Origin of the sequence: Micromonospora sp. RHAY321, from assembly GCF_023896955.1 — a bacterium.
GTDB lineage: Bacteria > Actinomycetota > Actinomycetes > Mycobacteriales > Micromonosporaceae > Micromonospora.
In genome coordinates, this window is the sequence record NZ_JAMHIW010000019.1 from 57,457 (window position 1) to 113,826 (window position 56,370).

The window sequence follows — 56,370 nt, forward strand, 5'->3', positions numbered from 1 at the left end:
ACCCGGGTCGCATCAGGCGCGGGCGACCCGCCAGGCGCTCACCACGCACACGGCCGCCGGCAGCAGCCCGACCAGCCAGGCCCACTCCTGGTCCCGCAGGAGGTAGTACCCGACCAGTGCGGCCAGCAGCGCGACGCCGTAGGCGTTGAGGATGCTCGCCGTCGTCCGTGCCGACTCGGCCCCGCCCCGCCGGCGCACGGCCGAGCCCACCCACGCCAGGGCGCCGACGAAGAAGATGACGCTGAAACCGAGGACCGTCCGCACCACCGGCGGCAGGCGGTCCGCGCCGGCGAAGATGACGACCGTCAGGACGGCCAGGGCCAGGACGCCGGCGACGTACCGCGACCGCGCCGGGTCGTGCTGGTCGCCGTGGGCATCGGGTCGTGCGGTCATATCGCTCTCCTCCGGCGACGCGTGCGGCGTGGCGATTGCCGAAGGGGTCGGCATCACCCTGGTGCCCGACTGTCCGGATTCTAGGAGAAACGGCCCCACGCCAGGGGGCCTGACCAGCGGTGTGGATCACATCGTCGCAGCCTGGCCGGCCGGACTCCCCGCCGCGCGGTCCTCGGCGACTTCAATGATCATGGACGCTCGATGGCGGAGGGGCGCCCGTGGTGGCTACCCTGTGCCGGCCGTGAAACGGTCGTGCCTGGTGGCGGCCCTGCGGACAGCGGCCGGGGTCGATCATCCGGATTCGCCCGGCCGGCGTCAGGGCGGAGAGCGTTCCCGGGGTGCCGTGAGTGGCTGCCGGGGCGACTGGGGCAGACGAACACTGCGCTACGTCTATATTGCCGGATTGTTACATTTTCAACAGGCCCTCGCCTTGCGGATGGGCCTCTCGCCGCAATACGTTGCCGTCAACAACAAAACCGAGTGAAGGTCAAACCTTCCGGAGGCAACCGATGACGTTGGCGAGGTGGTACGAGCGATGAGCGACGTGCCCATCCTCCTTGAGATGCGCTCCATCACCAAGGAGTTTCCCGGAGTCAAGGCCCTCTCCGACGTCAACCTGGTGGTTCGCGCCGGCGAGATCCATGCCATCTGCGGCGAGAACGGCGCGGGCAAGTCCACGCTGATGAAGGTCCTCAGCGGGGTCTACCCGTACGGCACCTACGACGGCCAGATCATCTACCAGGGCGCGGAGACACGGTTCTCCGACATCCGCGCCAGCGAGAACGCCGGCATCGTGATCATCCACCAGGAGCTCGCGCTGATCCCCGGCATGTCGATCACCGAGAACATCTTCCTCGGCAACGAGCCGCGCAAGCGGGGTGCGATCGACTGGACCGCTGCCAACCGGATGGCGCTGGACCTGATGGCCCGGGTCGGTCTCGAGGAAGACCCGGACACCCTGATCAAGGACATCGGTGTCGGCAAGCAGCAGCTCGTGGAGATCGCCAAGGCGTTCGCCAAGGACGTGAAGCTGCTCATCCTGGACGAGCCGACCGCCGCGCTGAACGAGGCTGACTCGCGGCACCTGCTCGACCTGCTGCGCGGCTTCCGCTCGCGCGGCATCACCTCGATCATGATCTCGCACAAGCTGAACGAGATCGAGGCGATCGCGGACCAGATCACCATCCTCCGGGACGGCCGGACCGTCGAGACGCTGGACGTCAAGGCCGACGGCGTCGACGAGGACCGGATCGTGCGGGGCATGGTCGGCCGCGAGCTGAGCAGCCGGTTCCCGGACCACACGCCGAAGATCGGCGAGGTCTTCTTCGAGGTCCGCAACTGGAACGTCCGGCACCCGATCTCGGCCGAGCGGCAGGTCTGCAAGAACGAGAGTTTCGTGGTGCGTCGCGGCGAGATCGTCGGCTTCGCCGGCCTGATGGGCGCGGGCCGCACGGAGCTGGCGATGAGTGTCTTCGGCCGCTCCTACGGGGTGTTCGAGTCGGGCACGATCATCAAGGACGGCAAGGAGATCGTCCTGAAGTCGGTCGCGGACGCGATCGACCACGGGCTCGCGTACGTCAGCGAGGACCGCAAGGCGATCGGCCTCAACCTGCTCGACGACATCAAGTCGTCGACGGTGGCCGCCAAGCTGTCCAAGATCTCGCACCACGGCGTCCTGAACGAGGTCGAGGAGTACCAGGCGGCTGAGGCGTACCGCAAGGAGTTGCGGACCAAGGCCCCGACGGTCGACGAGAGCGTCTCGAAGCTCTCCGGCGGCAACCAGCAGAAGGTCGTCCTGGCGAAGTGGATGTTCACCGACCCGGACCTGCTGATCCTCGACGAGCCGACGCGCGGCATCGACGTGGGTGCCAAGTACGAGATCTACGGCATCATCCAGCGGCTCGCCGACCAGGGGAAGGGCGTCGTCGTCATCTCCTCGGAGTTGCCTGAGCTGATCGGGCTCTGCGACCGCATCTACACCGTGTTCGAAGGCTCCATCACGGGCGAGATCGCCCGCGAGGACGCCACCCCGGAAAACCTCATGAAGCAGATGACCTCGACGAAGAAGATGCTGACACGATGAGCCGATTGAAGGACCTTCAGAAGAACCTGTTCGGAGGCACCACCTCCAACGCTCGCCAGTTCGGGATGATCTTCACCCTGGTGGCGATCGTCGTCCTGTTCCAGATCCTGACCGATGGCCTCACCCTGCGGTCGGACAACCTGATCGCGCTGTTCCAGCAGAACTCGTACATTCTGATCCTGGCCATCGGCATGCTCATGGTGATCGTCGCCGGGCACATCGACCTCTCGGTCGGCTCTGTCGCCGCATTCGCGGGCATCCTGGTGGCCAAGTCGATGGCCGACTGGTCGCTGCCCTGGCCCGTCGCCATCCTGTTCGGCCTCGCCATCGGCGCGATCATCGGCGCCTGGCAGGGCTTCTGGGTGGCCTACATCGGGGTTCCGGCGTTCATCGTGACCCTGGCCGGCATGCTGCTGTTCCGCGGTGGCAACCAGTACATCGGTAACGCCAACACGATCCCGGTGCCGGAGGGCTTCCGGGAGATCGGCTCCGGCTTCCTGCCCGAGTTCGGTCCGAACACCGGCTACAACAACGCCACGCTGCTGCTCGGCCTGGCCGCGGCGGTGGCCGTGGTGTGGCGCGAGATCCAGGCCCGCAAGACCCGTCGGGCGATGGACGCCGACCCGGCGCCGATGTGGATCTCGATCCTGCGGATGGCCATCATGGTCGGGGTGATCGCCTTCGCGGCGCTGCGCTTCGCCAGCGGTCGCGTCGGCACCAGCTTCCCGATCTCCGGCATCATCCTGCTGGTCCTGGTGATCGCGTACTCCTTCTACACCCGCAACACGGCCGGTGGCCGGCACATCTACGCGGTGGGCGGCAACTCCCGGGCGGCCGAACTGTCCGGCGTGAAGCTCAAGCGGGTCAACTTCTTCGTCATGATGAACATGTCCGTCCTGGCCGCCCTGGCCGGCATGATCTTCGTGGCCCGTTCGGCGGCCTCCGGACCGCAGGACGGCAACGGCTGGGAACTGGACGCCATCGCCGCGGTCTTCATCGGTGGCGCGGCCGTCTCCGGCGGCATCGGCACCATCAGCGGCTCGATCGTTGGTGGTCTCGTCATGGCCGTGCTCAACAACGGCCTGCAACTGATGGGCGTCGGCACCGACCGCGTCCAGATCATCAAGGGCCTGGTCCTGCTGCTGGCCGTCGCCATCGACGTCTACAACAAGAGCCAGGGGCGGTTCTCCATCATCGGGAGCCTGATGCGACCGTTCCGTCGCGAGGACTCCGCCCCACCCGCCTCACCGCCGGACGCGGAGCGCGAGCCCGCCAAGGCAGCGGTGTCCGGCTGACGGCCACCGACCTCTCCACCCGTTCCAACTTTCAGAAAGGCAAGTCCTCACATGCGTAAATTCTTCGGCACGTCGGTGGTGGCCATCAGTGCCGCTGCCATGCTGGCCCTGGCCGGCTGCGGCTCCGGCCGTGACGGCGACAGCGGCTCCGGCGGCGAGGCGGCCAAGGGCTTCCCGGCGAACTCCCTGATCGGTGTGGCCCTGCCGGCCAAGACCTCGGAGAACTGGGTCCTCGCCGGTGACCTCTTCACCAACGGTCTCAAGGAGGCCGGTTTCCAGGCTGACGTGCAGTACGCCGGCGCGTCGACCACGGTGGCCGACCAGCAGGCCCAGATCACCGCCATGACCACCAAGGGCGCCAAGGTCATCGTCATCGGCGCGACCGACGCCGCGCAGCTGTCGACCCAGGTCGCCGCGGCCCACGCCGCCGGCGTGAAGGTCATCGCGTACGACCGGCTCATCACCAACACGCCGGACCTCGACTACTACGTCGCGTTCGACAACTTCAAGGTCGGCCAGCTCCAGGGCCAGGCCCTGCTGGACGGCATGAAGGCCAAGAAGCCGAACGGCCCGTACAACATCGAGCTGTTCTCCGGCTCGCCGGACGACAACAACGCCGGTGTCTTCTTCAACGGCGCGATGAGCGTGCTCAAGCCGGAGATCGACAAGGGCAACGTGGTCGTCGCCTCGAAGCAGACCGACGTCAAGCAGACCGCCATCCAGGGCTGGAAGGCCGAGGGTGCGCAGGCCCGCATGGACCAGCTGCTGACCTCGACCTACGGCAACAAGGAGCTGGACGGCGTCCTCTCCCCGAACGACACGCTGGCCCGCGCCATCCTGACCTCGGTCAAGGGTGCTGGCAAGCCGACCCCGGTCGTCACCGGCCAGGACTCCGAGGTCGAGTCGGTCAAGTCGATCGTCGCTGGCGAGCAGTACATGACGATCAACAAGGACACGCGGAACCTGGTCAAGGAGACCATCAACATGGTCAAGGCTCTCCAGGCCGGTAACACCCCGCAGGTGAACGACACCAAGTCCTACAACAACGGCAGCAAGGTCGTCGACACGTACCTGCTCCCGCCGGTCGCCGTCACCAAGGCGAACGCGGCTGAGGCGTACGCCAACGACCCGAAGCTCGCGCCGCTCACCAAGTAATCACCGCTCGGTAGGCAGCAACGCCGATGGGTCCCGGATCTCTTCGTCCGGGACCCATCGTCGTCCTGGCACCCCCGCACCACCCGCCACCGACCCGGAAGGAGGCCTGACCGTGGAGACACCCGTCCGGTTCAGGCCATCCGGCGTCGGCCGCAACCCCGAATCCCCGCAGCCCGCGGCCCCGGGCGCGAGCCAGGAGGAGATCCGGCGGCAGAACCTCGGCGCCGTCCTGCGCTACGTCCACCTGCACGGGCCGACATCCCGGGCCGAGCTGACCAGCCGGCTCGGCCTCAACCGCAGCACCATCGGCGCGCTCGCGGCCGACTTGGTCGCGAGTGGCCTGGTCACCGAGGAGGCGCCGACCACCGCGCGCCGCGCCGGTCGCCCGTCGCTGGTGGTCAGCCCGCGCTCCGACCGCGTCTACGCGCACGCGTTGAGCATCGACGCGGACCGGCTGCGCGCCGCACGGGTCGGCCTCGGCGGCAGCATCCTCGACCTTCGCGAGGTCGCCCGCCGTCCCGGCACGTCGGTGGTCGACGCCGTCGGGCCGCTGGCCGACCTCGTCCGCGACATGGAACGCTCCGTGGCCGCCGACGCCCTGCTGGTCGGCGGCGCGGTCGCGGTCACCGACACCACCCGTGACCGCGACGGCCGGATCCGGATAGCCGGCGTCGACGAGACCCTCGGCGCCGCGCTGGCGGCCGAGTTCACCGCCGGCCCGGGTTTCGTTGCCGGCGACCTGGCCGACATCGCCGGCCTGGCCGAGCACGTCCGTGGCGTCGCGGCGGGCGTCGACGACCTCATCTACCTGCACGGTGACCTCGGCATCAGCGCCGGCCTCATCATCGGCGGCCGGCTCGTGATCGGGCACCGGGGCCACAGCGGCAAGGTCGGCCACATGGTGGTCAACCCGAACGGGCTGCCGTGTGGGTGCGGCTCACGCGGGTGCTGGGAGACCGAGATCGGTGAGGCGGCGCTCCTGCGGCACGCCGGCCGGGACCCGGCCGACCGTGCGGCGGTGGCCGAGGTGCTGCGCGCGGCGGCGGACGGCGACCGCACGGCCCGTGAGGCGGTCGAGCGGGTCGCCGACTGGCTCGGCTTCGGCGTCGCCAACCTGGTCAACGTGGTCAACCCGGACGCCGTGGTGTTCGGCGGCTCGCTGCGCGACATCTTCACCGCCGGAGCGGACACGGTCCGCAGCCGGCTGGACGCGATGCCCCTGCCGGTCTCCCGTGAGCACCTGCGCCTGGAGCCGGCGGCACTCGGCCGCGACGCCGTCCTGATCGGTGCCGCCGAACTGGCCTTCGACAAGCTGCTGGCCGATCCGCTGAACGTCGGCGTCGTGGGTCAGCCCGGGGCCGACCCGGCCTAGCCCGTCGAGCCGTCGGCCGCAGGGCGACGAGTCCCTCAGAGCGGCGGCAGTTCCTCCACCACGCTGGTGCCGGTGCCCGGTCGGGACTCCCACGACCAGCTCTCGTGCAGCCGGAGCCGGCCATCGGGCAGCACCGACACCTCCGAGACGCAGTGCCCTGAGGAGGTCTGGCCGTCGGTGTTGAGCTGGACGTACCGGAAGTCCAACCGATCGCCGTCACGGGTGCCGACGAGGTGACCGCGCCGGATGGACCCGCCGGCGTACTCGGCCCAGACCTCGTCCGCCCTCTCGTGGTAGGCGAACACGGTCTCGGTGCCGACCTCGCCGGCGACGACATCGGCCACGGCGGCGAAGCGGCGCCCGTCCAACGAGATCGTCATGGCGCCGAACGTACTCCTCGACCCGGGCCGCGTCGCCGGTGCGCCCCCGGTGGCCAGCCACCGGGGGCGCCATCGGTCAGCCTGCCGGGCGCAGCACCCGGCCGGGGCCGGCGGCGTTGTCCGCGGCGGCCTGGCTGCGCTGGGTGCCGGTGACGCAGACGTCGTCACCGAGGAACGCCTCGCGCCACACGTAGCCGGCGACGCAGGTGTGCGGCCCGTACGGGCCGCTGACCCAGCGGCTCGCGGCGACCGCGTTGTCCGCCAGGACCTGAGAGCGGGTCGTGCCGGTCACGCAGACGTAGTCGGACTGGTCGGCGTCGCGCCAGACGTACCCACTGACGCAGGTGTTCGGGCCGGACACCAACCGGGCCGGGTTGCGCCGCGATGCGGCGGCGGCGTTGTCCGCGGCGGCCTGAGTGCGCTGTGCCCCGGTGACGCAGACGTCGTCCCCGGCGTACGCCTCGCGCCACACGTAGCCGGCGACGCAGGTGTGCGGCCCGTACGGGCCGTTCACCCAGCGGCTCGCCGCGGCGGCGTTGTCCGCCCACACCTGGCTGCGGGTGGCGCCGGTGACACAGACCAGGTCACCGGGGCGGGCCTCCCGCCAGACGTACCCCTGCAGGCAGCGGTTGACCACGTCGGTGGTCACGGTCACCGAGGCGGCGTTGCCGGAGAGCCAGTTCACGCCGATCTGGACGCCGTTGGCGTTGAGCGACTGCGCCGGCCCGCCACCGGGCCCGGTACGCAGCAGCGTCGGGGTGCCGTTGCGGACCTCGTGCAGCAGCACGGTGTCGGCGGGGATGCCGGCGCTCCAGCCGGTCTTCCGGCGGAACTCGACCGTGTAGTAGTGGAACAGGTCGGCCGGGTCGAACGGGATCCGCACCAGTTGCGGGCCGCTCGCCGCCGGCACCTCCAGCGGCGCCAGCGTCAGGGTTCGCGAGGCCACCCCGTCGGCGGCCATCGTGAACACGCGGTTCTTCGGCAGCCAGCCCAACTCGTCACGGTGGGGTCCGTTGAGCCCGACGGCGCTGGTGCCGTAGTTCGCGGTGCCGAAGGCGTAGATGTGCATGGCGCTCATCTCGTCCCACGGGTCGTCGTACTCGCCCGGCTGGGACCATGGCGCGTTCTGGTACGTGGTGTCGTTGGAGAACGAGTGCCCCAGGTTGTAGCCGTGCAGCATCTCGTGCGCGGCGAAGCCGACGTTCCACGCGCCCGGGTCGAGCAGCACCCGACCGCCGGCCGCCCCGGAATCCACCCAGTCGTTGAGCATGACCGCGATGCGGTTGCCGGCGGGCACCCCGTAGCCGGCCGCCGCGGCGGTGTCCACGCAGCGCTGGATCCGCGTCCACCGGTCGATCGACTGGAACTGCGCCAGCGTGTACGGCATGGTGTACCAGCCCCGGACGACCGAGCCCGCCAGCGACACCCGCCCGCCGGACTGGTCGGCCAGGTAGTCCGCCACCCCGCCGGTGCCGATTCCGGCCGCGGTGAGGAAGTTGGCGAAGTGCGCCGGCGTCTTCGGCTCGGCGGGCTTGTCGCTGAACTTGCACAGCAGCACCGACCAGGCGGTCGCGTTGCGGATCGGGCTGGCGGTCGCCGGGGCGGCCGGCAGCGCCACGGCGCCCAGCGCGGCGCAGGCGAGCGCCACGGCCGACGCGGCGACCCGACGGAGGATTCTGGACTTCACACGCACTCCCATCCCTGTGGCCCGGCCGACCCGGTCCTGAGGTCCACATCGGAGCACTCGCAGTGATCGTGCGGGCACTTTCAGTCGCGTTGGCGACGGGCCGGAATCCGACTTCGCCGGTCGACGCGGCGTCGGGGCGTCGCCGCTAGGCTCGACGGCGTGGTGGTGCACCAGCTCGATCGGGCGCAGGCACGGAGGGTCGCCGTCCGGGCGCAATTCCTCGCCGCCCCGAGGCCGACCGACCTGCTGGCGGTGGTGCGTCAGCTGACGCTCCTGCAGATCGACCCGACGGCCGCCGTCGCGCCGAGCGCGGACCTGGTCGCCTGGAGCCGGCTCGGCTCGTCGTACCAGCCGGCCGACTTGCAGCGGTCTCTGGAGCGCGACCGGACGCTCTTCGAGCATCAGGCGATGGTGCGGCCGATGGACGACCTGGGTCTCTACCTCGCCGCCATGGCGGCCTGGCCCACGCACGAGCGGCCACGCGAGTGGCTGCGCCGCAACGACTCGTTCCGCCGCGAGGTGCTCGACCTGCTCGGCCGTTCCGGGCCGCTGCTCTCCCGCGACATCCCCGACACGTGCGTGGTGCCGTGGCCGTCATCGGGGTGGACCAACAACCGCAACGTCACCCAGATGCTGGAGTTCCTGGTCCTGCGCGGCGAGGTCGCGATCGCCGCCGCCAGGGCCGGCAGCGACTCTGGGACGTGGCGGAACGGGTCTACCCGCCCGGCACGCCCGTCGTTCCGCTGGAACAGGCGCACCGGCTTCGCAACGAGCGGCGGCTGCGGGCGCTGGGCATCGCCCGGGAGAAGGCGGTGGTCGTCCCCGGCGAGCCCGCGGATGTGGGTGACGCCGGTGAGCCGGCGGTCGTCGAGGGCGTCCCGGGCGTCTGGCGCGTCGACCCGGCCGCGCTCGGGCAACCCTTCACCGGGCGTACCGCGGTGCTGTCGCCCTTCGACCGGCTGGTGCACGACCGGGTCCGTCTCGCGGAGCTGTTCGAGTACGAGTACGTGCTGGAGATGTACAAGCCGAAGGCCAGCCGACGGTGGGGTTACTTCGCGTTGCCGATCCTGCACGGCGACCGGCTGGTCGGGAAGGTCGACGCCACGGCGGACCGCCGGCGCGGCACGCTCACCGTGCACGCCGTCCACGAGGACGTGCCCTTCACCCGCGAGGTGAGCCGGGCCGTGCACGACGAGCTGCACGATCTGGCGACCTGGCTGAAACTGACCGCCGAGGGCCTGCGCTGAGGCGTGATCGCCGGGGCCGTCGTGCGCCCCGGCGACCAGCGTCGTGGTCTAGGCGATCCGACGGACCCGGCGGACGGCGAGGTAGAGCAGGAGCAGGGCCAGGGCGACGAAGATCCCCGTCTCGATGCCCTGGAACAGCCAGAACCGGTCCGCCGGCTGGTAGAGCTGCCAGTTGTACGCGCCGGGCTCGATGCCCAGCTCGGCTCCGCAGGCCCGACCGTCCGGCCCCTTTCCACCGGGCGGGCACTGGATCCGGGTGTCCTCCGCGATCATCGTCCCGTCGGGGTTCCGGACGCCCTGCGTGAGGATCCAGTCCCCCCGGCTGACCTCCAGGGGCCCGTCGCCCTCGATCGGGAAGGTCTGGGTGCGGGCGGGCTGGTAGTGCGGTCGGGCCAGGACCTCCACCGCCGCCCGTACGCCGATGAAGCCGGCCAACGTGATGCCCATGGCGGGCAGCATCCGCTTCCACACGGTGCCCGCGAAGACGCCCAGCGCCACGGCGAAGAGGGTGTACCCGATCGGGACGACGCCCTGCAGGTCGAAGACGACCATGCCGAGCCGGCCCTCGTGTGCGGCCTGGGTGAGCGGCTCGACCCACCACGACATGCCCAGCCCGTAGCCGACCGCGAGGACCACCACGGCGGAGCCGACCAGCCCGAACTTCACCAGCGCCCAGCGGGTGCGGCCGACGCCCTGGGTCCAGACGAACCGATGCGTGCCGTGCTCCACCTCGCGGGCCACCAGCGGGGCACCCCAGAACAGGCCGACCAGCACCGGCAGGGTGAGCAGCAGCACGGCCACCAGGTTCAGGCTGCCGTACCGGTTGGTGAAGCGGCGGAAGCCCGCGTCGCAGGTGTCCCGGGTCGCCGCCGCCACGTTGGTGTCGGCGAGCTGGCGTGCACAGTCCGCCAGCCCGAGGTCGGCGAAGCTGTGCCGCATCGACAGGCCGATCGGCACCATCAGGGCGGCGAGCGCCGCGAACCCCAGCAGGGTGAAGAACGCCTGCTTGCGGTGTTGCCGCCAGGTCAGCCAGATCATGCCGGCACCCCCCACTCGCTGTGACTGGTCTGCGTGACACCGTCGGCCAGGTAGGCGAGGACGACGTCTTCCAGGCCGATCTCGCGTACCGCCCAGGCGGGATCGGTGATCGGCCCGTCGGTCTGGACCAGCAGCGTGGACTGCCGGTCGGTGTGACTGGCCCGGACCACGGCGGCGACGCCCCCGATCGCGCCACCGTCGTGCCGCGGGCCGACCAGCTGCCGGTGCCCGGCCACCAGGTCGTCGACCGTGCCGGCGAGCTGCACCTGGGCGGCGTTGAGCACGATCAGGTAGTCGCAGACCCGTTCCAGGTCGGCCAGCAGGTGCGAGGAGAGCAGGACCGTGGTCCCGGAGTCCGCGACACTGCCCATCAGCGACTGGAGGAACTCGCGCCGGGCCAGCGGGTCGAGGCTGGCGACCGGTTCGTCGAGCAGCAGCAGCCGGGGCTGTTTGGCCAGTGCCAGGGCGAGCGCCACCTGGGCCCGTTGCCCGCCGGAGAGTTTGCCGACCGGCCGGTCGGGCGGAATGCCGAGCTGAGCCAGCCGGGTACGGGCCAGCGCCCCGTCCCACCGCCGGTTCAGCTTGCCGCCGGCGATCACCAGCTCGGCGGCGGTGAAGTCCCGGTACAGCGGGGTGTCCTGGGCGACGAACCCGATGTCGGCCAGGCCCTCCGTGTCGCCGTACGGAGATCTGCCGAACACCCGTATCGCGCCCGCGTCGGGCTTGAGTAACCCGACGGCCAGGTGCAGCAGTGTGCTCTTGCCCGCGCCGTTCGGCCCGACCAGCGCGGCGATCCGCCCGGCCGGCACGTGCAGGGAGCAGTCCCGCAGCGCCCAGGTGCTGCCGTACCGCTTGCCCAGCCGGTCGGCTTCCAAGACCATGTCCATCCTCTGTCCTCTCATTCCGCTCGGGCCACCGCTGTGCGGTGACGCGCGCGCCTGCTGGTTCGCTCGCTGTGCCTGAGGGTTCGCTCGCTCACGCGGGCTCTTTCTGCGGGGCGTCGTCGGCGAGGGTGGCTCGCAGCGTGGTCTCCACCAGGGCGATGACGTCCTCGGCCGTGAGGCCGGCGGCCTGCGCCCGGTGCAGCCACGCGACCAGGTCCTCGCGCAACTCGGCCTGGTTGGGCAGGGACGCGCCGGCCAGGGTGCGCTGGACGAACGTGCCCACCCCCGGTCGGCCGCCGACCAGACCCTCGATCTCCAGCTCCCGGTACGCCTTCAGCACGGTGTTCGGGTTGATCGCCAGTGACTGCGCGACGTCCCGGACCTTCGGCAACTGGTCGCCCGGCACCAGCAGGCCGACCCGCAGCGCCTGTTTCACCTGCTGCACGAGCTGCATGTAGGTGTTCACCTTCGACCGGCTGTCCAGTAAGAACTCGATCACTCGAGACGATCCTTCCTGTTGTCCTACGACAGTAGGACTAATAGACAGCTTCACGGGGAGTGTGACCGCTGTCAAGGGCGCCACGGTGAGTCGACGCGAACGGGGGACTCCTGCGCCGGTCGGGCGGGTGCCGGCCACGGCGTGTAGGCCCGATCGGAGCGGGTACCGCGATCGGGCTGGTCGGGGGCCTGGCCGGCGACGAGCCGAGATGCCGTACTGCGGAAGGGTCCTGCCGTGGGGTCGAGCCGGATCGGGTGGACGGGCGGAAGCCGGGTGCGAGCGGATCCGGCCCGCCGGCCGCTGACCCGGCTCGCCGCGGCCGGCCTGGCCGCGCACGTGTTCTTCGAGTTGGGCGCCGGCGTCGGCATGCCGGCGGCCTCCGTCCTGGGCCCGGTGCCCGCCGCGGGGCTGTGGGCCGTGGGCGCCGGGACCCTGTGGCGGACGGCCGCCACCCGCCCGGCGTCCAGCGACGCCGTGTTCGCCCTCTGCAACGGCGCCGGACTGGCGGCGGTGCTCGCCCACCTGCGTGGCTGGCCGCGCCGGCGGACCCGGCTGGGCCTGCCGTGGCTGCGTGAGTGCGAAGGGCTGGGGCCGGACCTGATGCCGTTCTACAACCCGATCCTGTACGTGTCGGGTGTGGCCGCCCTGGCCGGGTCGCTGCTGGAGAACCGCTCGGCGCCGCGCTACCTGCCGCTGCTGACGCTCGGCCTGGTGCCGCTGTTCATCGTGACCCAGCACTCCGAGCACTGGCGGCTGCGCGACATCGCGCGGCGACGGCCGGGCTGGTGGAACCGCCGGTTGCAGCAGGCCGAATGACCCGACTCAGGCCGTTGTGCCCCGCCCGGTCACGTTCGGCGGCCCTCGTCGCGGGTGGGGATCTCCTGACGCTGTTCGAGGACGTCCGCCGCGTTGGCGTCGGCCGGCAGCGACGTCGCGTCCTCCAGCGTGCCCCCCGGCAGGGCACCCTGCTCGGCCAGGTCGGCCTCGGTGGCCTCCGGGTCCACGTCACCCGACATCCGGTCCGGCGGACCCGTGTCGACCGCGTCCTGTCGTTGCTCCAGGGCGTCCGCCTCCGGCGGGGGGAACGTGTCGCCCTGGTCATCCCGGTACGTGCTCATCGCGGCCTCCTACCCGGCGGGAGCCGACCATCCCGCCGGGCGCTCGCCTACCCGCCACCGTCCGACTCACGCCTGGTGGCGGGCATCCGCGCCTCAACCGTGGTGCGCGCACCGGCCCGAGGTCGCGCCGCGCACCGTGGTCGGGGAACCGAGGTCGACGGGCGCCGGGCCGGGCCCCGAACAGACCAGCGAGCCCACCTGGCCGCCGGAGAGGATCGGCGCCGTCGCGGTGCCGGCGCCGCTCAGCACCAGTCGACCGCTCACCCGCGCCCCCACCACCGTGACGTGGTCGGTGGTGCCGGCCAGCGTCACCGCGCCCCGCACGTCGGTGTTCAGCACCTCGACGGCGGTGGCGCCGGCCGACACGAGGCTCCCGGCGATCGAGGACCGCTCGGCGACCAGGGTGGCGCCGGGTCGGACGGTCACCCCGCCCGACACGGTCGCCGCGCGCAGGCAGGTGACACCGCTGGTCACCACCAGGGGACCGGCGTGCCGGCCGGAGACCACGCTGGTGCAGGCCGGCGGCGACGGGATCAGCGTGGCCACGAACGAGCGGGCCGTGCCGACGTTGCCGACGGCGTCGATGCCCCGGTACTCGATCGTGTGGCGGCCGTAGCCGGGGGACCGCTCGGCGAACGGAGACACCGACAGGCCGCCGGAGCCGAGGTTGCCGTAGACCAGGCCGTCCACGTCGGTGCCGGTGGCGGTGAACAGGAACGGCGACCGGGCGTCGGTCGGCCAGCCGTAGTAGTTGTGCCAGCCGTCGCCGTCGAGCCGGAACTCCGAGGTCACCTGCCCGGTGCCGTCGTCGGTGCCGGTCAACCCCATGGTGAACGGGCCGTTGTACACGTACTCGGTGGGTCGGCCGGGCCGGGTCGTGGTGAGCAGTGGCTCGGAGAGGGCGTACCCGACCTCGGGCCGGGTCGCGTCGACCGTCCAGGTGCGGGTCACCGCCTCCCGGGTCACCGGGTCGCTGACGCGGGCGGTCAGCCGGTGGGTGCCGCGCGACAGGCGCAGGCTGCCCAGATCCAGGTCCCGATCGTTGCCGGCGTCGGCCACCGGCCGGCCGTCGAGCGACCAGCGCACGCCCGGCACGCGGTCGGAGGGCTGGCTGGTCCGCACGTACACGACGTCGCGCGCACCGACCGGTCGGTCCGTGGCGGTGGATCCGGTGATCGTCAGCGGCTCGGCCACCGGCGGGGTGTGCACTCCGGTGTCCACGGTCCAGGAGCGGGTCTGGGTCAGCGCGGGGGAGTTGCGGACCGCCGGGTCGCGGACGAACGAGGTCGGGTCGGTCACCGTGACGGTGACCGTGTGCCGCCCGGGCCCCAGCCGCAGCTTCCGCAGGTCCAGGTGGCGGGCATTGCCGGTACGCGGCACCGCCCTGCCGTCGACCGCCCAGCTGACGGCCAGCGCGTGGCTCACCGGGTGCAGGGTGTCCACCCAGAGCACCCGGTCCGCGCCGACCGGCTGGTCGGTGGCCGTGCCGCCCTCCAGGATGCCGACCCGGGCGGCGATCCGCTCGGTCATCTGCTCCCGGGCGACCTGGTCGAAGTAGAAGCCCAGCGACTTCATCATCGAGTGCCGGCTGGGCCGCCACACCCCGCGCTGGAGGTACAGCCCACCCTCGTAGCGACCGATCGTGCCGCCGGACTCGCTCGGCTCGCCCAGCCAGCGCCACCACTTGGCCCGGGTGTCGCGCATCTGCTGCTCGGTCAGCACCGTGTGGTGCACCGAGTCGGGCTCCGGCCCGGTGTACGTGTCGCCGGGCACGCCACGGCCGTAGTAGTCGTACTCGTCCTGCAACTCGCCGAGCGAGTGCCCGAGTTCGTGTGGACTGATCAGCGCGGAGAGGGCGTTGCCGCCGGAGGCGGTCGCGTTGCGGCCGCCCGCGCCGCCGTAGGTGTCGCTGTTGGCCAGCGCGATCAGCTGCCGGTTACCCGGGTTGGTCCCGGCGGCCAGGTCGGCGTACGCGTTCGCCGCCGCGCCGTCGACGGTCAGCAGCCGCTGCACGCTCGCCGGGTTGCAGCCACCCCAGAAGCCCATGTCCAGCGCCGTCTCCCGCTGCGGCGCGGACAGGCCGGGGTCGCAGTCCACCCCGGATTCGGCGGAGGCGATCTCGACGGCGTAGACGTTGAAGTAGCTGCGGTAGGACTTGAACGGCTCGATCGTCCACAGCGTGTTGAGGTGCCGCTCCACGTGCGACCGGAACGTCGGCAGGTCGGCCTCGGTGTAGCCGTCGCCCAGCAGCACCAGGTTGAACCGCTTCGCCGGGTCACCGGTGACCTGGATCGGCACCACGGTGGCGCTGTCGGCCGGCGCGGCGGCGGCCGGTGTCGCGGTGACCATCCCGGTCGCGAGCATCACCGCGACGCACAACCCCGCTCTGATCCGCACCTGGGCTCCCCTCCGTGTGCCGGCCGGCCCGACCGGCGCCGGACGCGGGGCCGCCGTCGTCCGCGCCTGCCGTGACCGCGGTCATCTGGACCGTACCCGGGCGCCGGCCGGCGCATAACCCTCTGCCGTCCTGAATGGAGCGCGCGACGCCCGGACGCCCGGGCGTCCGGCGCCGGTCGACCGCTCGGCGCAGCCAGCACGGCGTTCGGCTCCCGACCGCGCCCGGTCGGCCCGGACCACCCACCCATAGCCAAGCATCGATGAGTACGTCCAGCTGTGGGCGTCGTTTTCGGCGGACGGCACCACCACCGAGGTCCCTGGACGACCGGTGAGGAGAGGGATCAACCATGCGATGGAACGCACGACGGGCCGCCGCCGGCGGCTTCGGGCTCGTCCTCGGCGCCGTGCTGGCGCTGGCCCAGGTCGCACCCGCACAGGCCGAGTCGAACGGCGGGGTACGGGTGATGCCGCTCGGTGACTCGATCACCGACGGGTTCAACGTGCCCGGCGGGTACCGGATCAACCTGTGGCAGCGGCTGGCCGGCGGCGGCTACACCGTCGACTTCGTCGGCTCGCAGTACAACGGGCCCGCCAGCCTCGGCGATCACGACCACGAGGGCCACTCGGGCTGGCGCATCGACCAGCTCGACGCCAACATCGTGGCCTGGTTGCAGGCAACCACCCCTCGTACCGTGCTGCTGCACATCGGCACCAACGACGTGAACCAGAACTACGACCTGGCCAACGCGCCGGCCCGGCTCTCCGCCCTCATCGACAAGATCAGGTCGACGGCACCCGAGGCGGAGCTCTTCGTCGCCACCATCACCCCGGAGACCGACCCGACCCGGGAGGCGCGGGTGCAGGCGTACAACGCGGCGATCCCCGGGATCGTGGCGCAGAAGGGCAGCCGGGTGCACCTGGTCGACATGCACGCCGCCCTCACCACCGCCGACCTCGCCGACGGCGTCCACCCGAACGCCGGCGGCTACGACAAGATGGCGGCCCGCTGGTACGACGCGCTGCGATCCGTGCCCGGCAGCCTCATCCCGCCGTCCGGACCGCCGGTCGGCAGCCCCGTCGGTCTGGTCAATCCGAACTCCGGGCGCTGCCTCGACGTCTCCGGCGCCAGCACCACCGCCGGCGCGGCCACCATCATCTGGGACTGCCACAGCGGCGCCAACCAGCGCTGGACGCGTACCGCCGCCGGGGAGCTGCGGGTCTACGGCGACCGGTGCCTGGACGTGGCAGGCGGGGCGAGCGCCGACGGCACCACCGTGCAGATCTGGACCTGCAACGGCACCGGCGCGCAGCGTTTCACCTTCCGCGCGGACGGGGCGATCGTGCTCACCGCCGCCGGCAAGTGCGTCGATGTGGCGTCCTCCGCCACGGCCAACGGCACGAGGGTCCAGCTCTGGACCTGCAACGGCACCGGCGCCCAGCGCTGGGCCGTGCGGTAGCGGTCGCGGGCCGGTTCCCGGTGGCGCGCGGGTCAGCCGACCAGCGCCACGGGGGACCGGTCCCGGCGCGGCCCCGCGGCCAGCCCCAGCGCCAGCAGCGCGCACACCGCGCCGACCAGGAACAGCAGCGAGGCCGTCGGCTGGCCCAGCCACTCCCACGGTGGGTGCCACGCCGGGTGCGGCTCGGCGAGGTGGTGCGTGAACAGGTACGGCGCGGTCAGCAGCACCGGCAGCCACCACAGCACCATCGTCACGCCGAACAGGATGCTCGCCGCCGTGCCGCTCACCCGGCGCCCCTCGGTGCGTCGGCTGGCCCAGCCGAAGACCAGCCAACCGGCCGCCGCTCCCAGCAGCGCGCCGAGCACCCCGGCCGGGACCACGGCCGGCGGTGGCGCCCGGTGCAACTCGACCGCCAGGTAGGTGGCGTCGACGGCGGTCTGGGAGGAGATCGAGGCGTTCAGGATCGTGTCGCCACGTCGGGCGACCAGGGTGGTGTCGGTGATCTCCATGGGGGTCGCGCAGAGCTTGTCCGCGCAGCTCACGCCGCCGGACACCTCCGGGTCGTACACCCGCCAGCCGCCATCGGTCAGGCGTAGCCGGGCCACCGCGACGATCTGCTCGGCGGGCACCGGCGGTGCGCCGGTGGCGCCGGCGCCGGTGGCGCTCTCCTGATACTCGCCGCCGTCGCCGAGCAGCACCGACCTGACGTTACGCAGGGTCAGCGGGTGCCCGTAGACGACGAAGAGCGCGGGCGGGGTGTCGATGTCGCCGAGGTCGTGGCCGGGGAAGACCTCGCTCAGGATGGCGGCGGCCTCGGCCCGGTCGGGTTGGGGCCGAGAGGTCTCCCAGGCGGCACGGCTGGCCAACGCGCCGGCGAAGAGACCGCAGATGACCGTGGCGAGCGCGGCCCACGCGACGACCGTGCGGCTGGCCGGGCGGCCGAGCCGGCAGCGCAGCCCGGCCCGGACCAGGTCGACGGCCTCCCGGGCGGTGGGCCGGGTGCGGCCGGCCGGTGCCGCGTCGAGCAGCAGCGCGATCACCTCCGCCGCACGGGCCCGTCGCCAGTCACGGGGGTAGCAGCGCAGCAACCGCCGGTACCGGCGGGCCAACACCTCGGTCGTCGGCATGGCCATCCTTCGAAGGTCAGGCGGGGCGGGAACGCAGGTGACGCAGCCGCGCCTCGGCGGCGGTGGTGAGCTGGCGGAGCCGGGCCGTCTCCGCCTCGAGTGCGGTGATGCCGCCGCCGGTGAGCCGGTAGTAGCGGCGTAGCCGCCCGTCGACGGTCTCGTCGTGGTCGTGCGCGATCAGCCCTTCGGCGGCGAGCCGGTCCAGGGCGGTGTAGAGGGTGCCGGCCAGCAGGGTGACCCGCCCGGCCGACAGGTCGGCGACCTCACGGACGATCCCGTAGCCGTGCCGTGGACCGTTGGCGAGCGCGGTGAGGATGAGGAACGTCGGCTCGCGCATGCCTGGCATGCCGGCACTATAGATAGATCATCGATGTATGAGCAAGGATCGGGTCCGGTCCCGCCGACGGGCACCACCGGCGGGCGGGATCAGCCAGGATTGGCGGGGCGGCCGGGCCACGGCCGCGACGAGGAGGACGGGCGATGGGGGTACGGCAGCGGCACGCTCGCGCCGGTGCGGCACTGGTCACCGCCCTCGTCGGCGCGGTGGCGCCGGCACCGGGCACGGCCGTGGCCGGCGCGCCGGGGGCCGGGACGCCGGTGTGCGAGGTGCGCGACGACCGGCTCACCGAGATCTCCGGGATGGCCGCCACGGACACCGGGTACGTGGTGGTCAACGACGGCGCCGACAGTGAGGCCAACCGCCGCATCTTCTTCCTCGACCGGCGATGCGCGGTGGTGCGCACGGTCGGCTACCCCTCCCGGCCACGGGACACCGAGGACCTGGCGGTCGGCCCGGACGGCACCGTCTGGGTCGCCGACATCGGCGACAACGACCGCTCCCGGGAGACCGTCGCGCTGTGGCGGCTCGCGCCGGACGCGGACCGGCCGGTGCTGCACCGGATGACCTACCCGGACGGCCCGCACGACGCGGAGGCACTGCTGATCGACGCCGGCGGCCGGCCGTTGATCATCACGAAGGGCGGCGGCAGCGTCTCGCTGTACGCGCCGGCCACCGCGCTGCGGCCGGCCGCGACCACGCCGCTGGCCCCGGTCGGCCAGGTGGACCTGCCGAACAGCACGACCAGCAACCCGTACTCCTTCCTCGGTCGGGGCGTGGTCACCGGCGCGGCGAACGCACCGGACGGGCGCCGGGTGGTGCTGCGCAGCTACGCCGACGCGTTCGAGTACGACGTGCCCGACGGCGACGTGGTGGCCGCGTTGACCACCGGCACGCCACGGGTCACGCCGTTGCCGGACGAGCCACAGGGCGAGTCGATCACCTACAGCCGGGACGGCCGTTCCCTGCTCACGGTCTCCGAGTCCGCCGACCAGCCGGCGGGCACCCGCCCGACCGTTCTGCGGTACCCCGCCTCGACGGCGCCGGCCGCCTCCCCGCGCCGCCCGGAGCCGACCACCGCCGGCCCGGTGGCGGCCACCCCGGCCCGCCCGGAGGGCGAGGTGGTCGCCACCGCCAACCGGATCTGGCCGATCGCGGCAGGCGCCGGGACGCTGTTGGCGCTGCTCGGGCTGGCCGGGTTGCTCCGGTCGCGGCGCGCCGCCCGTCGGTGACCGACGGGCGGGCGCGGCCAGCCGCCGTGGCTCACCCGCCGCAGACGGCCGACCGGGCCGGCGCACCCCCACCCGGGCGACCGGGCCGATGCGACAGGATGGGTGCATGTCCGTGCTGTCCGTGTTGCGCCACCCGATCGTCGTCGCCCCGATGGCCGGCGGTCCGTCCACGCCAGCGCTCGTGGCGGCCGCCTCCGCCGCCGGCGGGTTGGGCTTCCTCGCCGCTGGGATGATCGACGCCGGCCGGCTAGGCGCCGACGTGGCCGAGGTTCGCGGGCGCACCGACCGGCCGTTCGGGGTCAACGTCTTCCTGCCCGGCCCCGGCACAGTGGACGAGGCCGCCATCCGGGCGTACGCGGACCGGCTCGCCCCGGAGGCCGGTCAGCACGGGGTCACCCTGGGCGAGCCGGCGGGCGGCGACGACGGGTACCCGGAGAAGCTCGCCCTGCTGCTCGCCGAACCGGTCCCGGTGGTGTCCTTCGCGTTCGGGCTGCCCGACCGTGCCGCGGTGGCCGCCCTGCACGAGCGGGGCACCGAGGTGTGGGCCACGGTCACCCGGCCGGACGCCGCCACAACCGCCGCCGAACTCGGCGTGGACGTCGTGGTGGTGCAGGGCACCGAGGCCGGCGGGCACCGCGGCGGCCTCCCGGACGACGACGACTACGCGCTGCTGCCGCTGCTCCGGCTGGTCGCCGCCGGCTGCGACCGCCCGCTGGTGGCGGCCGGGGGCGTCGTCGACGGCCCGGGGGTGGCCGCCGTGCTGGCCGCCGGCGCCGCCGCCGCGCAACTCGGTACGGCGTTCCTGCGCTGCCCCGAGGCCGGCACCTCGCCGATGCACCGGGTGGCGGTGGCCAGTTCGGCACCGACTGCCCTGACCCGGGCGTACACCGGCAAGCGGGCGCGCGGTGTGGTGAACGAATTCCTGCGCCGGCACGACGCGGCGGCACCCTCCGGCTACCCGCAGGTGCTGCACCTGACGCGTCCGCTGCTCACCGCCGCCCGACGCGACAGCGACGCCTCGGTGGCCAACCTCTGGGCCGGGCAGGCGCACGCCCTCGCCCGGGACGTGCCGGCGGCCGAACTGGTCGCCGAGCTGAGCGCCGGTGCCCGGGCCGCGTTGGCGGCGGCGGCGGACCGGTCCGCACGCTGGGGCTGACGGGTCACCGACGACGGCCCGGGCCGGGCGGGACGGGCCGGACACGAAACCCGTAGAGTCGCGCCGTGATCGAGATCGGCGCGCAGGTCGACCTGTCCCACCCGCCCGACCGGGTCTGGCTCGCACTGACGGATCCGGAGCTGCTCGGCCGGTGGTTCGCCGAGGCCGAGACGGTGGCGGGGGTGCCGGACCGGCTGGTGCTGCAGACGGCCGGGTTGCCCGGCTTCGACGCCAACGTCGAGGTCGAGGTGACCGAGCGACGGATGCCCGAGCTGTTGGCGTTGCGGTGCGACGAGGCCGGCCGGCTCACCGAGCTGACCTGCACCGTCACCGCCACCAAGCAGGGCTGCCGGCTGGCGGTCCGGGAGGTCACGACGCACGGCGTCTGGTCCGCCGAGCAGCACGAACCGCGCGAGCAGCAGCTCCGGCAGGCCCTGACCGTGCGCCTGCCGGCCATTCTCGACTGGCTCGCCTTCCAGAAGGTCGACCTGAGTCGCGGCGAGGTCGGCATGACCACCGAACTGCCGACGATCGGCGCGCCCGGCACCGGCCCGGCCCGGGCACGCCGCCGCCGCACGGTGGTCGCGGTGCTGGCCGGGGCCGTACTGGTCGCGGGGCTGGCAGCGTGGGTCACGTTGCCGGGCGAGCCGGACAGCGCCGCCGCACCGGCCCCGGCGACACCGTCGCCGACGTCGTCGTCGACCGGGGCGGCGGTCGCGCCCACCGGCACACCGAGGTCCGTGGCCTCGGCACGCCCTTCGCGGACCGTCGCATCGGCGACCCCCCGACCGAGCCGGACGCCGGCGGCGAAGCCGTCGCCCACCCTCGCCCCGGTCCCGGCGCCGCCACCGATGACGGCGGGCTACCGCACCGACTCCAGTCGACTGTTCGGTTACACGGGTGAGGTGGTGGTCGGCAACCCGGGTGGCGCGCCGGTGGCGGACTGGGCCGTGGTGGTCACCCTCCCCGAGGACAGCAGCGTCGACGATGTCGACGGCGCCGACGTACGGCGGGAGGGACGGACGCTCACCTTCACCGGGCCGGCCGTGCCGGCCGGCGGGTCGCACACGTTCCGCTTCGAAGTCCGCGACAGCCGCCCCAAGGCCCGGGAGCCGGAGAGCTGCACAGTGGGCGGCAACCCGTGCGCGGGCCTGTGACCGTGGGCCGAAAGCGGCCCGACCCGAGGTCGGTCGGCCGGTCGGTCGTCCCTAGGCTGGCGGCATGGCACTGCTGCACCGGGCGACCCTGCGCCCCTCGAAACTCGACCTGCTGGCGACCTGGCTGCCCGGTCAACCGTGGTACCGGGGGCCGGTCGGCGCCGACGTGCTGAGCCGGGGCGCCTACCGCTTCGACGACCCCGCCGGCGCCGTGGGCATCGAGACGATGCTGGTCGGCACCGCCGACGGGCCGGTCCACCAGGTTCCGCTCACCTACCGCGCCGAGCCCCTGGACGGTGCCGACGACTGGCTCGTCGGCACCACCGAGCACTCGGTGCTCGGCCCGCGCTGGGTGTACGACGGCTGCGCGGACCCGGTGTACGCGGCGGCGCTGGCCGACGCGATTCTCGCCGGCACCGGTCAGGCGGAGCAGTACTTCGAGGTCGACGGCCGACGCGAGTTGCGCGAGCCGACCATGACCATCGTGGCCGGCGGTGCCGGGGTGCCCCCGGTCGGTGACGGGGGACCGGTGGTCGACGAGGACGCCACCCTCATCGTCACCGACTCCGTCGAGTTGCTGGTCGTCCGCCGGCCCGGCACCCTGGCCACGGATGCCGCCGGGGCGGTCCTCAGTGGCAACTGGGACGGGCAGCCGACGACCGTGCCCCTGGCGTACGCCCGGGCGCGCTGACGGGCCGGGGCGACCGGGCCTTCCCGCAGCGGCTCGACGGCGGACCGGCCGGCCGTTACGGTCGGGGCGTGGTCACCGTCGCCGACGTCCGGGCCCTCGCCCGGACGCTGCCGCGCAGCAGCGAGCACCTGATCCGGGACCGGGTGAAGTTCCGCGTCGGGTCGATCGTCTACGTCGCCTTCTCCCGGGACGAGTCGACGATGGGCTTCGGCTTCCCGAAGCAGGAGCGGGCCGCGCTGGTCGCCGCCGAGCCGGAGCTGTTCTTCCTGCCCGGCGAGTCCGACCTCCGCTTCCACTGGGTGTGCTGCCACACCGCCCGGCTGGAGCACGCGTACATGACCGAGCTGGTCACCGAGGCATGGCGGATGGTGGTGCCGAAGTTCCTGGCCCGGCAGCGGTTGGACACCTGAGGGCGGACGGGGGCCCGGACATCCGGGCCCCCGTCGCCGTCACCAGGGGGCCGGTGGCGGGGGCGGCGACACCGGCGGCCGGTCGTCGCAGGTGATGGTGTTCGGCAGCAGCCACGGGGCCAACCAGCCGCCGTCGTTGCCGCCCAGGTCGGTCAGCGCGAACTCCGAGCCGGCCGGGGTGAAGTGGAACGACCCGCAGTTGTTGACGCCGACGGCACCCACGTTGCGAGCGTCCACGTTGGCGAACGAGGCCGAGCCGGCCGACCGGGCGCTGACCACCGAGGTGCCGGTGCCGTCGACCCGGATGTCCCGGAAGTGCACGTTGGTGATCGAGTGGAGATCCTTCACGGGCCAGTCGCTGACCAGCATGATCGCGTTGTACGTGCTGTCGAGGTAGGCGTCACCGACCACCTCGATCCTCGCGTCGATGCTCCGGTCCAGGGCGAAGAACCAGATGGCGCCGAGACCGATGTTCCAGTTCAGCTCGTACGTGCCGGCCCGGGCGGTGGTGTTGTTGGTGATCCAGAGGTGCCCGGTGAACGGCTCCGCGCCGAAACGGGAACCGACCTGGATGCCGCTGCCCTCACGGACCGGATCGGCGATCAGGTTGTGCGAGACGGTGTTGTCCGTGCCGCCGTAGATGGCGATGCCGTTGGCCAGGGTCGGCGACTGCACGGTGTTGTGGTCGAACGTGTTCCGCGTGTTGGCCGTCTTCTCCGACCACATCGCCAGCCCGTCGTCGCCGGTGTTGCGGACGAAGTTGTGCGCGACGAGCGAGTCGGTCACGCCGGTGTGGAAGTTGAGCGCGTCGGCGATCTGGTCGACGATGATGTTGTTGGTGACGCGCACGTTCGTCATCGGACCGTCGAACCACAGGCCGACCTTGGTGTGGTGCAGGTACAGCCCGTCGATGGTCGAGTCGCTCATCGCACCGCCGATGGCGTTGACCTGGTCGGTGTCGATGCGCTCCCGGACGTCGCCCTCGATGGCGAAGCCGGAGAGGTGGACGTTGCGGCTGCCACCGTCGGCGGCGTCCCGGCCGTAGAAGCCGACGCCGGTGTGCACCGAGCCGTCCGGCGCGGGCGTCGGCAGGGCGACCTGCCGGCCCTTGATGGTGGTGTACCAGTTGCCGGCGCCCTCGATGGTCACGTCGTCGACGATGATGTGCCGGTTGACCTGGTAGGTGCCCGGTGGGATGTACACCTTCAGGTGGGCGCGGCGGGCGAACGCGATGGCGCGGTCCAGGGCGTCGGCGGAGTCGCGCCGGCCGGTCGGGTCGGCCCCGAAGGCCAGCACGTTCGCCGCGAGCAGCCGGATGTGCGGCGGCGCGACCAGCTCGGAGTCGAGCAGGTCGATGACGGTCCACGCGGCGGCGCTGCCGGCCGGTGCGGTGAGCCGGATCCGGTCACCGGCCCGGTAGGTGCGCCCCAGCAGGAGCCGCTGCTCGTCGTAGAAGTGGGTGGGCCGGAACGGCGTGGTGATGGTCGGGTACGGCGTGGTGGCCGACGGCACGCACGAGCACTCGGTGATCCACCAGTCGGGGTGCAACAGCCCGGCCTGGGGGTCGTTGGAGAACGGGTACTGGTTGTAGAGCCAGGAGTACTGCGAGGTCAGCGTCATGCTGCGCACGTGCCTGCCGTTGACCGCGACGCCCAGCGGCGCGGTGATCCCGCCACCACGGGGCGCGTCCGGGATGCTGTACCGCACGGTGATCGCGTTGGCCGCGCTGGGCAGGGCGAACTCCACGTACTCGCCGGGGGTGAGCCGGACGGCCCGGCGGCCGGAGGCCTCCGCGGGCAGCGTGTAGGCGGACCGGTCGGGGCCGATGATCTCGCCGTTGGTGCGGGCGTTCTCCGCTTCCTGCTCGACGAAGTCGACGTCGGCGCCGCGTCCGGCGACCAGTGCGGGGTCGAGGGCGGCCCGGGTGACCACCGGCGCTGCTCCGGATGGCGTGGGTGGAGCGGCAACGGCTACGGCGGGCCCGGCGACCAGCGTGGTGACGGCGGTCGCGAGTGCGAGCGCGGTGGCGGCCGGCCGGCCCGGGCGCCCCCGCGCCGGCATGATGAACCGAAACATCGGTGACCCTCCTGTGTGGGTGGTGGTGGAGGTCCGCCCGGCGCTCCCCCTGACGCCCGACATTGATCGTCATGATGCAGCACCGAACACTGCGCTGCAAGACACCAATCGAACAACGAAAAGAAGCGACAGTTTGATCGCAAGAACTGAACGGTCACCGGATCGACGTGTCGTGCGCCGCCTGAGCCCGGGCGGGTCGCGCCCGGCGTACGCTGGCCGGCGTGGATCAAGAAGACCGGATCGCCCTTTTCCTGGACTACGAGAACCTGGCGTTGGGGGCGCGCGACCACCGTGGCGGCGCGGCCTTCGACTTCCGGCCCATCGCGGACGCACTCGCCGAGCGCGGGCGGGTCGTGGTGCGGCGGGCGTACGCCGACTGGTCCTACTTCGACGAGGACCGCCGGATGCTCACGCGGTCGCACGTCGAGCTGATCGAGATCCCGCAGCGGATGGGCGCCTCCCGCAAGAACGCGGCCGACATCAAGATGGCTGTCGACGCGATCGAGCTGGCCTTCGAACGCGACTACATCTCCACCTTCGTGATCTGCAGCGGCGACAGTGACTTCACGCCGCTCGTCCACAAGCTCCGCGAGCTGAACAAGCGGGTCATCGGCGTCGGTGTCGAGGGGTCGACGTCGGCGCTGCTCCCTCCGGCGTGCGACGAGTTCCTCTACTACGACCGGCTGGAGGGTGTGGACATCCCGCCGACCAGCAGCCGTCGCGGCCGTCCGGTGCGGCAGCCCGGCCAGGACCAGCGGGCGCCCGAGCCGGAACGCGAGCAGCCCGAGCCGGAGGTGGAGCGCCGGCCGGCGGGGGAGGAGCCCGACCGGGACGTGGACGCCCTCGCCGTGCTGGTGGCCCAGACGGTGGCCGGGCTGCAGGGCAGCGCCAGCGGCGAGGTGACCGCCTCGCGACTCAAGCGCACCCTGCTGCGCAAGGACCCGACGTTCAGCGAGTCCGACTACGGCTTCCGCACCTTTGGCGAACTGCTGCGCCACCTCGCCGGCCACAACGTGATCGAGCTGGCCGAGGGGCCCGCGAAGGGCGACCCCGAGGTCTCGCTGCCCGAGCACGGCGACCGGGAGGTGGCCTTCGGCCTGCTCCGTGGCGTGGTGGCGGACCTCGGCAGCAGCGGCAACCCGGTGGCGCTGTCCGGGCTGAAGAACCAGCTCCGCCGGGCACGTCCCGACTTCAGCGAGAAGAAGCTCGGCTACCGCAGCTTCCTCCAGTTCTGCAAGGCCGCGGCCACCGGTGGCGCGGTCGACCTACGGTGGAGCCCCGAAGCCGACGACTACCTGCTCACCGCCCAGGGATGAACGTGGAGCCCGCACAACGGCACCCGAATCGAGTCTGATTCGTTGCTCAGGACGTGAGGGAATCGCCGAGACGGTTCCTCCCTGTCGGCGGCCGGCTTGAAATGTGACTGAATTGCGGTTATTGATGCGGTAACGGCCCACCTGCGACGTACCCCTTGGCCGTAATTTGCTATACGGTCGGCGAATGATGGTGGAGGAACACTGGTGGAACGGAGACACGACCCCGCGCGGGCGCCGGGACGTGTATATCCGTACTGACGGGCAGGGTTGGGAGGTCCGCGCCCAGATCGGTGGGGCGTCGGGTCGTGAGCGGGTGCAGCAGTGCCCCAGCCGGGCCTCGGCGGCCATCCTCGCCGATGCGTGGCGCGGCACCCACCCATCCTGGCGCGAACTGAAGCGCTGATCCGGCACCGGGCCGGGCCGGCAACGCTCCTGGGCTCCCGCCCGGTGCGATCGTCGGCCGGCCCGGTGCTCGACTCGACCGCTGAGCATCAACTGGTCAAGGGTTGCTCGCGTGCCATTGCTGCACACCGCCCGTGTCCGCCGCCCAGGCGGGGTACAACCGGGGGTAGGCAGGATGGAGGTCCCATGTCGCAGGATCCCGACGAGCAGAACCCGGAGATCACCGACGAGGTTCGGGAGGCCGAACGTCGGCTGGCCCGGTTCGCCGGCCGATCCGACGACGACGCGCTGACCGACGACGCGCTGACCGACGACGACGCCCGGGTGTCGGACGACGCTCTGACCGAGCGCGAGGCCGACTAGGACGAGTCCCAGTCGGCCCCGGCGGGCGGTCAGGCGGACGGAACGGGGAGCACGGCGGCCTCTGCCGCCGAGCGGTGCGCCAGCTCGATCAACTCGACGGTGGCGACCGAGTCCCGCGGATCCACCGGCATCGCCGTGCCGTCCCGCAGCGCCGTCGCCACCTGCTGGTAGAAGCTCTGGTAGGAGCCGGGCACGGTGGGCACGGCCCGCAGGTCACCGTCGACGCCGAGCAGGCCGTACCGCTCCGGCGGGACCTCGCCCCAGCCCGGCTGGTCCGGACGGCCGCCCTCGTGCAGCGCCGCCTCCTGCACGTCCAGCCCGTACGTCGTGTAGCCGGCCCGGTCGCCCAGCACCCGCAGCCGGGGCCCGAGTTGAGCGGTCAGCGCGCCCATCCACAGGTGCGAGTGCACACCGTTGGCGTGGGTCAACGCCACGAACGCGTCGTCGTCGACCTCGGCGCCGGCGCGCCGCCGGTCCACCTCCGCGTAGACGCGGTCGACCGGGCCGAAGAGCTGCACCGCCTGATCGACGAGGTGGGCGCCGAGGTCGAAGAGGGCCCCGCCGGCCTCCTCGGGACCGGCGAGCTCCCGCCAGCCCGGCTTGATCGTCGGACGGAAACGCTCGAACCGGGACTCGAAGCGGAGCACCCGTCCCAACTCGCCCTGCTCCACGAGCCGGCGGGCGGTCAGGAAGTCGCCGTCCCAGCGGCGGTTCTGGAACACGGTCAGCGGCACGCCCCGGCGGTCGGCCTCCTCGACCAGCGCCCGGCTCTCGGCGGCGGTGGGGGCCAGCGGCTTGTCCACCACCACCGGCAGGCCGGCGGTCACCGCGGCCCGGGCCATCGGCACGTGCTGCCGGTTCGGCGTCGCCACCACCACCAGGTCCAGCGCGTCCGGCGTACGCCACAGCTCGTCGACGTCGTCGACGAGGCGGGCGTCCGGGTGCTGCTGCCGGGCCTGCTCGCGCCGCTGCGGATCACGCGTCACGATGGCGTCCAGCCGCAGCCCGGGTGTCGCGGCGATCAGCGGCGCGTGGAACACCCGGCCCGCCAGCCCGTACCCCAGCAGACCGACCCGCAGCGCCTCCGCCATGCCGTACTCCCGTCTCCCGGCCCGCGCCCCGGTGACGGCGGTACCGCTGACCGAATCTACGCCCCGGCCGGTCGGGCCCGACCCGGACCCGGCGCTGCTCAGGGGACGGGATCGGCCCGCAGGTAGGTGAGCACCGCGAGCACCCGACGGTTGGTGTCGTCGCTGGGCGGCAGGTCGAGCTTCAGCAGGATGTTGCCGACGTGCTTGCCGACCGCCGCCTCGGTGACGTGCAGCCGGGCGGCGATCGACGCGTTGGACCGGCCCTCGGCCAGCAGCGCCAGCACCTCCCGTTCCCGGGCGGAGAGCGCGGCGAGCGGGTCGCGCGGGCGGTGCAGAAGTTGCCGGACCACGTCCGGGTCGATGGCGGTGCCACCGGCGGTGACCCGGCGCAGGGTGTCGACGAACTCGGTCACCTCCGCCACACGGTCCTTGAGCAGGTAGCCGACCCGCTGGCCGTCGCCGCTGTCCAGCAGCGCCGCGGCGTACCCGGTCTGCACGTACTGGCTGAGCACCACGACCGGCAGTTCGGGCCGCTCGGCGCGCAGCGCGACGGCCGCGCGCAGCCCGTCGTCCCGCCGGCCGGGTGGCATCCGGATGTCGGTCAGCACCAGGTCCGGCCGGTGGGTGCGGGCGGCGTCCAGCAGCTCCGGCGCCGAGCCGACGGCGGCGCACACCGCGAAGTCGAAGCGGGTCAGCAGCGCGACCAGACCCTCGCGCAGCAGCACCTCGTCCTCGGCGAGCACCACCCGCGTCACCGACGGCACGGCAGCTCCACCCGCAGCAGCGTGGGCCCGCCGGGCGGGCTGGACAGCAGCAGCCGCCCGTCCGCCGCGGCGACCCGGTCGGCGAGGCCGGTCAGGCCGGTACCCCGGGACGGGTCGGCGCCGCCGTGGCCGTCGTCGAAGACCTCGACGACGAGATCCCCGCCGCCCCTGGTCAGGTGCACCTCGGCGCGGCTGGCCCCGGCGTGCCGGGCCACGTTGCCCAGCGCCTCGGACACCACGAAGTAGGCGGTGGTCTCGACGATCTCCGGCAGCTCGCCGTCGAGGTCGGCGCGCACGGTCACCGGGACGGTGGCCGCGTCGCCCAACTCCCGCACCGCGCCGGCCAGGCCGAGGTCGGTGAGGCTCTGCGGACGGATGCCCTGCACCAACTGCCGAAGCATCACCATCAGACCCCGGGCCTGGTCGTGGGCGACGGACAGCGGCCGGGCCGCCGGGGAGTCCTCGGGGACGTCCAGCCGGGCCAGGCCCAGTTGGAGGGTGAGACTGGTCAGCCGTGGTTGCGCACCGTCGTGCAGGTCACGCTCGATCCGACGACGTTCGGCCTCGTACGCCCCGACCAGCCGGGTCCGGGACCGGGCGACCTCGCGCAGCGCCGCCGCGTCGACCGGCCAGGCCAGCGCCCACCGGGCCACGGCGGCCTGGACGGCGGCGAGCAGGCCCGCCACGTACCAGAGCACCGGGATGAGCAGCACGCCCACGATCGCGTACGGGACGGCCTCGCCGGGGCTGCTCACCGTGCGCCAGATCACGACCGGCTGGTTGTCGTCGCCGGCGAGCCAGGGGCTGGTGACCAGCCCGAGGTCGAGGAGAACCAGCAGCAGGAGGACCCAGTACGCGACCGGCACGAACCCGCCCAGCCAGAACAGGTACGCCACCTCCCGCCAGCCGGCGGCCGTGCGGTAGCGGGCGGCCAGACCCTGCCACGGCGACGGAGGCAGCGGTCGGCCGTCGACGAGGCCGAGCCGCCACCGCTCGACGGCGGCCACCGGGAAGCTCACGATCGGCGCCAGCGCCAGCAGGGTGAGGCTGCCGACCACCAGGAACAGGATGAGCGGGATTTCCGGCGGCCGACCGTGCAGCCATACCGCGTTGAGGGCGGCCAGCAGCGGCCCGACGACCACGAGCAGCCCGACGGACAGCACGCCGGCGATGGGCACGGTGCTGACGAGGTAGACCAGCGCGCGCCAGGGCCAGGCGGAGATCAGCCAGCCGCGGCGACGCAGCGCCTCGGCCAGGTGAGAAGGGAGTTCCGGGGTCATGCCACAGACGCTAATCGCGGGCGAGCGGACGCCCCAGCCGTCCAGATCCACTTTAGGGGTATGCCCAGCACTACCCGCCGAACAGGTGTGCTGGCTTGGGAAAAGGGAAGAACGTGCCATCACGCGACCCGCGTGAGCTGTGCTCGCGGCGGCGGGAGAGACATGAGTGCCAGAACCTTCGTGGTGGTCGGCGGCACCAGCGGCCTCGGCCTCGCGGTGGCCCGGCTGCTGGTTGACGAGCACCAGGTGGTGGTATTCGGCGACGTACCCGCCGAGGTCGCCGCGACGACCGATCAGCTGGGGTGCGACGGGGTGGTCTGCGACATCTCCTCCTACGAGCAGGTCCGCGACGGGTTCGCCGAGGTGGTGAGACGCTACGGTCCGCTCGACGGGATGGCGGCCTGCGCGTCGATGTGGGCGGGCGGCGACCTGATGGACCTTCCGGTGGAGCACATCCGGCGGGCCGTGGAGATCAACGTCCTGGGCATCACGTACCTGCTCCGGGAGGCGCTGGAGCACCTGCACCGGCAGGGCCACGGGAACGTGGTGTACGTCGGGGCGACGGCGCTGGCCGCGCCACGGCCGGGCATCCCGGTGTACCGGGCCACCAAGAGCTACGGCAGCAGCCTGGTCGACTCCCTGGCCGAGGCCCAGCACAGCAACCAGGTGAAGGTGATGCAGCTGCATCCCGGGCCGATGCCGACCCGCCTGCAGGAACGGGTTGGCGCCGAGTTCCTCGACGAGGTGTACGCCCTGCCGGAAGAGGTCGCCACCGAGGTCGTCCGGCTGCTGCTGCTCGAACCCGACGACCTCTTCGTGTCCGGCGAGCGCGTGTTGCGCGCGGACGGGCGGTGGTGACGGCCGCAGCCGGACCCGACGACCGTCCGGCCTCCGCGTGGGCACCGCTGCGGACCGCGGTCTACCGCAACCTGTGGCTGGCCCTGCTCGCTGCCAACGTCGGCACCTGGATGCAGACGGTCGGCGCGCAGTGGCTGCTGATCCACCACCCCAACGCCTCCACCCTGGTCGCCCTGGTCCAGACCGCCAGCCTGCTGCCGGTGCTGCTGCTGGCGCTGCCCGCCGGCGTACTGGCCGACAACTTCGACCGCCGGCACCTGTTGATCGCCGTGCAGCTGTTTCTGGTGGCGGTCGCGGTGGCGTTGACCCTGCTCACCGCCACCAACCGGATGCCACCGGCGCTGCTGCTCACCCTCACCTTCGCGTTCGGGGTCGGGCAGGCACTCACCCTGCCGGCGTGGGCCGCGGTGATTCCGGAACTGGTGCCGCAGGACCAGCTGCGGTCGGCCTCGGCGCTCGGTTCGATCAGCGTGAACGCGGCCCGGGCCGTCGGGCCGGCGGTGGCCGGCGTGCTGATCGCGCGCACCGGGGTCGCCCCCGTCTTCGCGCTCAATGCCCTCGCGTTCCTGATCTTCGCGTACGCATTGGCGCGCTGGCGTCCCGGCAACGCCCGTGCGGTCGAGGTACCCGAGCGGTTCGCCGCCGCGCTGCGCGCCGGTGGCCGCTACGTGCGGCACTCGCCGACGGTGCGTCGTTTGCTCCGCCGCGCGCTGGTCTTCGTGGTCCCGGCCAGCGCGCTCTGGGCGCTGCTACCGCTGGTGGCCGAGCGGCAGCTCGGGCTGGGCTCCGGCGGGTACGGCCTGCTGCTGGCCGCGCTCGGGGTGGGAGCCGTCGCGGGGGGACTGCTGCTGGCCGCGATCCGGACCCGGCTGTCGGCGAACCAGCTCCTGCTCATCGCCGGCGTGCTGTTCACCATCTCGCTGACCGTCGTCGCCACGGTGCGGGTGGTGCCGCTGGTGCTCGTCGCCCTGCTGCCCGCCGGGATGGCCTGGGTGACGGTGCTGGCCAACGTCAACGCCGAGATGCAGCTCTTCCTGCCGAGCTGGGTGCGCGCCCGGGGACTGGCCGTCTACCAGGTGTGCTTCGCCGGCGGGCAGGCGGTCGGCGCGCTCGTCTGGGGGCTCCTGGCCGACGTGGCCGGGCTGGTCCTCGCCTACCTCGCGGCGGCGGCGTTGATGCTGGTCGGCACCGTGACGAGCCAGATATGGCCGCTACCGGACCTGCGGACGGTGAACCGTGACCCGGCGGCCTACTGGCCGCAACTGCACCTGGCGCGCGAGCCGGACCCCGGGGTGGGGCCGGTGCTGGTGACGGTGCAGTACGTCGTCCGGCCGGAGCGGGCGCAACCGTTCCTCGCGGCGATGGACGTGGTGCGTGGCGCTCGCCAGCGGACCGGCGCGATGCGGTGGGGGCTGTTCCGGCCGGCCGAGACCACGGACCGCTTCGTGGAGGTCTACCTGGTGCCGTCGTGGGGCGAGCACCTGCGCCAGCACGGCGGCCGGTTGACGGGCGAGGACCGCGAGGCCGAGGAGCGGGCGCGGGAGCTGACCGACGGCGAACCGGAGGTGCGTCATCTGGTGCCGGCAGCCGCCGGCCCGGCGCTGCGCGACGACCAGGAGGCTGTGTGACCAGGCCGGGTCGGCGGCGGCGTACGGCGTACGCACGCGTTGTTAGGATTGCCGCACCATGGCGAGTGAGCGCAAGGCGACGGCGGACCCGGCCCGCAGCCTGGCCATCCTGTGGCGCACCCGGGAACCGACCAGCCGCAGCGCCGGCCCGGGGCTCAGCGTCGACCGGATCGTCCGGGCCGCCATCGGCATCGCCGACGCCGAGGGTCTCGACGCGCTGACCATGCGCCGGGTGGCCGAGGCGCTGGGCGTCGGCACCATGTCGGTCTACACCTACGTGCCGGGCAAGGCCGAACTCGTCGACGTCATGATCGACACCGCGTACGGCGAGATGCCCCGCACCGCCGTCGCCGGGGACTGGCGGGCCAGGTTGGAGCGGATCGCCCGGGACAACCTCGCGCTCTACCAGCGCCACCGGTGGATGCTGCGAGCCGAGACGACCCGGCCGGTGCTCGGCCCCCACCTGCTGGCCAAGTACGACCACGAGCTCACCGCGGTCGCCGACATCGGGCTCACCGACGTGGAGATGGACGCGGTGCTCACCCTGGTGCTCGGGCACGTGAAGAGCGCCGCGCGCGCCGCGTCCGAGGTGGTCGACCTGGAGCGGGAGACCGGCATGACCGACGGCCAGTGGTGGCAGTCGCACGCACCCTGGCTGGAGACGTACATGACGGCCGGCAGCTACCCGACCGCCGCGCGGGTCGGCACCGCGGCGGGCCAGCAGCACGGCGCGGCGTACGGGCCGGAGTACGCCTTCGAGTTCGGCCTGCAACGCGTCCTCGACGGTATCTCGGTGGTGGTCGCCGAGCGGGCGGCCGCCGGGTAGCGCGAGCCGGCGTCATCCGGTCAGGGGTACTGCGTCACCAGGGGCTCGTCGGCCTCGACGACGTACGTCGACAGCATCATCGTGGTGGTGTCGTCGGTGACGTTGCGGGCATTGTGGATCGTCCGGGGCGGGATCAGGAACGGTTCGCCGGCGTGGATGGTCAACGTCGGCCGGTCGTCGAACTCCATGTCGACCGTGCCACGGATGAGGTAACCCACTTCCTCGCCGGGGTGGCTGTGCCGTCCTGACGCCAGCCCGACCGGTATCTCGAAGAGCGTCTGCACGATCAGGCGGCCGGGCACGGAGGCTGGGTGACGCTGCAGCTCGGTGCGCTTCACGCTCGGCGCCGACGCGTCGCCGGGTTCTCTCGCCACGACTCCCCCTGGTCTCGTACGCGGCACCGCTGCGGACACGGGCGACTCTAATGTGATCCGCCCCGAGTCACGGCGTACCCGGCGGAACCCGCCCGGCCCGTCCGTCCGGGTGGTACGACTGGGACGGCGGTGGCATCGGAGGCCGGGAAGGATGGCGATGGCTGACGGGCTTCCCGGGCGGCTGCCGCAGCGCGGGGACAACCGCGGACGGCCCACCGATGCCTGAGGGCTCACCGCGCCGCGCCGGACCGGAGCGGCACGACATCGTGGAGTTGCGGGTGCACGGCGTCTCCGGGGCGCGCCCGGAGCGGGTCCTCTACCGGACGCACGTCCGGCAGGTCGCCGGCGACCGCAGCGGCGGCTTCCACCGCCCGGTGCCCGAGCAGCCCGGCGACGCCGACCCGGACGGGGTGACGCTGGAGGCGTACCGGTGGGGCGATCTGCCGTCGGGCACCGTGGGCCGGACGTTGTCGTTGGTCTTCCTGCTGCCGTTCATGCTCAGCAACGTGGCGGTCTGGATGCGACCGGCGGGCCGGCGCATCGGTTCCGGCGTCACCGTGCTGTGCCGGCTCCTCGCGCTCAACCTCACCGCGCTGTACGTGCTGTCGATGGCCGGTGTCGCGCTCGACCTGATCGCCTGGCGGTGTCTCGGTGCCGCCCGGTGCGCGGATCCCTTCACCATGACGGCCGAGTTCGACGGCCGGCAGATGGGGCAGAGACTGGCGGTGCTGGCCCTGTTGCCGGTCGCCGCCGTCGTCCTGCTCCGCCTGCTCGGCAACCGCCGACCCCGTCCGCCCCGCCACCCGCTGTGGGCGGTCGAGCCGCTGGTGGGACGGTTGCGGGCGATCCACGTCGCCGTCGCGCTGGCCGTGCTCGACGTGATGCTGCTCGCCGCCCGTTCCACCGGCGGGCGGACGGCGTGGACGACGATCCTGCTGGCGCTCTCCGGTGCGGTGCTGGTGACCTGCGTCGGCCTGCTCGCCGTCCCCGGGCTGCTGGACGGTGCGGCGACCGGGCGGGGGGCCACCCGCACCGCCGGGACGACACGGGCGGTGGCGTACGCCGTGAGTGTGGCGACGCTCGCCGTCGTCGCGATGGACGGGCGGGACTGGCCGTCGTCGCCCGGGCTGCCCGGCTACGACCAGATCGTCGGTACGGCGATGTTCGGTCAGATGTCACTGCTGGTGGTGTTGAGCGTGCTGGTGCTGTGGCACCACGGTCGGGGGGACCGTCGCTCCCCGCTGCCGCGCGGGCTCGGCGCGGCGGTCATGGCGGCGATCGCGGTCGGCCTGGCCGGCGCGTTCTCCGCCGACCTGGTCTACCAGAGCGGGCAGTTGCTCGGCGGCTACCAGGGCGACGGCGGGCCGCCGCTGCCGTACCAGTGGACGATCCTGGCCTTCTTCCTCCACGTGACCGCGGGGGTGGTGCTGGGCGGCGCGATGACGTTCACGTCGCGGCGCCCGAGGTGGCAGGCCGCGAGGACGATCACCGCCGGGGACTTCCCGGCACCACCACCGGGTGCCGCCGAGGAACTGCGGACGGTGACGAGGGCCATCGCCCGGGCCCGGTTCACCGAGTGGCTGGGAATGCTCGCCGTGGCGTACGCGGCGCTGGCGGCGATCGGTCTGACCACGGGCGTCCTGGGGCTGGCCGGGTTCGAGCCGGACGAGCTGGCGGGGCGTCTCTTCGGGCTGCCCGCCGGATCCGTTGGTGTCGGCCTCGCCGTGGGCAGCTACCTCACCGCCAGCGTGGTGCTGGCCCTGCTCCTGGGTGGGATCCTCGCCTACCGGACGGCGTGGTTCCGCCGGCACGTCGGGATCCTGTGGGACCTGGGGACCTTCTGGCCACGGGCCGCCCACCCGTTCGCGCCGCCGAGCTACGCCGACCGCGCGGTGCCGGAGCTGGTGGACCGGATCACCGAGCTCGCCGGGCGCCACGCCGGGGTGCTGCTCTGCGGGCACAGCCACGGCTCGGCGCTGCTGGCCCTCGCGGTGCTGCGGCTGCCCCCGGAGGTGCGTCCACGGGTCGCGCTACTCACGTACGGGTCCCCGCTGGGCCGGCTGTACGGCCGGCTGTTTCCGGCGTACCTGAACGACGAGGTGCTCCGTGAGGTGGGGGAGCGGATCGGCTGGCGGTGGCTGAACCTGTGGCGGGAGACCGATCCGGTCGGCGGCTGGATCTTCGCGCCGCACCGGCCCGGCGATCCACCCCCGGACGCCGACGATCCCGCCGGGCGGGTCGATCGCCGCCTGCGGGACCCGAGGGACCTGGCACCGCCAGGGTCGGAGCGTCGGCCGCCGCTGCTGCGGGGGCACCAACCGGGTGAGTCCGATCCCGAGTTCCGGGCGGCGGTGCGCGAACTCGCCGGGCGGCTACGCGACCAGGGCCGTGCGTGAGCGGTGGACGGACCGTCCCGAGTCGAACCTCACCGGTCCTCCGGCAGCCGTTCGGACTCCGCGACCACCGCCCGCACCTTGCGCAGGGTGGCGTCGGGGGAGCGGATCGCGGCACGCCACCGGTCCAGCGTGCGGGTGAGCACGCGGACCACGAACTGCAACTGGTTGACCTGCTCGCGGAGCAACCCCAGCTCGGACCGGGCGCTCAGCGCCTGCTCCTCCAACTCGGTGATCCGGGTCTGTAGTGGCTGCACCAGGGTGAGGGCGGCCTCGGTGAGGGTGTCGGCCGCGTCGGCCTTGAACTTGCCCCGCTGCACCACCACGGTGGCGATGGCGGCCAGGCCGGTGGTGCCGCCGAGGATGCCGAATGCGCTGAGCGCCACCTGCAGCCACGGGGGTGCTTCGGGCGCCGGTGTGGAGATCACGTAACACCGTCCTTGATCGGTTCGCCGTTCGTGCACTGGATGGCCCGGGCCAGCCGGCGCAGGTCGATGGCGATCTGAGCGGCCCGCCACAGGGACCCGACCGCGAGCGCGGTGATGAACGACGCTGCCGCGACGGACTGCCGACCCGAGACGACCAGCAGGGCCATCGTGTACATGCCGCTGATGGTGCCGAACACCAGAACCGACGCGAGCTCGATGCCGAGCCCGGTGGCGAGCCGGCCGGGCCACAGGATGCCCGACAGGCCGCCCACGCCGACCGCGATCAGACCGATCTCCCAACCGACCTGGATCGGGACCGGCATGGACATCTGGACCGAGGTGGGTCGGACGTCGAGCACCAGCAGAAGAACACCGCAGATGGGTGCCATGGCCAGGGCGGCCACCTCGAACGGCTGGTGCCGGGACCGGATGCGCAGGTATCCCACGGCGACTCCTTGGTCGAGGAGGTGAGCGACTCGCCGCCGTTGGCTGGCCGGTTACTGCCTGTGTATCACCGGTTACCACTGAGCGTCCACCTGGTGTCACGTCGCATATCCGCAGGTCAGGCCCATTTTCCAGAGCGAGGTCCGGGTTGGGCTGCGCGGAGCCGGTGAAGGGAGGCGGGGGCCGGCCCGCCATGTCGCTGAGTGACCACCAGTGTCAGAAAAGTGACATGACGGGGGGCCGGCGCGGTGGAGTGCTACCGGGCGAGCAGGGCCCGCAGGGCCCGTACCACCTCCGCGGGCGCCTCCTCCGCCATGAAGTGCCCGCAGGTGACCGTCCGGTGCTCCAGGTCCGGCGCCCAGGCCCGCCACACCGCGGCCGCGTCGTAGCCCAGCGCCGCGCCCCAGTCCTGCTGCAGAACGCTCACCGGCATCCGCAGCCGGTTACCCGCCTCCCGGTCCGCGGTGTCGTGCGTGACGTCGACCCCGGCGGACGCCCGGTAGTCGGCGACGATCGAGGTGATCGCGGCCCGGGACGCGCTCAGGTACGCGGCGCGCACCTCCGCCGGCAGCGCCTCCGGGTCCCGCGTCCAGACGTCCAGGAAGTGGCCGAAGAAGGCGTCCGGGCTGCCGCCGATCAGCTCCTCGGGCAGGCCGGGCGGCTGTGCCATCAGGTACAGGTGGAAGGCGACCGCTGCGCTGGCGCCGTGCAGCACGTCCCACATGTCCAGGGTGGGCACCACGTCGAGCAGGGCGAGATGGCTGACCGCCTGCGGATGGTCGAGGCCGGCGCGGAACGCGACCAGGGCACCCCGGTCGTGCCCGGCCAGCGCGAAGCGCTCATGACCGAGCGCGGCGGCCAGCGCCACGATGTCGGCGGCCATCGTGCGCTTCGCGTACCCGGTGCCGTCGGTGTCGAGGGGCTTGTCGCTGTCGCCGTAGCCGCGCAGGTCGGGACAGATGACCGTGTGGTCGGCGGCCAGGTCGGCCGCGACGTGCCGCCACATGAGGTGGGTCTGCGGAAAGCCGTGCAGCAGCACGACAGCGGGTCCGGAGCCGCCCACGGCGACGTTCAGCGTCACGCCGTCGGCGACGGTGACCCGGCGGTAGTCGAATCCGTTGATCCTGGGGTCCACGGGGGAACCTTCCTGTGGGTGCGGGGTCGGCGCGGGGAGGTGCCCGTCGCCGTCGTACGTCATCGAGCCTGACCGGTGGTGATCAGCAGCCGGTCAGCGTCCGATCAGTGCCGGCGGGCTGCGGCCGGCCACGTGGACCTGCCTAGATTGGTGCCATGACCAGGCAGCCGACGGCACCCGAGGCGGTGACCTTCGGCGTGCTGGGCCCGGTGACCGCCGCGACCGAGCGTGGGCCGGTCGCGCTCAGGGGACTCCGCCAGCGCATGGTGCTGGCCCGACTGCTGATCGCCCGGGGCCGGGTGGTGCCGGTGGACCGCCTCGCCGACGACCTGTGGGAGGTGCCCCCGGAGGGCGCGGTCGGCGCGATCCGGACCTTCGTCGCCGACCTGCGCCGTGCGCTGGAGCCCGACCGGCCGCCCCGGCAGCCGCCCCGGCTGCTGGTCACCGAGCCCCCGGGGTACGTGCTGCGGGCCGCCCCCGAGGCTGTGGACGCCGAACGGTTCGAGGCGGCGGTCGCCGAGGCGGGACGGCTGCTGGCGGCGGGACGCCCCGCTCCGGCCCTGGCCGCCCTGGACGCGGCGCTGCCGCTCTGGCGCGGGCCCGCGTACGCCGACTGCGCCGGCGAGAGTTGGGCGGTCGCCGAGATCAACCGGCTGGACGAGCTGCGGATGCTCGCCGTCGAGCGGCGAGCCGACGCGCTGTTGGCGCTGGGCCGACCCGACGAGGCCGCCGCCGACCTGCCGGCCCACCTCGCCAGCCATCCGCTGCGCGAGGACGCGTGGCGGCTGCTCGCGACGGCCCGGTACCGCTCCGGGCGGCAGGGCGAGGCGCTGGCCGCACTACGGCAGGCACGGGACGTCCTGGTGAGCGAACTGGGCCTGGACCCGGGTCCCGAGCTGCGGCGGCTGGAAGCCGACATCCTCGCGCAGGCGCCACACCTCACCCTGCCGGCTGAGCCGGCCACCTCCGAGGTGCTCGCCCGGACGGAGCCGCCCCCCGGACCCGTCGGGCCGGCCGGACCGGTCACGGAGCGACCCTTCGTCGGCCGCGACACGGAGCTGGACCGGCTGCTCCGGGCCGCGGAGGTCGCCGCCCGGAGCAGCCGACCCGCTCTGGCCCTGCTCGGCGGGGACCCGGGCGCCGGCAAGACGGCGCTGGCCGAGACGCTGACGCGGCGACTCGCCTCCGACGGCTGGACCACGGCGTGGGGCCGCAGCCCGGAGTACGAGGGCGCCCCGGCCGCCTGGCCGTGGACGCAGATCACCGACGCGCTCGCCGGGGCGGCCGAAACCGGTGTGGCCGACCTCGCCGCTGCCGGGGCGACCGATGGCGCCGACGATCCCGCCGTGGCCCGGTTCCGCCGGCACCGCGCGGTGGCGTCGCTGGTCTCGGCGGTCGCCGGCCGAGGGCCGGTGCTGCTGGTCCTCGACGACCTGCACCGCGCCGACGGGGACACCCTGGACCTGCTGACGGCGCTGCTCAATGGCCCTCAGCCGGCAACCGGGCCGGTGCTGCTCCTCGGCACCTACCGCGCCACCGAGATCAGCCCGGAGCTGACCGCGGCCCTGGCCCGGGTGGCTGGGCTGGAGCCGGTCCGGGAGTACCTCGCCGGCCTGTCCGTGCCGGCGACCGGTGAGCTGGCCCGCACCGTCGCCGGGGCGGAGCTGGACCCACCCACCGTGCGACTGATCCACCATCGCAGCGGCGGCAACCCGTTCTTCGTCCGGGAGCTGGCCCACCTGTACGCCACGGAGGGTGGGGCGGCGCTGGCGGCGGTGCCACCGGGGGTACGCGACGTCATCCGGCACCGGCTGGCGCAGCTCCCCCCGCCGACCCGGACCCTGCTGCGGCAGGCAGCCGTGCTCGGCCGGGACCTCGACATCGAGGTGCTCAGCACGTTGACCGACGACTCCACGGCCCTGCTGGACGCCGTGGACCGCGCGTTGCAGGCCGGCTTCCTCACCGAGCAGGCCCCCGACGGGCGGCTGCGCTTCACCCACATCCTGGTCCGCGACACGCTCTACGCCGACCTGTCCGCGCCGCGCCGCGCCGCCTGGCACGCCGCCGTCGCCGAGACGCTGGGACACCGTCGGCCCGCCGAGCCCGCCGCGCTCGCGTACCACCTGTTGCGCGCCGGTGGACCGGTCGCCGCCGGCCGCGCCGCCGGGTACGCCCGCGCCGCCGCCGAACAGGCCGAACGGAGCGGCAACCCGCACGAGGCGGCCCGCCTGTGGGGGCAGGCGGTCGAGGCGTACGACCGGTCCGGCCGGGCCGACCGGCGCGAGCGGCTGCGCGCGGTGCTCGGCCTGGGGCGCGCGCTGGCCGTGACGGGCCGGCTGGCCGAGGCGCGGCGGCGGCGAGCGGAGGCGATCGACGACGCGGAGTCCGTCGGCGACCCCGGGCTGGTCGCCGAGGTGCTGGCCGGCTTCGACGTACCCGCCATCTGGACCCGCAACGACGACGACGTCCTCGCCGGGCGGATCGCCCGGGCCGCCGAGCACGCCCTGGCCGCACTCGGCGTGCACGGCTCCGCGCAGCGCAGCCGACTGCTGAGCACCCTCGCGCTGGAGCTGCGCGGCACCACCACCGACCGTGGCCGCCGGGCGGCCGACGAGGCCGAGGCCATCGCACGCGCCACCGGAGACCCCGGGCTGCTGGCCTTCGCGCTCAACGCCCGCTTCATGCACGCCTTCCACCGCGTCGGCCTGGCCGAGGAGCGGTCCCGGATCGGCGCCGACCTGATCGACGTGGCCGCCCGGCACCACCTGGTGACCTTCGAGGTGCTGGGCCACCTCGTCCGGGTGCAGGCCTGCTGCGCGCTGGGGGACCGGGCCGGCGCCGACACGCACGCCCGCGCCGCCGACCGCCTCGCCGAGCGGTACGAACTGCCACTGGTCGGCCTCTTCACCCGGTGGTACGCCGCGTTGCGCCTGGCGCTGGACGGCGAGTCGACCGCGGCGGCGGACGCGTACCGGACGGCGGCCGTGCGGCTTCCCGCCGACGCCATGCCGGGCCTGACCCGGGGACTCCTCCCGCTCGCCCTGCTCGGCCTGCGCCTGGCCGAGGGCGTCGGCGGTGACCGGCCGATCCCCGGGCTCGGCGGTGAGGACTGGGTGGGCATGGACTGGGGTCCGCACGAGCCGTGGGTCCGCCCGCTGCTGCTGCTGGCCGACGGCGACCGGGACGCCGCCGGGGCCGCCCTGCGGACGCTCCCGGTCGGGCCGCACGACCTGCTGCGGGAGGCGCGGCTCTGCCTCACCGCCCGGGCGGCGCTCGCCCTCGGCGACCGGGCCACGATGGAGAACCTCGCCGTCGAGCTGCGACCGGCCGCCGCCGAGCTGGCCGCCGGCAGTGGGGTGCTCACCCTCGGTCCGGTGGCCGGACACCTCGCCGACCTGGCCGCCGCCCTTGGCCGCGACGACGAGGCGGCCGCGTACCGCCGTACCGCCCGGGCAGTCACCGCTCGCGACCGCGCCTGACCCCCGGCGACTTGCCGTTTCCCCCGAACGGGGCTTCGGGGTGCGGTCAGATGGAACCGGCGCGGCCGCCGCCGGCCGCGGATCGAGGGGGTACGCCGTGGAGGGGCTCGTCCTGATCGTGGTGCTGGGCGTCACCGTCCTGGTCGGCACCACGCTCGGCGGCCGGTACAGCGTGGCGCCGCCGGTGCTGCTCATCTCGTTCGGGGTGCTGCTCGGGCTGGTGCCGCCGCTGTCCGAGCTGACCCTGGAACCGGACCTGGTGCTGCTGATCTTCCTGCCGGCGATCCTCTACCGGGAGAGCCTCACCCTCAGCCTGCGCGAGATCCGGGCCAACCTCCCGGTGATCGGGCTGCTCGCCGTGGTGCTGGTGGTGCTCACCATGGTCACGGTGTCGCTGACCGCGCAGGCGTTCGGGGTGAACCCCGCCGCCGCCTGGGTGCTCGGGGCGGTCCTGGCACCGACCGACGCCGCCGCGGTCACCGGCCTCGCCAAGCGGCTGCCCCGGAAGCTCCTGACCACCCTGCACGCGGAGAGCCTGATCAACGATGGCACCGCGCTGGTGCTCTTCGCGGTGACGGTGGGTCTGCTCACCGGTGCCTCGTCGCCGGGCGCGCTGCGCATCGGTGAGGAGTTCGTCGGCGCCTCCGCCGGTGGTGTGATCGCCGGTCTGCTGGTCGGCGGCATCGTGGTGCTGATCCGCAAGCGGCTCGACGATCCGCTGCGTGAGGGCGCACTGAGTGTGCTGACGCCGTTCGCCGCGTTCCTGCTGGCCGACGCGGTGCACGCCAGCGGTGTGCTGGCGGTGGTGGTCGCGGGCCTGATGCTGGCCTACGCCGGCCCGCGGGTGATCCGTGCCCGGTCCCGGGTGCTGGCGTACGCGTTCTGGGACCTGTCCACGTTCCTGATCAACGGCGGGTTGTTCGTCCTGCTCGGCACGCAGATACCCCAGGCGGTGAAGCGCATCACCAGTACCTCGCCGACCAGGGCGGTGGTGATCGTGGCGGTGGTGACCGTGGTGATCGTCGGCACCCGTCTGGCCATGGTCTACCTGACGGCGGAATCGGCGAAGCTGCTGCGCCGCCGGATGGTCGACGCCACCCGCGGGCCGTCCGGCTGGCGGGTGGGCACCGTCGCCGGCTGGTCCGGTTTCCGGGGTGCCGTCTCGCTCGCCGCCGCGCTGGCGGTCCCCACGACGACCGCCGCCGGCGCACCGGTGCCCGAACGCGACCTGATCATCTTCGTCACCGCGCTGGTGATCGTGCTGATCATGCTCGTTCAGGGCACCACCCTGCCGCTGGTGGTGCGCTGGGCGGGACTGGGCGGTGACCCCGAGCGCGCCGACGAGTTGCGGCAGGCCCGACAACGGGCCACCGAGGCCGGCCTGGCCGCGCTGCCGCAGGTCGCCGCCGAGATCGGCGCCGGGGAGGAGACGGTGCGCCGGCTGGAGGCCGAGTACCAGCAGCACCTGGACGACGTCAACGAGGGCGGCGATCGCAGCGCCGAGGAACGCCGCCTGGAACGCAAACTGCGCCTCGGCGTCCTCGAACACAAGCGACGGGAGATCACCCGGCTGCGTGACCGGCGGGAGATCGACGACCTCGTGCTGCTCGACCTCCAGTCCGCGCTGGACAACGAGGAGATCCGGCTGCTGGGCCGCGGGAGCGTCGACTGACTCGCCGGCCCGGCCGCCGCACCGAACGACGGATTGGTGACAGCGGCCGGCGGGTGTGCAGGCCGCCCGGTCGTCACGCCGCCGGGTACGGTGGGAAGCGGTTCGGCGTTGGTCGATGCGTACGGTCCGCGAGGGGGTGCCCATGACCACCGGGGCGACGGAGGCCGGCCTGCGGGTGGTCACCGCACGGGAGTTCCTCGACGAGGTGACCTCGGTGACCCGCGAGCGTGACGCGACCGAGTTCCTCTACCTGATGGCGCAGGGCGACGGCGTCATCGGGGTGCAGTGGGAGCAGCCCGGCGTCGACCATCTGCGCCGCTACCGGGTGCGCGATCCCGACGGGCCGGCCTGCTCGCACTGCGCGCTCCTGGCCGCCGTGCTGGAGCTGGCGCCGGTGCTGCCGCTGGACGTGCTGCGGACCATGCGCACCCGACCCCAGTACGAGACGGTGCTGCGCACCGGTCGGCTGCCACACCTGGCGTTCGCCCGGCCGACGCGGCAACCCGGTGGAAGCTGGCTCGGTGACTGCCACGCGGTGCCCGGCGACCCGCACACCGACGCCGACTGCGCGACGCACGCCGTGCCCGCGCCGAGCGGCGACCTGCTGGACCTTCGCCTCGGGACGCTGCCGCGAGCGGTGCGGGAGCTCTACCCGCACGACGGCGCGGCGACGGCGGACCTCCAGCAGCGGCTGCGGATCGCCCGGGACTGGCGGGCCGACGCGCAGGCCGTGGCGAGCGGCATCCGCGAGGCGGAGGCGACCTGGGCGTTCCTGCGCAACTCCTGCGTGCTGGGCGTGCCCGTGCCCGGTGCCACCGGTCTCGTGCTCACCCTGCCGCCGGACGGGCCCTCGGACAACCGCCCACTGGCCGAGCTGCACGCGGCGGCGGTGCGCGCCCTGCCCACCGGCGGCCCGCTGGCCTACGCGGAGCGGGCCTGCCTGGTGCCGGAGCCGGGCGCCGGGGCGCAGCGGATGCCGTCGTACGCCGGTGCGCTTGACCTGACCCGTGCGGCGCCGGTGCGTACGCTGCGGCTGCCGGCGCCCCGCCGGCCGCTGAGCACCACCGGCCGGGGCGTGCTGCTGCTGTACGAGGCCCGGCACGCGATGGGCCGGCACCACGCGGGCGCGCCGGAGCGCGACAGCGCCTACTGGGAGTCCGAGGCGGCGTTGAACGTCTTCGAGTTCACCCTGCTGGAGCGGGTCGCCGGCCGGCACTACCAGGACGCGGTGGCCGCGTACCTGCAGGCCCTGCGCCGGGAGGGCGACCTGCTCGCCCGCCCGCACAAGGTGCTCGACCGGCGCCGGCGCAAGGCGCTGTCCATGGCGTTCGGCGGGCTGGACGACGAGGAGCTGCACCTGTGGGCGTCGGTCGCCTACCGCAACGCCATCCTGGTGCTGCTGGGCGATCTGCAGGCGTTCGCCGCGCACCTGCGCCGCCAGGCCGGCTGACGCCGGACGGCCCGGCGGCCGCAGCCGTCGTGCGGCTCAGAGCACCTGATCGAGGAACCGGCGCAGCCGCGGATGCCCGGCCCGCTCGAAGATCGCCTCCGGCGGGCCGGCCTCCAGCACCACGCCCCGGTCCATGAAGGCGACGGTGTCGGCGACCTGCCGGGCGAAGCCCATCTCGTGGGTGACCACGACCATGGTCATGCCCCCGGCGGACAGGTCGGCCATCACCCCGAGCACTCCCTTGACCAGCTCCGGGTCGAGTGCGGAGGTGGCCTCGTCGAAGAGCATCACCTCCGGCCGCAGCGCCAGCGCCCGGGCGATCGCCACCCGCTGCTGCTGGCCGCCGGAGAGCTGCGCCGGCCGCGAGTCGGCCTTGCCGGCCAACCCCACCAGCTCCAGCTGGGCGCGTGCGACCGCCACCGCCTCGTCCTCGTCGAGCTTGCGCAGCCGCCGCAGCGCCAGGGTGACGTTGCGCAGCACGCTCATGTGTGGGAAGAGGTTGAACTGCTGGAAGACCATGCCCACCCGCTGCCGCAGCGCGTCCGGGTCGTCGCTCAGCACGCTGCGCCCGTCCAGCAGCACGTCGCCGCGGTCCGGCTCGATCAGCCGGTTGATGGTGCGCAGCAGGGTGGACTTGCCCGACCCGGACGGGCCGATCACGCACGCCGTCGCGCCGCGTGGCACGGCCAGGTCGACGCCGCGCAGCACCCGGTTCGGCCCGAAGGCGAGGTGCACGTCGCGCACGTCGAGGCTGACCGAGGTGGTCGTCGCGGTGGTCATCGCCGGTCCCCTTCGGTCGTGCCGGCCAGCGCCGGCTCGGTGTCGTCCTCGTCATCGACCGGGGTGACCGGCCGCCCGTGGCGCAGCCGCCGGTCGATCCAGTTGACCATGTGCGTCAGCGGCACGGTCAACGCCAGGTAGAAGAGCCCGGCCAGCAGCAGCGCGGACTCGTTGCCGGTGGTGGCCGCGTAGTCCTGGCCGATCCGGAACAGCTCCCGCTGGCTGGCCACCAGCCCGAGGAAGTAGACCAGGCTGGAGTCCTTGATCAGTGCGATGAGTTGGTTCACCCAGGCCGGCAGCACCCGCCGGATGCCCTGCGGAATGATCACCAGTCGCATCGAGTCGGCCCAGGAGAAGCCGAGCGCGCGGGCGCCCTCCAACTGGGCGGCCTCCACCGACTGGATACCGGAGCGGAAGATCTCCCCCATGTACGCCGCCGCGATCAGCGACAGCGCCAGGATGCCCAGCGGGTAGGGGTCGGGGCCCCAGACCTCCATGCCCAGCGGCGCCAGCCCGACTCCGATCAGGAGAATCGTCGCCGCGGCCGGCAGCCCCCGGAACACGTCGGTGTAGACCCGCGCCGGCCAGCGCAGCCAGCGGCTACGGGAGATGCCCGCGACGGCCAGCAGCAGACCCAGCACCGAGCCGAGCAGGGCGGCGGAGACCGCCAGGATCAGCGTGTTGGGCAACCCGACGGTCAGCATCTCGGGTAGCGCCTCGCGCATGGCGTCCCAGTCGAAGAAGGTCTCCCACAGGGTGCTCAACGGATCCATCGGTCGCCTCTCCTACCGCCCTGCTCGCTCGTCACCGGGTGTGCCTCAGGACGCGGCCGACGCGGACGCCGACGGCGCAGCCGGAACGGCCACCGTGCCGCTGCCCGGCTTGAAGTCGGCCGGAACCGGTCGGCCCGGGTAGTACTGCGCCTGCAACCGGCTCCAGGTGCCGTCCGCGATCACCTCGTCGAGGCCCTTGTTCAGCGCCTCGCGCAGCTTGTCGCTGCCCTTCGCGACCGCGTACGCGGTCGGCGCGGGGCTGAGCTGCTTGGCCGCCACGGTGATCTTTCCGTTGCTGTCGGCTGCCGACTTCTCGCCGATCTCCGCCGGAGCGATCCACGCGTCGGCGGTGCCCGCCTTGAGCTGGTTGATCGCGCCGTTGTAGTCCGGCACCCGGACCGGGTCGAGCTGCCTGCCGGTGGCGTAGTCGTCCTGGACGGTGCCCTGGACCACCACGACCCGCTTGCCGGCGAGCTGGTCGAAGCTGGTGATCGGTGAGCCGGCCGGGACGTCCAGGCCGAAGTAGCCGAAGTCGTAGCCGTTGCCGAAGTCGACCGTCTTCTTCCGCGCCTCGGTGATCGTGATCGAGGAGCTGCCGACGTCGAACTTGCGGTTGTTGACCTGGGAGAGCAGCGCGGAGAAGTCGGTGCCGACGAACTCGACCTTGAGGCCGAGCTTGCCGGCCACCGCGGTCAGCAGGTCGTTGTCGAACCCGGTGAACCGGCCGTCCTTGAGGTACACGTTCGGCGGGGCGTCGGTCAGCGTGCCGGCGCGCAGCACGCCCGGCTGCGCCAGGCCGTACGGGTTGGCGGTGGCGTCGGAGGAGGTGTCGTCGCCGCAGGCGGTCAGCGCGGTGGCGGCCAGGATCGTCGCCGCGCCGAGGGCAGCGGCACGGGTGAGGGCGGGAAGAAATCGCACAGGTGTCTCCGAAGGTTGCGCAGCGGCGGACGCGGGCGTGCGCCGCCGACGGTGCGCCCGGTGGGCGTACCGCTGGGATGGGTTCGGGAAAGGGGTGCGCTAGTGCGCGACGCGGCCGCGACAGGCGGCGCTGCACACCCGCATCATGTCCACGTGCCGCCGCCGGGTCAGTGCCGGTGGCAGCCAACCGGCGCGGGAGTCCGCGGCGTCGGCCGGTGGGGCGGTGCTGAGGATGCGCATGGAATCTCCCGGGTCTGTGCTGACCTGGGTGCCAGGCCACGCTTGCACCGACGTCCCGTCGGTGCCTGGTCTTCACCCGGGGCACCCCACCGCGGAGGAGGGTTGCCGGCCAGCGAGCCGGGGCTTCGCGCTGGCGCTCATGACCTGTCCAGAGGCTAGCAGCCGGAACCGGCGGACCGTCCAGCCGTTATGACCACGCTCACCCTGCGCTACGACGACCCGGGCGGACGGGTCAACCGGCGTGCACGTGCGGTCGGCGGCTCCGGTCGGGCTCCTGGCGCCGCAGGATCTCCCGGGTGACCGGGGCGATCTCGCCCTGGCCGAAGGCCAGGTAGCGCAGGAAGTTGCCGCCCGGGTTGCCCTCGGTCCACTCGAAGTAGATGTGCGGGCGCCGCCGGATCCGGTCGCGGATCTCCAGCAGCAGGGCGGCCAGCGCGTTGGGCACCGAGGAACTGGCCAGGCTGAGCACGAGGTACTGGTCGTGCACGACGCTGCCACGCACCAGCAGCTCGGTCTCGAAGTCCGACGGGTCGGTGACCGTCACCTCGACGAAGATCACGTCGCTGTCGGCCGGGAACTCGTTGTCGGCGACGGTCTGCACGAGCTTGGCGCGGTACTCCGCCGGCTCCCGGCTGTCCGGCTCGTGCGCGATCAGTCGGAGTCGGCGCCCGGCGCACTCGTCGATCATCCGGGCCGCCTCGGGGTCCAGCTCCACCCGGTCGACCCGCAGCTCGAGTGCGCGGTTCAGCCGGGACAGCAGCGACACCAGGATGATCCCGCCGATGAAGCAGGCAGCGATCTTCACGCCGTCGGGGCGTTCCACCACGTTCGCCGCGGTGGTGTAGACGAAGATCAGCGCGATGACGCCGAAGGCGATCGTCGCGCCGCGCTGGCGTCGCCGCCGTGCCGCGAGGGTCACGGCCGTCGCCGCCGAGGTGATCAACACCAGCACCCCGGTGGCGTACGCGCCGCCCTGCGCGTCCACGCTGGCCTCGAAGACGATCGTGATCAGGAACGCCACCGCGGTGAAGACCAGCACCAGCGGCCGGACCGCCCGGGCCCAGGTCGGCGCCATGCCGTAGCGGGGCAGGTAGCGGGGTACGAGGTTGAGCAGACCGGCCATCGCCGAGGCGCCCGCGAACCAGAGGATCCCGATGGTGGACAGGTCGTAGACCGTGCCGAACACCTCGCCGAGGTACTCGTGCGCCAGGTAGGCCAGCGCCCGGCCGTTCGCCGGCCCACCCGGCTGGAACGCCTCGGGCGGGATCAGCACGGTGGTGGTGACGCTGCTGGTGATCAGGAAGACGCTCATGATCGTCGCGGCGGTGGTGAGCAGGCGGCGCGCGCCCCGGATCCGGCCCAGTGGCCGGTCCTCCGTGTCCCGTGGGTCACCGCGCACGCTCGGCATCACCGCCACCCCCGTCTCGAAGCCGGACAGGCCCAGGGCCAGCTTCGGGAAGACCAGCAGGGACAGCCCGACCATCATCCAGGGGTCGCCGTGGCCGGTGGTCAGCGCGGTGGTCCAGTCCCCGACCGCGCTCGGGTGCGTCACCACCTGCCACAGCGCGGCGGCGATCACCACCGTGTTCAGCGCCAGATAGACCGCGACCAGCACGACGGCGATCCCGATGGCCTCGGTGAATCCCTTGAGGAACACCGCACCCAGCAGCGCCACGAGCAGCAGCGTGAGCACGACCTCCTGCCCGCGCAGCCCTTCCGGCCAGAACGGGTTCTCGTCGATGTGGGCGGTCGCGTCAGCGGCGGACAGGGTGATGGTGATGATGAAATCGGTGGCGGCGAAGCCGAGGAGCACCAGCACCAGCAGCTTGCCGGGCCAGTAGCTCAGCAGGCGTACCAGCATCGCGATGGAGCCCTCGCCGTGCGGGCTCTCCACCGCCACCCGCCGGTAGACCGGCAGCGCGCCCAGCAGGGTCACCAGCACCAGCACCAGGGTCGCCACCGGCGAGAGCGCCCCGGCGGCCAGTGCCGCGATGCCCGGCTGGTAGCCCAGGGTCGAGAAGTAGTCGACGCCGGTCAGGCACATCACCTTCCACCACGGGTGGTGCCGGTGCTCCGGCGGGCGCCCGTGCGGCCCCTGCCGCCGCGGCTGCTCCGAGTCGCCGCCGAGCAGCCACCCCCGCAGCCGCCCGGTCCGCGGGCCGGTGCGCCTGTCGACCTCCATCGGCGCTTCCCCCGTCGTCCCGCCCGTGGTCACCGCGAGTATCCGCCAGCCGGGCCCCGCCCGTCCGCCGGTGGGCGGAACCCGGGCAACCGTGGGCGACGCCTCGGAGGGTTTTGGTGCGCGGGCACGGGGGAAGCAGCGCCTCCCGGCTGCCTGGCCGAACCGCGCGGGTGGTTCGGGTGGCCGTCGGTGGGTGCCTCCGGGGAGGGAGCGGGTCATGGTCGGCGGCCGTCGGTTCCGCCCGGGTGAGGGCTTCGGCCGCCAGCTCGACGAGCACGAGATCCGCGACGAGCCGCCGGGCGACGAGCCGGCCGAGCCGGCCGCCGGCGGGCTGGTGGACAGCGCCATCTACATCCGCGGGCACCGCTTCGCGTCGCCGGCCGGCCTCGCCGAGACGTACCGCTGCCTCCAGGAGCAGGACGAGGCGATGGCCTGGATCGGGTTGTACCGACCCGACATCGACCAGATCACCTCGCTGGCCCGGGAGTTCCGGCTGCACGACCTGGCGGTGGAGGACGCGATCAACGCCCACCAGCGGCCCAAGCTGGAGCGCTACGGGCACACCCTCTTCGTGGTGCTGCGCGCCGCCCGCTACGACGATGTGCGGGAGGAGGTCGAGTTCTCCGAGCTGCACCTGTTCATCGGGCCGGGCTTCGTGGTCACCGTCCGGCACGGTGAGGCGCCCGATCTGGCCGCCGTGCGGCGGCGGATGGAGGCCGACGCGCAGATGCTCGAGCAGGGCCCGCAGGCGGTCCTGTACGCGATCCTCGACCAGGTGGTCGACGGTTACGCGCCGGTGGTGGCCGGGTTGGAGAACGACATCGACGAGATCGAGACCCAGGTCTTCGGTGGCGACCCGAACGCCAGCCGGCGCATCTACGGTCTCAGCCGCGAGGTCATCCAGTTCCAGCGGGCCGCCCGTCCGCTGCTCAACGTGCTCGACGCGCTGGCGGCCGGCGCGGGCAGCTACGCGACCGACGAGGAGCTGCGGCGCTACCTGCGCGACGTGACCGACCACCTCACGCAGGTCGTGGAACGCGTCGACGGCTTCCGGCACCTGTTGCAGAACATCCTCACCGTCAACGCCACCCTGGTCTCGCAGCAGCAGAACGAGGAGATGCGCAGCCTCACGGCGGCCAGCTACACGCAGAACGAGGAGCTGAAGAAGGTCTCCTCGTGGGCGGCGATCCTGTTCGCACCCACGTTGATCGGCACGGTGTACGGGATGAACTTCGTCCACATGCCGGAGTTGCAGTGGCACTTCGGGTACCTGTTCGCGCTGCTGCTGATGCTGCTGGTCTGCGGCACCCTCTACCTGATCTTCAAGCGGCGCGGCTGGCTCTGAACGGGGTTCCCGAGGGTCACTCGATGCCGCGAAGGATGTGCAGCTCGTCCTCGCTGTCGTCCTCGCCGGAGCCGATTCGACCGAGCAGCACGGCAGCGGCCCAGATGGTCAGTGGCGTGGCCGCCCCGGTCATGCCGCCGCCGGTCCGGTCGTCCCTGGTCTGGCTCCGCTCCGTCCGCGGTGGCCTGCGCTGAGCCTGCATGGGCACTGCCTCTCGTCGTCGAAGCCGTCCCGGGCGGCGCCACGTTGCGCCCGCGTCGCCGGATGGGCCGGCCGCGCGCGGCGGGCGGCCATCGGAACGGCATCCATGTCGAACCATCCCACGCCCGGCCTCGTCGGCACCCCTTGTTTTCAGTTTCCCGACTGCGACCCGCCAATCCGGACATTACGTACAAGGGTCGCGCCGCTGGTCCGGTGAGCTGGGGAGAGCCCCTGTCCGGCCGGGCGCAGCCGCCCTCCACGGCCTGGCGGGCCGGCGGTCAGGACAGCGGGTGGGCGATGCCGCGGGCGTGGTCGGTGAGCGCCGCGCCGACCACGGTCGCGGCCAGCGGCAGCACCTCCAGGCAGCGGCGTACCGCGGCGGCCATCAGCACGTTCGGCACCCGCATGGAGAGCGTGCAGTGCGGCACCCAGCGTCCCGGCTGGTAGTGCTCGACCAGCGTGATGCCGGCGGCGGCGAGCCGGTCGTGCACCATCCGGTGGTGGGCCAGCAGCTCCGGCGTGGGCGTCGGGCCGAGCCAGAGCACCCGTCCGACGAACTGACCGGCGTGCTGGAAGTCGAGTCGCAGCGGGGCGGCCACGACGGTGCCGCGCAGCGCCGCGGCGACCTGCTCGGGGTCGAAGCGGGGCGCCACCGCGAGCGAGACGTGCGGCCGGTGGCGCTGCTCCAGCAGCGAGCGCATGCTCTGCACGCCCTCGGCCTCCAGAGCGTCCCAGAGCACCCGGATCCGCCGGGTAGCGTCCGGGTCCAGATACAGCTCCAACGCCGCGACCACTTGATCACCGTAGCGGCCGAGGTTTGGCCGTCCGTGTCGGCGGTACCCGATCAGAGACACACCAGGAGGCGTGACGCGTGGACGTGAGTGACCTGCTGACCGAGACGTACGACCGGCTGCCCGACCTCGTCCGGGCGGCGGTCGACGGCCTCAGCCCCGAGCAGCTGCGCTGGGCGCCCGGCCCCGGCGCCAACTCGATCGGCTGGTTGGTCTGGCACCTGACCAGGGTCCAGGACCACCACGTCGCCCACCTGCTCGACACCGACCAGGTCTGGGCGAGCGGCGAGTGGGCCGGGCGGTTCGGGCTCACCACCGACCCGGACAACACCGGCTACGGCCACTCGCCCGCCCAGGTCGCCGCGGTGCGGCCGGAGAGCGCGCAGGCGTTGATCGACTACTACGAGGCGGTCGCGGCGCGGACCGGGCCGTTCCTGGCCGGGTTGCGAGCGGCGGATCTGGACCGGGTGGTCGACGAGTCGTGGGACCCGCCGGTCACCCTCGGCGTCCGGCTGGTCAGCATCGCCGAGGACGACCAGCAACACGTCGGCCAGGCCAACTACCTCCGAGGGCTGATCGGCGCCTGAGGCGGGGACGTCCACCGGCTCAGCCTGCGATCACCGGTCGTCACCCGGTCCGGGTGAGGCGTCCTCACCCCGGGGCGGGCGATCCTGCGGGAGAGCGGGGGAGGGGACGAGATGGGCGCGATGGCCGAACACCTGGAACAGCTCGGCTCCGGCCGGCGTACCGACCTGCCGGAGACGACGGCCGGGACGCTGCGGCTGGACGCGTGCGACGACGGCCACAGCGAGCACTGGTACCTGACCGTCGACGACCAGCACGTCCGGGTGACCCGGTCGTCCAGCGATGCCGAGCTGGTGGTCCGCGGCGACCGGACGGTGTTCGACCGGTTGGCGAGCGGCGAGACCCACCTGTCGGCCGCGTTGCTGCGCAACGAGGTGACCGTCCAGGGCAACATTCGGCTGTTGATGCTGCTGCGGCGGATCTTTCCCGGGCCTGTCGGTGCCCGCCATCCCCGCGAGCTGGGCAGGGCCGCGACGGCCGGGCGGGACGGGCGGCCGTGAGGCAGGAACTGGTGCACGTGATCGCGGGCAACGCCTTCGCGATCAGCGACGCGCAGGGCGACGTGGAGGCGGCCCCGGACGCGCCGGTGGGGCTCTTCTCATTCGACACCCGCTTCCTGTCCCACTGGGTGCTGCGGGTCGACGGGGAAGGGCTGAACGCGCTGTCCCGCGACGACATGACGTACTTCGAGACCCGGTTCTTCCTGGTTCCGGGCGCCGCGAGCCATTACGTCGACGCCGACGTGTCGGTCATCCGGCACCGATCGATCAACGACAGTTTCAGCGAGCACATCACCGTGCTCAACCACTCGGCCCAGCCGGCCGAGTTCACGGTGCGGATGGAGATCGGCAACGACTTCGCCGACCTGTCCGACGTCGCCAGAGCCGCCGAGCGACGGGAGCCGACCCGCCGGGCCGCCCAGATCACCGCCGACTCGGCGCGCCGCCAGCTCGTGCTGCGCTACGAGCGGGAGCGGTTCATCCGGGAGACCACCGTGAGCAGCACGGCACCCGTGCAGGTGGACGAGCGGGGAATGACGTTCCGGATCAGGATCGAGCCCGAAGGCGCGTGGGAGACCATCCTGCACGTCACCATGACCATCCACGGCGAGGGCGGCCGGGACCTGCGCAACGACATCGAGTCCCACCGGCAGCACGTACGCGGGGGAATGCGCGAGGATCTGGCGGACTGGATGGACCGGGCCCCGCACCTGGTGGCCGAACGGGGCGGCCTGGAGGAGACCTACCGGGGCAGCCTCGCCGACCTGGCGGCGCTGCGGTACTTGCCACTGTCGTCCGACGCCCGGGTGCCGGTCGGCGGCCTGCCGTGGGCCATGGGCCTGTGCGGACGCGACAGCATCATCACCTGCCTGCAGACCATGGCGTTCACCCCCGAGCTGGCCCCCGCGACGCTGCGGTTCCTGGCGCTGCTGCAGGGCAGCCAGCTCGACGACCGACACGACGAGGAGCCGGGCAAGATCCTGGCTCAGCTCCGCTACGGCGAATCCGCCGCGTTCGGCGAGCGACCGGACGCCGTGTACTACGGCGCGGCGGACACCACCCCGCTGTTCGTCGTCCTCCTCGACGAGTACGAGCGCTGGTCCGGCGACACCGACCTGGTCCGCGAACTGCGCCACCCGGCCCGGATGGCGCTGGACTGGATCGACGAGTACGGCGACATGACCGGTGACGGCTACCTGCGCTACCAGCGCCGCAACGAGCGGCACGGCGTGGTCAACCAGGCATGGAAGGACTCGGACGACGCCATCGTCGACGTCCACGGACGGCAACCCGGATTTCCCCGGGCGACCTGTGAGTTGCAGGGCTACGCGTACGACGCGAAGCGGCGTGGCGCCCGGTTGGCCCGGGAGTTCTGGGGTGACCCCGCGTACGCCGACCGGTTGGAGCGGGAGGCGGCGGAGCTGAAGGACCGGTTCAACCGGGACTTCTGGCTGCCGCACCGGGAGTACTACGCGCTGGCGCTGGGGCCGGACGGCGATCCGGTCGACGCGCTGTCGTCCAACATCGGGCATCTGCTGTGGAGCGGGATCGTCGCCGACGACCGCGCCGAGGCGGTTGCCGAGCATCTGGTCGGGCCGCGGCTGTTCAGCGGGTGGGGGGTGCGCACCTTCGCCACCGGGCAGCGCCCGTACAACCCGGTGGGCTCGCATCTGGGGGCGGTGTGGCCGTCGGACAACGCGCTGATCGCCGCCGGGCTGCGGCACTACGGTTTCGACGTCCAGGCGGCCCTGATCGCGAACGGCATCTTCGACATGGCGCAGACGGTCGGCGGGGCGGTGCCGGAGCTGATCGCCGGCTACGAGCGCAGCCTGACGAAGTATCCCGTTCAGCTGCCCTCGGCCGGTCGTCCGCAGTCCTGGTCGTCGGGCGCGCTGCTGATGCTGCTGGGCACCCTGCTGGGGCTGCGGCCCACCGGCGACAACCTGCTCGTGAACCCGTCCCTGCCCAAGGGCTTCGGTCGGATCGAGCTGCTCGACATCCCGGGCCGCTGGGGCCACTCCGACGCCTACGGGCGTGACCGCGCCGCCGCACGAGCCCGCCTCCGCTGACCGGTGTCCCTCCTCGCCCGGCTGATCACGTTGGCGTCACGACCCGCCGGTGCCGGCCACGCCGACCTCTTGTTCGGCGGGCGGGGTGGGGGTGGGGGTGGTTGGGCGGCGGGGGGTCAGGGTGCGGTCCAGGGTGACGAAGAGCAGGCCCAGCAGCCAGAACGCGACGGCGAAGAGGACCGCGCTGATCGCCACCCCGTCGTAGCCCAGCTCACCGGCGTCCAGGAACGGGTACGGGTACCGGTGGACGACCAGCCCTCGGAGCAGGGCGAAGCCGAGATAGGCCAGTGGGAACGCCAGCCACCAGGCCGCGTAGCGCAGGCGCAGCCGGCCACGCTGGTCGAACAGCACCCAGTCGGCGACCGCGAGCAGCGGCACGACCGTGTGCAGCAGTTGGTTGCCGAGCGCCTCGCCGACGGCCCGGTCGGGTTGCGCCATCGCGAACGGGCTGGCCGGGTTGGCCAGCACCAGGTGGTAGACCACGCCGGTGATGGTGATGTAGAGGGTGACCGCGCCGCGCAGCGCCGGTGGGGGATCGGGCCGGTCCCGCCACGCCCGCCAGCCGGCGTACCCCGCGAGGGCGCCGACCGCGACGTTGCTCTGGATGGTGAAGTACGGCAGTAGCCCGGTGACGGTGGCCGGGCCGAGCGCGGTGAGCACGATCCCGGCCAGCACGCCGAGCACCACCGTCAGGCGCAGGGCCGCCACCGCGCGTCGACGCCGCAGACTCATCGGGGCAAGCTATCAGCCGTCGGCGGGCAGGAGTCGTCGCGCCGGGGCGTGATCGAGCGCCGACCGAGGCAGGTCGGTTGTGCCGTCCACATCGTCAGGACGGCCGCCCGCGTGAGCGGTCAGTTCGATGGGCGGCCCGGCGGGGCGGACCGGCCGTCGG

General features: G+C 72.9%; 53 protein-coding genes and 1 riboswitch (1 of these 54 only partly in view). Of the genes, 26 read left to right on the forward strand and 27 right to left on the reverse strand.

Going from position 1 to position 56,370, the window contains the following annotated elements; genetic code table 11:
* Positions 1–12 precede the first annotated feature (12 nt).
* The gene (locus M8C17_RS27630) at positions 13–393 is read right to left on the reverse strand and encodes a hypothetical protein (protein WP_252419492.1); all 381 of its coding nucleotides are present in this window, start codon (positions 391–393) and stop codon (positions 13–15) included.
* Positions 394–928: 535 nt separating this feature from the next.
* Here M8C17_RS27630 and mmsA point away from each other — a divergent pair.
* The 4 genes from mmsA to M8C17_RS27650 all read left to right on the forward strand — a co-directional run bounded on the left by mmsA (position 929) and on the right by M8C17_RS27650 (position 6,298).
* Positions 929–2,476, forward strand: a complete 1,548-nt coding sequence (gene mmsA / locus M8C17_RS27635; RefSeq protein ID WP_252419493.1) for a multiple monosaccharide ABC transporter ATP-binding protein — start codon at positions 929–931, stop codon at positions 2,474–2,476.
* On the forward strand, positions 2,473–3,771 hold the full coding sequence (gene mmsB / locus M8C17_RS27640) for a multiple monosaccharide ABC transporter permease (RefSeq protein WP_252419494.1): 1,299 nt from the start codon (positions 2,473–2,475) through the stop codon (positions 3,769–3,771). The genes mmsA and mmsB overlap by 4 nt, the downstream gene beginning before the upstream one ends.
* Positions 3,772–3,822: 51 nt before the next feature.
* Entirely contained in the window at positions 3,823–4,926 is a 1,104-nt protein-coding gene (locus tag M8C17_RS27645) for a sugar-binding protein (RefSeq protein ID WP_252419495.1), read from the forward strand.
* 112 nt (positions 4,927–5,038) lie between these two features.
* Positions 5,039–6,298 carry an ROK family transcriptional regulator gene (locus M8C17_RS27650; RefSeq protein WP_252419496.1) on the forward strand — a complete coding sequence of 420 codons (1,260 nt, stop codon included), beginning with the start codon at positions 5,039–5,041 and terminating at the stop codon, positions 6,296–6,298.
* 35 nt (positions 6,299–6,333) lie between these two features.
* Here the strand turns inward: M8C17_RS27650 and M8C17_RS27655 are convergent, their stop codons facing one another.
* Both M8C17_RS27655 and M8C17_RS27660 read right to left on the reverse strand, forming a co-directional pair.
* Positions 6,334–6,678 (reverse strand): hypothetical protein, encoded by a 345-nt coding sequence (locus tag M8C17_RS27655; RefSeq protein ID WP_252419497.1) that lies wholly within the window; start codon positions 6,676–6,678, stop codon positions 6,334–6,336.
* Between the two features lie 76 nt (positions 6,679–6,754).
* A complete protein-coding gene (locus M8C17_RS27660) occupies positions 6,755–8,365 on the reverse strand; it encodes a hypothetical protein (protein ID WP_252419498.1) in 1,611 nt (536 codons plus the stop codon).
* A 602-nt stretch (positions 8,366–8,967) separates the two neighbouring features.
* On the opposite strand from M8C17_RS27660, the gene M8C17_RS27665 reads away from it, so the two are divergent.
* A complete protein-coding gene (locus tag M8C17_RS27665) occupies positions 8,968–9,612 on the forward strand; it encodes a DNA glycosylase AlkZ-like family protein (protein ID WP_374559400.1) in 645 nt (214 codons plus the stop codon).
* A gap of 48 nt (positions 9,613–9,660) precedes the next feature.
* Here M8C17_RS27665 and M8C17_RS27670 read toward each other — a convergent pair whose 3' ends face one another.
* From M8C17_RS27670 to M8C17_RS27680, 3 genes are all read right to left on the reverse strand, one after another.
* Positions 9,661–10,650 (reverse strand): ABC transporter permease, encoded by a 990-nt coding sequence (locus tag M8C17_RS27670; protein WP_252419500.1) that lies wholly within the window; start codon positions 10,648–10,650, stop codon positions 9,661–9,663.
* Positions 10,647–11,537, reverse strand: a complete 891-nt coding sequence (locus M8C17_RS27675; RefSeq protein WP_252419501.1) for an ABC transporter ATP-binding protein — start codon at positions 11,535–11,537, stop codon at positions 10,647–10,649. The genes M8C17_RS27670 and M8C17_RS27675 overlap by 4 nt, the downstream gene beginning before the upstream one ends.
* 88 nt (positions 11,538–11,625) lie before the next feature.
* Entirely contained in the window at positions 11,626–12,033 is a 408-nt protein-coding gene (locus tag M8C17_RS27680; protein WP_252419502.1) for a GntR family transcriptional regulator, read from the reverse strand.
* A gap of 273 nt (positions 12,034–12,306) precedes the next feature.
* Here M8C17_RS27680 and M8C17_RS27685 point away from each other — a divergent pair, with 273 nt between their 5' ends.
* Complete coding sequence (locus M8C17_RS27685; protein WP_252419503.1) at positions 12,307–12,849, forward strand: hypothetical protein; 543 nt, start codon at positions 12,307–12,309, stop codon at positions 12,847–12,849.
* 29 nt (positions 12,850–12,878) lie between these two features.
* Here the strand turns inward: M8C17_RS27685 and M8C17_RS27690 are convergent, their stop codons facing one another.
* Positions 12,879–13,151: a hypothetical protein gene (locus tag M8C17_RS27690; RefSeq protein WP_252419504.1), complete on the reverse strand. Its 273-nt coding sequence runs from the start codon at positions 13,149–13,151 to the stop codon at positions 12,879–12,881.
* Positions 13,152–13,244: 93 nt separating this feature from the next.
* Entirely contained in the window at positions 13,245–15,548 is a 2,304-nt protein-coding gene (locus tag M8C17_RS27695; RefSeq protein WP_252419505.1) for a M64 family metallopeptidase, read from the reverse strand.
* A gap of 347 nt (positions 15,549–15,895) precedes the next feature.
* Here M8C17_RS27695 and M8C17_RS27700 point away from each other — a divergent pair, with 347 nt between their 5' ends.
* Positions 15,896–17,005 carry an RICIN domain-containing protein gene (locus tag M8C17_RS27700; RefSeq protein WP_252419506.1) on the forward strand — a complete coding sequence of 370 codons (1,110 nt, stop codon included), beginning with the start codon at positions 15,896–15,898 and terminating at the stop codon, positions 17,003–17,005.
* A gap of 32 nt (positions 17,006–17,037) precedes the next feature.
* Here M8C17_RS27700 and M8C17_RS27705 read toward each other — a convergent pair whose 3' ends face one another.
* Positions 17,038–18,132: a hypothetical protein gene (locus M8C17_RS27705; RefSeq protein WP_252419507.1), complete on the reverse strand. Its 1,095-nt coding sequence runs from the start codon at positions 18,130–18,132 to the stop codon at positions 17,038–17,040.
* Between the two features lie 16 nt (positions 18,133–18,148).
* A complete protein-coding gene (locus M8C17_RS27710) occupies positions 18,149–18,469 on the reverse strand; it encodes a PadR family transcriptional regulator (RefSeq protein WP_252419552.1) in 321 nt (106 codons plus the stop codon).
* 143 nt (positions 18,470–18,612) lie between these two features.
* Between M8C17_RS27710 and M8C17_RS27715 the strand changes: the two genes are divergently transcribed.
* From M8C17_RS27715 to M8C17_RS27735, 5 genes are all read left to right on the forward strand, one after another.
* The gene (locus tag M8C17_RS27715; protein ID WP_252419508.1) at positions 18,613–19,701 is read left to right on the forward strand and encodes a hypothetical protein; all 1,089 of its coding nucleotides are present in this window, start codon (positions 18,613–18,615) and stop codon (positions 19,699–19,701) included.
* Positions 19,702–19,807: 106 nt separating this feature from the next.
* The gene (locus tag M8C17_RS27720; protein WP_252419509.1) at positions 19,808–20,857 is read left to right on the forward strand and encodes a nitronate monooxygenase; all 1,050 of its coding nucleotides are present in this window, start codon (positions 19,808–19,810) and stop codon (positions 20,855–20,857) included.
* A 65-nt stretch (positions 20,858–20,922) separates the two neighbouring features.
* Complete coding sequence (locus M8C17_RS27725) at positions 20,923–22,014, forward strand: SRPBCC domain-containing protein (protein ID WP_252419510.1); 1,092 nt, start codon at positions 20,923–20,925, stop codon at positions 22,012–22,014.
* 64 nt (positions 22,015–22,078) lie between these two features.
* On the forward strand, positions 22,079–22,705 hold the full coding sequence (locus M8C17_RS27730) for a hypothetical protein (protein ID WP_252419511.1): 627 nt from the start codon (positions 22,079–22,081) through the stop codon (positions 22,703–22,705).
* A 68-nt stretch (positions 22,706–22,773) separates the two neighbouring features.
* Positions 22,774–23,115 carry an MmcQ/YjbR family DNA-binding protein gene (locus M8C17_RS27735; RefSeq protein WP_252419512.1) on the forward strand — a complete coding sequence of 114 codons (342 nt, stop codon included), beginning with the start codon at positions 22,774–22,776 and terminating at the stop codon, positions 23,113–23,115.
* Between the two features lie 39 nt (positions 23,116–23,154).
* Here the strand turns inward: M8C17_RS27735 and M8C17_RS27740 are convergent, their stop codons facing one another.
* The gene (locus M8C17_RS27740; RefSeq protein ID WP_252419513.1) at positions 23,155–25,191 is read right to left on the reverse strand and encodes a glycosyl hydrolase family 28-related protein; all 2,037 of its coding nucleotides are present in this window, start codon (positions 25,189–25,191) and stop codon (positions 23,155–23,157) included.
* Between the two features lie 221 nt (positions 25,192–25,412).
* Between M8C17_RS27740 and M8C17_RS27745 the strand changes: the two genes are divergently transcribed.
* The 3 genes from M8C17_RS27745 to M8C17_RS27755 all read left to right on the forward strand — a co-directional run bounded on the left by M8C17_RS27745 (position 25,413) and on the right by M8C17_RS27755 (position 27,272).
* Positions 25,413–26,507, forward strand: coding sequence for a PIN domain-containing protein (locus M8C17_RS27745; protein ID WP_252419514.1), 1,095 nt, complete (start codon positions 25,413–25,415; stop codon positions 26,505–26,507).
* Between the two features lie 184 nt (positions 26,508–26,691).
* A complete protein-coding gene (locus M8C17_RS27750) occupies positions 26,692–26,910 on the forward strand; it encodes a hypothetical protein (RefSeq protein ID WP_252419515.1) in 219 nt (72 codons plus the stop codon).
* A 185-nt stretch (positions 26,911–27,095) separates the two neighbouring features.
* Complete coding sequence (locus M8C17_RS27755) at positions 27,096–27,272, forward strand: hypothetical protein (protein ID WP_252419516.1); 177 nt, start codon at positions 27,096–27,098, stop codon at positions 27,270–27,272.
* Between the two features lie 29 nt (positions 27,273–27,301).
* Here the strand turns inward: M8C17_RS27755 and M8C17_RS27760 are convergent, their stop codons facing one another.
* The 3 genes from M8C17_RS27760 to M8C17_RS27770 all read right to left on the reverse strand — a co-directional run bounded on the left by M8C17_RS27760 (position 27,302) and on the right by M8C17_RS27770 (position 30,407).
* Complete coding sequence (locus M8C17_RS27760; RefSeq protein ID WP_252419517.1) at positions 27,302–28,363, reverse strand: Gfo/Idh/MocA family oxidoreductase; 1,062 nt, start codon at positions 28,361–28,363, stop codon at positions 27,302–27,304.
* 98 nt (positions 28,364–28,461) lie between these two features.
* Positions 28,462–29,127, reverse strand: a complete 666-nt coding sequence (locus tag M8C17_RS27765; RefSeq protein WP_252419518.1) for a response regulator transcription factor — start codon at positions 29,125–29,127, stop codon at positions 28,462–28,464.
* Positions 29,115–30,407 (reverse strand): sensor domain-containing protein, encoded by a 1,293-nt coding sequence (locus M8C17_RS27770; protein ID WP_252419519.1) that lies wholly within the window; start codon positions 30,405–30,407, stop codon positions 29,115–29,117. Before M8C17_RS27770 ends, M8C17_RS27765 begins: the two co-directional genes overlap by 13 nt.
* Before the next feature lie 162 nt (positions 30,408–30,569).
* Here M8C17_RS27770 and M8C17_RS27775 point away from each other — a divergent pair, with 162 nt between their 5' ends.
* Genes M8C17_RS27775 through M8C17_RS27785 form a run of 3 tightly spaced genes read left to right on the forward strand, consistent with a single transcriptional unit; the run spans position 30,570 to position 33,719 of the window.
* Positions 30,570–31,265, forward strand: a complete 696-nt coding sequence (locus M8C17_RS27775; protein ID WP_252419520.1) for an SDR family oxidoreductase — start codon at positions 30,570–30,572, stop codon at positions 31,263–31,265.
* Positions 31,259–32,893, forward strand: a complete 1,635-nt coding sequence (locus M8C17_RS27780; RefSeq protein WP_252419521.1) for an MFS transporter — start codon at positions 31,259–31,261, stop codon at positions 32,891–32,893. Before M8C17_RS27775 ends, M8C17_RS27780 begins: the two co-directional genes overlap by 7 nt.
* Positions 32,894–32,951: 58 nt before the next feature.
* A complete protein-coding gene (locus M8C17_RS27785) occupies positions 32,952–33,719 on the forward strand; it encodes a TetR/AcrR family transcriptional regulator (protein ID WP_252419522.1) in 768 nt (255 codons plus the stop codon).
* 20 nt (positions 33,720–33,739) lie between these two features.
* Here the strand turns inward: M8C17_RS27785 and M8C17_RS27790 are convergent, their stop codons facing one another.
* Positions 33,740–34,093, reverse strand: coding sequence for a cupin domain-containing protein (locus tag M8C17_RS27790; protein ID WP_252419523.1), 354 nt, complete (start codon positions 34,091–34,093; stop codon positions 33,740–33,742).
* 218 nt (positions 34,094–34,311) lie between these two features.
* On the opposite strand from M8C17_RS27790, the gene M8C17_RS27795 reads away from it, so the two are divergent.
* Positions 34,312–36,489 (forward strand): hypothetical protein, encoded by a 2,178-nt coding sequence (locus M8C17_RS27795; protein WP_252419524.1) that lies wholly within the window; start codon positions 34,312–34,314, stop codon positions 36,487–36,489.
* A gap of 29 nt (positions 36,490–36,518) precedes the next feature.
* Here the strand turns inward: M8C17_RS27795 and M8C17_RS27800 are convergent, their stop codons facing one another.
* The 3 genes from M8C17_RS27800 to M8C17_RS27810 form a co-directional block, all read right to left on the reverse strand.
* A complete protein-coding gene (locus M8C17_RS27800) occupies positions 36,519–36,914 on the reverse strand; it encodes a hypothetical protein (RefSeq protein WP_252419525.1) in 396 nt (131 codons plus the stop codon).
* Complete coding sequence (locus tag M8C17_RS27805) at positions 36,911–37,360, reverse strand: hypothetical protein (protein ID WP_252419526.1); 450 nt, start codon at positions 37,358–37,360, stop codon at positions 36,911–36,913. Before M8C17_RS27805 ends, M8C17_RS27800 begins: the two co-directional genes overlap by 4 nt.
* A 254-nt stretch (positions 37,361–37,614) precedes the next feature.
* Positions 37,615–38,493, reverse strand: coding sequence for an alpha/beta fold hydrolase (locus M8C17_RS27810; protein WP_252419527.1), 879 nt, complete (start codon positions 38,491–38,493; stop codon positions 37,615–37,617).
* A 155-nt stretch (positions 38,494–38,648) separates the two neighbouring features.
* Between M8C17_RS27810 and M8C17_RS27815 the strand changes: the two genes are divergently transcribed.
* From M8C17_RS27815 to M8C17_RS27825, 3 genes are all read left to right on the forward strand, one after another.
* Positions 38,649–41,972, forward strand: a complete 3,324-nt coding sequence (locus M8C17_RS27815; protein ID WP_252419528.1) for a BTAD domain-containing putative transcriptional regulator — start codon at positions 38,649–38,651, stop codon at positions 41,970–41,972.
* A 97-nt stretch (positions 41,973–42,069) separates the two neighbouring features.
* Complete coding sequence (locus M8C17_RS27820; RefSeq protein WP_252419529.1) at positions 42,070–43,644, forward strand: Na+/H+ antiporter; 1,575 nt, start codon at positions 42,070–42,072, stop codon at positions 43,642–43,644.
* Positions 43,645–43,786: 142 nt separating this feature from the next.
* Positions 43,787–45,094: a hypothetical protein gene (locus M8C17_RS27825; protein ID WP_252419530.1), complete on the forward strand. Its 1,308-nt coding sequence runs from the start codon at positions 43,787–43,789 to the stop codon at positions 45,092–45,094.
* Positions 45,095–45,130: 36 nt separating this feature from the next.
* Here M8C17_RS27825 and M8C17_RS27830 read toward each other — a convergent pair whose 3' ends face one another.
* The 5 genes from M8C17_RS27830 to M8C17_RS27850 form a co-directional block, all read right to left on the reverse strand.
* Positions 45,131–45,874: an amino acid ABC transporter ATP-binding protein gene (locus tag M8C17_RS27830; RefSeq protein ID WP_252419531.1), complete on the reverse strand. Its 744-nt coding sequence runs from the start codon at positions 45,872–45,874 to the stop codon at positions 45,131–45,133.
* Positions 45,871–46,647: an amino acid ABC transporter permease gene (locus M8C17_RS27835; RefSeq protein WP_252419532.1), complete on the reverse strand. Its 777-nt coding sequence runs from the start codon at positions 46,645–46,647 to the stop codon at positions 45,871–45,873. The genes M8C17_RS27830 and M8C17_RS27835 overlap by 4 nt, the downstream gene beginning before the upstream one ends.
* Before the next feature lie 45 nt (positions 46,648–46,692).
* Positions 46,693–47,565 carry an ABC transporter substrate-binding protein gene (locus M8C17_RS27840; RefSeq protein WP_252419533.1) on the reverse strand — a complete coding sequence of 291 codons (873 nt, stop codon included), beginning with the start codon at positions 47,563–47,565 and terminating at the stop codon, positions 46,693–46,695.
* 99 nt (positions 47,566–47,664) lie between these two features.
* Complete coding sequence (locus M8C17_RS27845) at positions 47,665–47,805, reverse strand: hypothetical protein (RefSeq protein WP_252419534.1); 141 nt, start codon at positions 47,803–47,805, stop codon at positions 47,665–47,667.
* Positions 47,806–47,838: 33 nt separating this feature from the next.
* A riboswitch (SAM riboswitch) is annotated at positions 47,839–47,950 on the reverse strand.
* Between the two features lie 87 nt (positions 47,951–48,037).
* Positions 48,038–49,987, reverse strand: a complete 1,950-nt coding sequence (locus M8C17_RS27850) for an amino acid transporter (RefSeq protein WP_252419535.1) — start codon at positions 49,985–49,987, stop codon at positions 48,038–48,040.
* A gap of 217 nt (positions 49,988–50,204) precedes the next feature.
* Here M8C17_RS27850 and corA point away from each other — a divergent pair, with 217 nt between their 5' ends.
* Entirely contained in the window at positions 50,205–51,332 is a 1,128-nt protein-coding gene (corA, locus tag M8C17_RS27855; protein WP_252419536.1) for a magnesium/cobalt transporter CorA, read from the forward strand.
* Between the two features lie 16 nt (positions 51,333–51,348).
* On the opposite strand, the gene M8C17_RS27860 is transcribed toward corA, so the two are convergent.
* Together M8C17_RS27860 and M8C17_RS27865 are read right to left on the reverse strand one after the other, a co-directional pair.
* Positions 51,349–51,534 (reverse strand): hypothetical protein, encoded by a 186-nt coding sequence (locus M8C17_RS27860; protein WP_252419537.1) that lies wholly within the window; start codon positions 51,532–51,534, stop codon positions 51,349–51,351.
* Positions 51,535–51,811: 277 nt separating this feature from the next.
* Complete coding sequence (locus tag M8C17_RS27865) at positions 51,812–52,327, reverse strand: 2'-5' RNA ligase family protein (protein WP_252419538.1); 516 nt, start codon at positions 52,325–52,327, stop codon at positions 51,812–51,814.
* Positions 52,328–52,404: 77 nt separating this feature from the next.
* On the opposite strand from M8C17_RS27865, the gene M8C17_RS27870 reads away from it, so the two are divergent.
* The 3 genes from M8C17_RS27870 to M8C17_RS27880 all read left to right on the forward strand — a co-directional run bounded on the left by M8C17_RS27870 (position 52,405) and on the right by M8C17_RS27880 (position 55,478).
* Positions 52,405–52,911 (forward strand): DUF664 domain-containing protein, encoded by a 507-nt coding sequence (locus tag M8C17_RS27870; RefSeq protein WP_252419539.1) that lies wholly within the window; start codon positions 52,405–52,407, stop codon positions 52,909–52,911.
* A 120-nt stretch (positions 52,912–53,031) separates the two neighbouring features.
* On the forward strand, positions 53,032–53,409 hold the full coding sequence (locus tag M8C17_RS27875; protein ID WP_252419540.1) for an SCP2 sterol-binding domain-containing protein: 378 nt from the start codon (positions 53,032–53,034) through the stop codon (positions 53,407–53,409).
* Positions 53,406–55,478, forward strand: a complete 2,073-nt coding sequence (locus tag M8C17_RS27880; RefSeq protein ID WP_252419541.1) for a glycogen debranching N-terminal domain-containing protein — start codon at positions 53,406–53,408, stop codon at positions 55,476–55,478. The genes M8C17_RS27875 and M8C17_RS27880 overlap by 4 nt, the downstream gene beginning before the upstream one ends.
* A 36-nt stretch (positions 55,479–55,514) precedes the next feature.
* On the opposite strand, the gene M8C17_RS27885 is transcribed toward M8C17_RS27880, so the two are convergent.
* Positions 55,515–56,210, reverse strand: coding sequence for a Pr6Pr family membrane protein (locus M8C17_RS27885; protein ID WP_252419542.1), 696 nt, complete (start codon positions 56,208–56,210; stop codon positions 55,515–55,517).
* Between the two features lie 119 nt (positions 56,211–56,329).
* Positions 56,330–56,370: the 3' end of a hypothetical protein gene (locus M8C17_RS27890; protein WP_252419543.1), read on the reverse strand. The gene runs 718 nt beyond the window's last position; only the last 41 of its 759 coding nucleotides appear in the window; its start codon lies off the right edge, out of view — the gene reads right to left on this strand; the stop codon is at positions 56,330–56,332.

Excerpts from the sequence above, each read along its gene's own strand:
- M8C17_RS27630 (WP_252419492.1), bottom strand. The coding sequence starts at position 393 with ATGACCGCACGACCCGATGCCCACGGCGACCAGCACGACCCGGCGCGG.
- mmsA (WP_252419493.1), top strand. The coding sequence starts at position 929 with ATGAGCGACGTGCCCATCCTCCTTGAGATGCGCTCCATCACCAAGGAG.
- mmsB (WP_252419494.1), top strand. The coding sequence starts at position 2,473 with ATGAGCCGATTGAAGGACCTTCAGAAGAACCTGTTCGGAGGCACCACC.
- M8C17_RS27645 (WP_252419495.1), top strand. The coding sequence starts at position 3,823 with ATGCGTAAATTCTTCGGCACGTCGGTGGTGGCCATCAGTGCCGCTGCC.
- M8C17_RS27655 (WP_252419497.1), bottom strand. The coding sequence starts at position 6,678 with ATGACGATCTCGTTGGACGGGCGCCGCTTCGCCGCCGTGGCCGATGTC.
- M8C17_RS27670 (WP_252419500.1), bottom strand. The coding sequence starts at position 10,650 with ATGATCTGGCTGACCTGGCGGCAACACCGCAAGCAGGCGTTCTTCACC.
- M8C17_RS27675 (WP_252419501.1), bottom strand. The coding sequence starts at position 11,537 with ATGGACATGGTCTTGGAAGCCGACCGGCTGGGCAAGCGGTACGGCAGC.
- M8C17_RS27690 (WP_252419504.1), bottom strand. The coding sequence starts at position 13,151 with ATGAGCACGTACCGGGATGACCAGGGCGACACGTTCCCCCCGCCGGAG.
- M8C17_RS27700 (WP_252419506.1), top strand. The coding sequence starts at position 15,896 with ATGCGATGGAACGCACGACGGGCCGCCGCCGGCGGCTTCGGGCTCGTC.
- M8C17_RS27705 (WP_252419507.1), bottom strand. The coding sequence starts at position 18,132 with ATGCCGACGACCGAGGTGTTGGCCCGCCGGTACCGGCGGTTGCTGCGC.
- M8C17_RS27710 (WP_252419552.1), bottom strand. The coding sequence starts at position 18,469 with ATGCGCGAGCCGACGTTCCTCATCCTCACCGCGCTCGCCAACGGTCCA.
- M8C17_RS27715 (WP_252419508.1), top strand. The coding sequence starts at position 18,613 with ATGGGGGTACGGCAGCGGCACGCTCGCGCCGGTGCGGCACTGGTCACC.
- M8C17_RS27720 (WP_252419509.1), top strand. The coding sequence starts at position 19,808 with ATGTCCGTGCTGTCCGTGTTGCGCCACCCGATCGTCGTCGCCCCGATG.
- M8C17_RS27730 (WP_252419511.1), top strand. The coding sequence starts at position 22,079 with ATGGCACTGCTGCACCGGGCGACCCTGCGCCCCTCGAAACTCGACCTG.
- M8C17_RS27740 (WP_252419513.1), bottom strand. The coding sequence starts at position 25,191 with ATGTTTCGGTTCATCATGCCGGCGCGGGGGCGCCCGGGCCGGCCGGCC.
- M8C17_RS27750 (WP_252419515.1), top strand. The coding sequence starts at position 26,692 with ATGATGGTGGAGGAACACTGGTGGAACGGAGACACGACCCCGCGCGGG.
- M8C17_RS27755 (WP_252419516.1), top strand. The coding sequence starts at position 27,096 with ATGTCGCAGGATCCCGACGAGCAGAACCCGGAGATCACCGACGAGGTT.
- M8C17_RS27760 (WP_252419517.1), bottom strand. The coding sequence starts at position 28,363 with ATGGCGGAGGCGCTGCGGGTCGGTCTGCTGGGGTACGGGCTGGCGGGC.
- M8C17_RS27770 (WP_252419519.1), bottom strand. The coding sequence starts at position 30,407 with ATGACCCCGGAACTCCCTTCTCACCTGGCCGAGGCGCTGCGTCGCCGC.
- M8C17_RS27775 (WP_252419520.1), top strand. The coding sequence starts at position 30,570 with ATGAGTGCCAGAACCTTCGTGGTGGTCGGCGGCACCAGCGGCCTCGGC.
- M8C17_RS27785 (WP_252419522.1), top strand. The coding sequence starts at position 32,952 with ATGGCGAGTGAGCGCAAGGCGACGGCGGACCCGGCCCGCAGCCTGGCC.
- M8C17_RS27795 (WP_252419524.1), top strand. The coding sequence starts at position 34,312 with ATGCCTGAGGGCTCACCGCGCCGCGCCGGACCGGAGCGGCACGACATC.
- M8C17_RS27815 (WP_252419528.1), top strand. The coding sequence starts at position 38,649 with ATGACCAGGCAGCCGACGGCACCCGAGGCGGTGACCTTCGGCGTGCTG.
- M8C17_RS27825 (WP_252419530.1), top strand. The coding sequence starts at position 43,787 with ATGACCACCGGGGCGACGGAGGCCGGCCTGCGGGTGGTCACCGCACGG.
- M8C17_RS27830 (WP_252419531.1), bottom strand. The coding sequence starts at position 45,874 with ATGACCACCGCGACGACCACCTCGGTCAGCCTCGACGTGCGCGACGTG.
- M8C17_RS27835 (WP_252419532.1), bottom strand. The coding sequence starts at position 46,647 with ATGGATCCGTTGAGCACCCTGTGGGAGACCTTCTTCGACTGGGACGCC.
- M8C17_RS27845 (WP_252419534.1), bottom strand. The coding sequence starts at position 47,805 with ATGCGCATCCTCAGCACCGCCCCACCGGCCGACGCCGCGGACTCCCGC.
- M8C17_RS27850 (WP_252419535.1), bottom strand. The coding sequence starts at position 49,987 with ATGGAGGTCGACAGGCGCACCGGCCCGCGGACCGGGCGGCTGCGGGGG.
- corA (WP_252419536.1), top strand. The coding sequence starts at position 50,205 with ATGGTCGGCGGCCGTCGGTTCCGCCCGGGTGAGGGCTTCGGCCGCCAG.
- M8C17_RS27860 (WP_252419537.1), bottom strand. The coding sequence starts at position 51,534 with ATGCAGGCTCAGCGCAGGCCACCGCGGACGGAGCGGAGCCAGACCAGG.
- M8C17_RS27875 (WP_252419540.1), top strand. The coding sequence starts at position 53,032 with ATGGCCGAACACCTGGAACAGCTCGGCTCCGGCCGGCGTACCGACCTG.
- M8C17_RS27885 (WP_252419542.1), bottom strand. The coding sequence starts at position 56,210 with ATGAGTCTGCGGCGTCGACGCGCGGTGGCGGCCCTGCGCCTGACGGTG.